The following is a 57671-nucleotide window of genomic DNA, read 5'->3' on the forward strand; positions in this document are numbered from 1 at the left end:
CGAATTCGAGATATGCAATTTCGGGGACTCGAAGCTGATCCCGTTAGGAGAGCTCCCTGAGAGGGTGAACGAGCTCGACACGGCGGATGAGATCGTTACGGTCTGCCATGTCGGGGGAAGGAGCCTCCAGGCGACGAGGCTTTTGAGAAACATGGGCTTCAAGAAGGTAAAGAACCTGAAAGGCGGCATAGATGCCTGGGCCGCGAAATACGACCCCGACATGCCGAGGTATTAGGCGTCTTATATGTAACTCAGGCAGTAAAGTTCCTGATCGCTCCTCTACTAATTTTCGTTATCAACCAGAGCCGCCTATCGTAAAACCATAGGCGGCTATCCGACCGGCCCGGGACCATCACGTTATCCCTGCAGCCCGATCTTTATTCTTTTATTCATTCCATATATTATGTCTGCCATGGACAGCGCCGAGAGTAGGGAGAAATACGCCCGCCCCGATTCTATTATTCGTACAGCCTTATTCTTCATTATCCTGGCTTGGATGACGCTCGGACCTGCTTACAGACAAGTTTTAGGCGGAAGCAGTCCGGTTTTCCGTCAATGGACCATGTTCAGAGAATACGGGACCGGCCTGCATAAGGGTGAGGGTCTCATTGATGCCGCATTTTACGTCGCTGCCGACGGGAAATTAGAGGAAATAAACCGCTTCGAAATCCTCGGCTACGATAAACCAAAACGCGCCCCCGATGAGGTTTTCAAAATCGTGGGAAAGCCCGGGATCGAACGCGTCTCGGCGAGATTATGCCGGCATCTGGGCGATAACGCCGATTTAAGAGTTAAAGCCAGGATGGCCACCAGCGACGGATGGATGACCCTCTATAACGCTGAAAAAAACCTCTGCGAGCTGAAACACGATGCCGCAGCTCAATAACGCCTGGAGAAGCTTTCTCGACTGGGGTTTACATACCGAAGCTTCGACCAGGTCTTCGGCGCTGATCAGAATTTTCCTTGCATTGTTAATATGGGCCCGATGGAGCGGCGCGATGACTTTTTTCTCGCTGGGAACCCCGGAAGGTCAGGCTTTATGCGTAAACTTCTACATAGCCACGACACTCATGCTCTTCGGAATATGGACGAGGTTAAGCACTCTCTGGACCGCCGCCGTAGTTCTGACCATGTATTACTATGCAGGGTGGGTGAGAGGCGTAGAGCCCTGGACCCACCACCACACTTATCTTCTCGCCTTCGCCACGTTCTTATGCGCGTTAACGCCCTGCGGCAGATCATATTCCGTCGACCGCTATCTGAGCGTACGAAAGGCAAAGAAAAACGGGAGCGCGCCGCCCAGAGAGTCGGGAAACCTGTGGGCGCTAAGATTAATATCTCTCCAGGTCGCATTGATCTATTTCTGGACGGCTTTTGATAAGACAAACTGGCAGTTTCTCAGCGGAGACCGCATTGAGTATATATTCATGTGGTTATACACAGGGTCGGACTACCCGGATCTCGCGGGATTTCACACATTAATGATAATAATCTCCTGGGCCACCGTTCTTCTCGAGTACGCGCTCATAGGACTGCTGTTCAAGAGAATAAGAAAGTGGCTTGTGTTGCCGGGCTTATTATTTCACGGACTGATATACATACTGCTTCCGGTCGGTACGTTCAGTCTGACCATGTGGGCGCTTTATTTGTCCTTTTTTGATCCAGACAAGGTTCATGTTGTAATCGACGAGCTGAGCGGAAGCAGGACCCCGGCGAGCTGAGCAGTAATATCGCGCTGGGACAAGACGGTATAACAGTACTGGAAAGAAGGGGTTGAAATATATCAATTGCGTACCGATAATTTCACAGACGTTAACCGGCAAGGGTATTCAAAAAGGTTCTGCATACATTACTATCGAGGGGTCAGACTTAAAAAAGCGGTCAGATGAGAAAAATCAAAGCAGGGCAAATCCTGTTGCTCGTTCTTTCAACAATACTTATATTGGTCATCGCCGAAATCGGTTTGCGCTTGATAGAGCGTCTGGGCTATTTCTCCTATACGTTCAAAATGCTCAACAGCGCGTATACGCCTTTCGACGTAAAGACCGGAGAGGGCCTCTACTATTCCCATCCCTATATCAGCTACGAGATGAAACCCGGGTACAGCATACCGGGAGAAGTAACGATAAATTCGCTCGGTTACAGGGGGGAGGAATTCGATGCCGTCAAGTCGCCGGGCGTTTACAGGATCGTCGCCCTCGGAGGCTCGACGACTTACGGAATAGGCCTCGCGGACGACGAGACTTATCCTTATTATCTTCAGAAAGAACTGAGGGAGCGCCTGGGCACCGATAAAATCGAGGTTATAAATGCCGGTCTTGTCAGCGCGACCACCGCAGAGAGCCTCTCGCGGTTTCTCCATAAGATACTCCCGCTCGACCCCGACATGGTGATCTTCTACGAAGGCTACAACGACCTTCCGCCGAGGATGTTCGACGGCTTCTCGGACGATTATTATCACTTCAGGAAAAACCCGCAGAATCACTTTTCATTGCTTTCAAATTCACTGCTGTACCGGCTTGCCGCATCGGGGTTCAGGGCGACACTGCATTACCCGAATACTACGCTCCTCTCGGAGATATGGAAATTCGAAAACCTGCCCGCGGAAGACGACAAAAAAATCGACAATTTCAACTCCACGTCGAGCGCCGTGTACGAAAGGAACCTGGATTACATCATCGCGCTCGCAAGAGCGAAGGATATCACAGTCGTATTATCGACGTTCGTATTCGACGAGGACGCTCCCAACTGGAACGACTACATGCCCGACGTGCTGTGGGGGAAGGGAATCGGGCAGAATAACGACGTGATAAAAAAGCTTGCCCGGAAATACGACCTGCCTCTTATCGACCTTTATTCGTACGGGCTCGGGAACAAGCATATATTCCTCGACTCCGTCCATCTGACGGCGGGAGGGAACGAAGAGATGGCGGCCGTGTTCGCCGAGACGATCGCTCCTGTCATAGAGAAAGAAACGGAGAATAATACTCTCAGGCGGTAATGATCCTCTCACACAGCCCGTAGGGGAGCGGAATGCAGCTCTTCCGGGCAGCTGCGATGACAAAAACAATAAAAGGGCATCATGTCACAAGGCCGGGTAGGTGAGAGTGTTTATTTATATCTGACCAGCTTGTAATTGTGACGGAGATTGTAATACGCCTCTTTGATAAAGCTCGAAAACGAATTGTCCCTCACGGTCTTGATATCCGGGAGAGTCCACAAGCTTCCGATGTAGTCATCGAACGATCGTGGCTCGATCTCGCCGATGCCCCCTGACGGGTAATGCGTAAACTCCCCGAAATAGATTCTCCCGGAAACATTGTACAAATCCACGCGCACGAAATCGAACGGCCTGCTGAGCTCTTCCGCGACGCGTACCATCTCCCCGAAGCCGGGCGGCTTCTGTATGCCGTCCTTCGGAGGACATCCCCTCTCCCCCGGCCAGTCAGACCAGGTGAAGCGCAAGGGGTTCCAGTCCATATCGAAATAGTTGTCCGAGTACTCCCCGTACCTGCCCTCTATCACTTCGACAATTTCGGCTTTGCCGTCAAAGCAGAGGAACTTGAAGTCAACCGGGGGCAATCCCTCTTCGCCGGAAAGAAACTCCTCGACCAGTATTACGGGTTTTATTCCCCTGTACGCCCATTCGTTGAGCTCGTTCCAGTGCCGGCGGCGTAAGAACTTGCTGCATTTCGCTATCTGATCCTCCCTCACGAGAGGAGCCTTGGTTACCAAATCGAAGCCGTTGTCCATTATTATTATGTCGCCCGACGAATGACTGGACTTTATGATGTAGCGGCCGGGAAGATCGTCAAAAGGTATTTGGCCGGGTTTATCGGTTACGAAATACAGCTTCTTTAAGAGATTTCCAAACCCGTTTTGCCTGAGGTAATCCATCACTCCGAATTTGTCCGCAGTCAATGTGAGGATCGGTCTGCGGTCATATTTCATCTTCCATCTCAGCTTCTCGGTAAATGTACGCGGATCCCGAGGCAGCTTTTGGTTATATAACGCCTGAACTATTTCCCGGCTGGTTTTCATATGCGGACGGCTCTCGAATGAATTTATCAGGCTCAATCGGAATTAACTAATGTTTTCTGACACTTCTGCAGATCTCTCCACATCCAGGATTATCCAGATATAATACACCCCTTCCGCTTCAGCCCATAATCGATTGCGACAGCGTTCGGCAGTACCACGCAACACCGCGGCATACCGGTTGCAGCAATAAATCATCCGCAATCTTTTGATTGGACGTATACTTTACCATGAAGGTTAATTATACCGCTGATGCCTCTCTGCCCGTCATACAGAGCATGTGGATAGGCAGCGAATTGTCGGTGATGGAGCGGCTCAGCATCGTATCTTTTCTAAGCAACGGCCACCCCTATCACCTTTATGCATACGACGAAGTCAAGAACCTGCCCGAAGGCGTCGTATTGAAGGACGCGAGCGGCATAATCTCCCCCGACAGGATATTCAAATATAAAGACCGCGATACATACGCCGGGTTCGCCAATATGTTCAGGTATAAATTGCTTCTCGAGAGGGGCAACTTCTGGGTCGATACGGATGTGGTTTGCCTGAGGCCGTTTGATTTCACCTCCGATTACGTATTCGCAAGGACAACGAGCCTGAAGCCGTCCGGGAGCCTGGATGAGACCTTCCGGGTGGAAAATTGTATCATCAAAGCCCCTCCCGGCTCGGAGATAATGGAATATTGTTACGAAGTAACCAGCAGGCGGAATCCGAACGAGCTGCAATTCGGAGAGACCGGGCCTTATTTCTTGAGACCGACGGTAATAAAGTTCAAACTGGAGGAGTACGTGGTCAGGGCGGAGACATTCTGCCCGATAGATTGGCCCGACTGGCAGAGATTACTTAGCAGGTCCCCGCTCGTTATCTGCGCGGAAATGGCGAAGATGTCGCTTTACCGCTCGAAAGGAGTGCACCTTTGGAACGAAATGTGGCGCCTGAACGGGGTTAAAAAAAATGCGCTTTTCCCGAAATACTGCATCTACGAGAGACTAAAAAGACGATATCTTGTCCCAATGCTCCCCAAGGCATATGAAATTACCCTTGACGAAAATTCCTTAAGGCCGGGGTAGGCTTGCGAGCCCTTCAGGCCTTCCCTCTGATCCATCAGATTACGGTAAAATAACGATCAGTTTTTATCAACCAAGATATTCTTCGATCGTAATTTTTGCATTACAGCGAAAAAAGCTGTTATTCCGTTAATATATAGTGTAATATCTATACATAGAGACGCAGCGATGCCTGCTGGTGGCCGATAATTTCTCATAATTATCAGGGGTTATGCAGAGTGCACCGCCCGAATGCAAGATGTAGTTGAGAATAAATCCAATAAATTGCCAGAGGGCAGTCTATTGGATTCAAGCAGAGGGTCGGGGCATGAAAGACGATATGTTCGGCTTCGCTCACTATGTAGCCGATATAGGGAGCTTTGTAAGGGAGCCGTTTTCCGAAATTGAGCCGGACCACAGCCACTGCGACGAATGGCCGACCGATAGGACCATTGAGCGGTGGGTAAACGAATCGTTCATTAAGAAGCACCGCGAGCTGGAATAGACTTATTTTGCGTCCTGTCACGCGAGCTATCCACTTCACACCGACCGACAAATTGTAAATAGGAGACACGAGTGTGTTATTACGACTCCTGAGACGCTGTCTTGTCAGAAGATTCTCCTCGACCTATTATGATATCGGACCTGCAGGCGCGGCAATATTTTTAGCCGGCATGGGAAGGAGCGGAACCACGTGGGTTATGGATGTCATGAATTACAGGAAGAGCTACCGAACGGTTTTCGAGCCCTTCATCGCATCCAAGGTATCAGAGGCTTTCTGCTTTAAAATCCACCATTATATCAGACCCGACACAGCGGATCCCGTATTGGAGAAACAAGCGAGGCTCATACTCTCGGGGAAAATTAAGAACCCCTGGGTTGACAGCGGTTATAATAGAAAAGTTCTTTACCGTAAACGAATTATTAAAGATATACGTTGCAATTTAATGCTGGGATGGCTGAAGAATCTCTTACCCGATATGCCCATAATATTGCTGGTCAGGCATCCGCTGGCGATAGCGCACTCATGGGAAAACCTGAAAATGCTCGACGAAGACCCCATGTCGAACGACAGAACGGACTTTGAACTCATCATTTCGCAGAAAGCGCTGCTCAATGATTTTCCGGTTGTAAGACAAGCGGCAAAAGAAATCGACAAATCCTCAATAATGGAAACTATCATTTTCATATGGTGCGTTTTGTATTACGTACCCTTCAACCAATTGAGACCCGGTGATGCATATATGATTACGTACGAGGAACTCATGATAAATCCGGAGCCGACATTCGAAGGTCTGTTCAATTATCTGGGCGATAAATTCAACTGGGATGATATCAAGCCATTGCTCGGCATATCATCCGTTACAAATTTTCTTAAACGAGATTTTCTGGAAAAAGATGACGTTCTCTTCGGCTGGAAATCGAGGTACGGCGGTGAAGAATTGAGACGCGCCGATTCGATACTCAGGCATTTCGGTCTCGAGAACGTGTACGACCCCGACGGTCTTCCGTCAAATCATATGCAGTCATTTTCGGACTCTTGAACAAACCCCGTTGAGCGCGATTGCAAAATACTTTAAAACTCCGCTTATGAATAAATTATATTTCCTGGAGTGAACCCTCGTTGCTTTCTATATAATTCTCACCCATGCCGGTTTATCTGCACCGCACATGGAGTTAACCGCAAATTATTCCTGTCTATCCATCTCGTTGATATATGGCCATAACGCTGTAAACTTCTTATATATATATGTCACTCCGGGTCTCTGGGTCTAAAGAAACATGGAAATGAACCGTCTCTGTCTATTCCCGCGCCCTGAAGACAGGGGTATAGGATGACAGTCAAATTGAACAATGACATCGAGATAAAAACGGGGTTTTTCGACGAAGAGAAAAAACTGCCGCTCGTGATCACCACAAAGCACCAGGGCTCACCGTTAAGAGATATATTCAAATCAATGGAGAATGAAATAGAAGCGAATTTACTAAAATACGGAGGAATTTTATTCAGGGGGTTCCGGGTCGACGGGACCGAGGATTTCGAAAATATTGTTAAGAACAGTTACGGCGACCCTATTGACTACAACGACAGAGCCACCCACAGAACTCAGGTCCAGGGAAAGGTATACACCGCCACAAATTATCCTCCCGAGCTTGAGATAGTTCTCCATAACGAGAGCTCATTCGCTGCGAAGTTCCCCATGAGGATTTTCTTCTACTGCATCGAGTCAGCGGAAAAAGGAGGGGAAACGCCCATAGCTGACGTCAGGAAGGTATACCGAGCTATCCCTCCATCCGTCAGAAAGCCCTTTGAGGAAAAAGGCGTTTTATACGCACGGAACCTGGCGGGCGGACCATTCGGCTTCACGTGGCAGGAAGTCTACCAAACACAGGATAAAACCGAGATGGAGAAATTCTGTAGGGAATCGGAGACAGAATATGAATGGATAGACGAAAATAAAGTCAGAACGAAACAGCTGAGGCCAGCAATCGCCAGGCACCCTGTAACGGGCGAGATGCTGTGGCTGAACCACGCTACCGTGCTCAACGTATTCGCCATCGAGCCCAAGCTGCAGCAGATGCTTCTGAAATTCTTCAAAGAGCGGGACCTGCCGAACAACACGTACTACGGCGACGGCACGAGCATCGGAAGAGAAGTTATCGACGAGCTTAGAAAAGCATACGACTCCGCCACGGTCGCTTTTAAATGGGAGCCGGGGGACGTGCTCATGCTCGACAACATGCTAGTCGCTCACGGGAGAAAGCCCTTTTCCGGCAAAAGAAAGATCGTAGTCGCGATGGCGAAACCGGTAAGATGGAAAGATCTCGATACGTCGGTCTGAGAACATTCACATGTCGGAACAATTGAGAAAAAAACTGATGGATTTTATCTATGTCAAAACCAGGAGCTCGGGGAAATCTCTTCCCGACGGCTTCGGCGACGACACACCGCTCATAACTTCGGGTCTTATAGAGTCTCTGCACTTGCTTGAGCTGGCGCTGCTTCTGGAAGAGGAAGCAGGCTCAACATTCGACCTGACCATCCTGGACTTCACGGTGGAATGGAACACGATAAACGATATGGTGAATTTCGTCGAAAGTTATAGATGATAAAACCGTTGTGAAACCCGCGACGATCCAAGCAAGTCCGAAAATGAACTTTGAAATATCAAGATACTCCTGTGACTCTGAAAACCATATAGACCAGATCGCCAGGCTCAAAACAATAAACTGGGGGCTTGATTTCGATGTCTTCAGGTCCTACGCCAAATGGAATTATCTTGACAGGCCACATTCGAAGCCGCCTCTAATATACTTCGTCCGACTCGGAGAAGAGACCGTAGCGATGAGAGGTGCTTATGAAACTACGTGGCAGGTAAACAACGCGTCACCCCGTTTTCATGCCTTTTGTTCGGCGGACCTGTTAATACTGCAGGAGTACAGGAATAAAGGATTATATAAAGAGTTCGCAAGCTACGTTATGGAAGATTTATGTAAAATGGGCGTTCGGTACTTTTTTAGTTTCACCGCAACCCCCTTAAATTCTATAATCTCTTTATCCATCGGCTGGAAGGCCATTGGAAAAATCAACGTTATGGAAAAGCAATTCCAGACAAATAGATCAAAAGCTATTTCGCTTGCTAAAAATTTGGCAGGCCCTCGAGCTATACAATTATTGAAAAAAGCCAGATTGAACTTAATTTTAAAGAGAAGACGTAAAGATGATCCGCAAAAAAACGATGTTATTGATAACCGCGCGAGGACGCAGCTCCCTTCCAGCATAACGTTGGAAAATAGGCCTAGACCGTTGGAAATGGCGCGTCTCGTGGACAGCACTCGTCCGAAGGATAAAATCACCCTGGTGAGGGACGAGTCATTCTTTGATTGGAGATATAACAACCCGCTTTCAAAATATCGCTTCCTGTACTGGTACGATGACGGCTTGAAAGGCTATCTGGTATTACAAAGCCATTTATACAGCCTAGAATCTCTTGGCACATATAATATATTTGAACTGGAAGCTATTAATTCCTCAGTAAAAATCGATCTGCTCAACGCAGTGATTTCAATAATAAACGAGGGGTCGATAACAGTTTGGACAAATATGCTGGACCAAGATAGTTATGAATTCTTAGTATCAAACGGATTTAAAGAAAAGAACTCGGCAAAAATCATAAATGAGACTACACGTACTATGTTGATCCGTCCCATAGGCAAACACGATGATAAAATCGAGTTTCAAGGCTTAAATCTTCTCGACGCGGATAATTGGGATTTCAAAATGATTCTTATGCATGACCACTGATCGACTATCTAATAAGATTCCCGAAGCAGAATGAAATACACAATATCAAAACACTCCGAAGACTTTGAAGAACAAATTGACCAAATCGCCAGACTTAAAACATTAAACTGGGGTCTTGATTTTGAGGTATTTAAATCCTATGTAAAATGGAATTACATTGAGAGACCTCATACTAAACCGCCATTAATATATTTCGCCCGTGCCGGAGATGAAACCGTGGCCATGGCAGGCTTATATGAAACCACATGGCAGCTAAAAAGCGCGGCGGCGAGCTTCAATGCGTTGTGTATTGCGGATCTGTTGATACGGCAGGAATACAGAGGTAAAGGAATATACAAACAGCTGACGAACTATTACAAGAACGATTTAGACAAAATGGGTGTTGAATATATATTCAGCTTCAATCCAACGCCGTTAACTACTGCGATTTCTTTATCTACGGGCTGGAAGAGCATCGCAGAAAACAACATTATGAAAAAGCAGTTCTTGAAACGAGGGTTCGATGCGATTGCATTCGCTAGAAAATTGGCGGGGCCTTACGCTGGAAAATTATTGAGAAGGACCGGAATCGGCACAATCTTAAGGAGGGGACAAAAAGACAATTCACAAAGGATGGATACGATTTATCACAGCGGAAGCACTCAACTGCCCGACCGTATATCATTGGACGACAAACCCAGGCCGGCCGAAATGGCCCTTCTCGTCGACAGCATTCTCCCGGATAATAAAATTACCCTCGTAAGAGATGAATCATACTTTCACTGGAGATACAATAATCCGCTTTCAAAATATCTATTTCTCTACTGTTACGATGAGAGCATGAAAGGCTATCTGGTATTGCAAAGTTTCATATACAGCCCTGAATCCATAGGGTCGCATAACATATTCGAACTGCAAGCAACCGATCCGTCGATAAAAATCGAGCTGCTAAATGCTCTGATATCGATCGTGAATTCAGGATCGATTTCGATTTGGGCTAGCATGCTGGATAAAGACATTTATGATTATCTTGCGTCGCAAGGGTTTAAAGAAAGCGACTATACTCAAACCGTTATGATCTGGGCGATCAACAAGCATATTCACAATATGGAGTTTCAGGGTTTAAATCTGGCGGACGAAAAAAACTGGGACCTTCAAATGATATATATGCATGACCACTAATCAGCCGAGGACAAGGCCCGACGATCTTATCATGTTTCTACATATCACGCATAGAAGGACATTTCACCTGCGAGAACAATTCTTATATGGAGATTCCGGAAGATAGTGCAAAAGCCTAATGCTGTAATAATCAAACTTGACTCTATTACAGGTTTGCAAACATCCAGAGTATTGGCCAAGTACGGAATAACCGTAATAGGCGTAGCGGACGATTCCAGGAATTATTGCTGCAGCACTAACTCATGCAAAGAAGTCCTGACTACCAATACGTCAAATGAAGAACTCATAGATACATTGATAAATTTAGGTAAAAGATTGGGCGACAAGTCCGTAATCTTTCCATGCAGTGACGATAGCGTTCTTGCCATATCCACTCATAGAGATGAACTTACGGATTGGTACGAATTCGTGATTCCGGAGCATGAGACCATCGATCTGCTCATAGACAAGGTCAAATTCTACAAATACCTGGAGCGCAACGGTTTTTCGATCCCTCCGACTTTTTACGTCACTGACAAATCAGAGCTCAAGGAAATTGCAAATCATGTAAAGTACCCATGTGTAGTAAAACCACCACGACCGGCGCAATCCTGGTTCAAATACTTTAAAGAGAAAGCATTAAAAATAAGGAGTCATCAAGAGCTTCTTGCCGTATCCGACAATTGCCTAAGGGCAACCGACACTTTCATTATCCAGGAATGGATCGACGGCAGAGATTCCAATATATACCAGTACTACTACTATTTTGATAAAAACTACGAGCCGATAATCAATTATACGTCACGCAAGCTGAGGCAATGGCACATCGAAACAGGCGAGGCATGCCTTGCGGAGGAATGTCTTATTGATCCGGTCCCGAGAAAATCAATAGATATATACAGCAGAATTCATTATAAAGGTATCACTTCGCTCGAAATCAAGATCGATGAAAATAACGGCGGGTATTTTATAATTGAGCCGGATGTCGGACGGCCCAACACGAGCATCGGCTTGGTAGAGGCCAGCGGGGTGCCGATCCTGTACGCGATGTACTGCGACGCTTTGGGCCTCCCTATGCCGACTTATTCGACAAACAAATCCGGCAGCATCAAATGGATTTCCCTGCAGAGGGATATTATGGCGGCAATTAAATATTACGCCAGGGGCGAGCTCACATTCAGGGATTGGCTGATGTCAATAAAAGGGGTGAAAACTTTTGCAGTCTTCTCAATACACGACCCATTGCCCTTTATAGTCGATTTCTGTGAGTTATTAAGAAAAATAATCGAATCTGCGGGACGCGGAATAACAGATTTTTTTAAAAGGTTGTAAAATTAAACTGTATTCGAGTCCCTGGATAGCATGATTTGACATGCAGTGTACTGATGAACCCCATACAACCAGCAGCTCTTCAATAAAATTATAAACCGCTTAAAGCACGTAATGAACTACGAGATTGTGAAATACAATCCAATTTACACTGACCAAGTCTGCGAGCTCGAAAAAGAGATCTGGACTCCCGACCCGGCTGTAAATAAATCTTACCTTCAATGGAAATACTTCGATAATCCGTACGCCGCTTCGCCGAAAATATATCTAGCCCTCCGAGAAGGAAAAGTAGTCGCCGTAAGGTGCATGTATGAAATGAAATGGCAATTAGGCAATAACGGAGACGGCTTTACGGCCCTTTGCGCGGGAGACGCGGTTATCCATCCCGATCACAGAAACAAAGCCGTTTACCCCGCGCTCACGAAGTTTCTCATGAACGATTTGCACGAGCTCGGCTATCGATATCTCTTCAGCTTCAGCGCGGGCCCCGCGACCCTGCTGTATTCCCTGGCTATCGGATGGAAAAGCATCGGCAGGATCAGGACAATGAGTAAAGAATCCGATCCGAGAACCGCGGTCAGAAAATTAATGAGCGATCACAAGATGAGCAGACTCATAAAAAACACTAAGGCCGCGGACTTTCTGAGAAGAGCGGTAAACAAATTCGGCCGCAGGAAAGCGCTCGATTATCGGAAGAAATTACCCGCGCATATAAGGGTGGAAGAGAATCCCATGCCCCGCGAAATGGCGGCCCTGGCGGGGAAGCTGGTTAAAGACAACAAATTAGTTCTGACAAGAGACGAAAAGTTCTACAAATGGAGATACGGCAACCCGCTTTCAAAATACGTTTTCCTTTATTGGTACGATAAGGAGATGAAAGGCTTTCTCGTAGCGCAGACCTCCAAATATAAAAACGATTATATGGAAAATTTCAATATCATTGAACTGGAAGGGGTAAGTTCCGCAATAAGGATGAACCTGCTGAAATCCGCGGTCTCGCTGCTGGATTCAAGGTCGATAACCATATGGTCAAATATGCTTGATGTGAATTGCCGAAAGTTTCTCTCGCTAAACGGGTTCATTGAATCCAAATCGACAAGCAGCGCCGCGGAGTATACGCCTACCGTTCTGGTAACGGTGACGAAGGGCCCCGCCAAGGTAATAGAATACCGGGGCACGAACCTGCTCGATATGAACAACTGGGATCTCAAAATGATGTACTCAGATGCCCTGTGAACCTCCGCCGCACTAATCCGTTAACGCTTCATTCAGCCACATAAATATCAAGCATTTCATCCCGAACGCCGACTCGGGAGCACCACATTCCTGTGAACCCGGGGGAATCGTTATTGAAGTATAATTAGGGGCAACGGCATATAGGCCATTTTGCGAACAAGGTGGCGAATAACAAAAAATTGATTTAGGATAAGAGCTGGCAAGCTAGCCAGGGAGGGTGGGATATGGAGTATCCAGGAGGTTCCAAGAAGGTCTCGACGAGGGCTACCGAATCGAAAAAAGACGGTATGGACGCCGCCCGGGAAAAACCCGTCACGTATGAAACAGATACTTCCGCCGGAGGGTGCGACAGGCGGGAATTCCTTAAGAATGTCGGCAGGATAACAGCCGCAGGAGTTGCAGTAGGCGGCATCGGATTAACGCCGCTCCTTCAGGGATGCAACGATTCAGCGGGGGGTCAGGATTTCGACTGTGAAATCGGCCCTCAAACGGGTCACGCGCGGGCCGATACCGCTTTTAAGGTCAGGATCGATGCTGCCGAGGCCGAGAGGAAAACACGCATTCCCGACCACCCCTGCAACGGGGATGAATCCATCTACCCGAACAAGATCGGAAATTTCACTAAGGGACTCCCGCACAACGAAATAGGCGAGGTGGATATCGATTCGTACGATGCCCTCATCGGCGCGATCGCAACGGGAAAATTCGAGGATTTCGAGCTGCTCTCGGCAAACGGACACCTCGGATGCCCTGACCCGTCACGCAGGCGCAGATTGGTTAACCCGCAGGCGGGATACGCGTTCGATCTCGAGGGAACGGATTCGCACCAACTCTCCATGCGCGCAGCACCGGCGTTCGACAGCGCCGAGGAGGCGGGAGAGATGGCCGAGCTCTACTGGATGGCGTTGCTGCGCGACGTAAATTTCCTCGATTACGGCAGCAATCCCATAGCCCAGGCTGCCGCCGACGACCTGTCGGGATTCTCCGACTTCCGCGGACCGAAGGAGAGCGGCATAGTCACGACAGGGACCCTCTTCCGGGATAAATTCCCGGGCTGCACCGTAGGCCCTTACATATCACAGCTCCTCCTCAAGGATTGCCCCTTCGGCGCCCAGTTCGTCGACCAGCGCATACAGACGACGACCGCGGTTGACTTCCTCACCGACTTCGAATCATGGCTCGACGTGCAGAACGGCTGCCAGCCGCTGTTGTCACAGGAACCGGGCGGCCTCGTATTCTGCAGGAACGGGCGCGACCTCTCGCAATACGTCCACATCGACGCGCTTTATCAAGCTTATTTCGTCGCGTGCCTGATCCTTCTCTCAAACGGAGTGCCGCTCAACATAGGCAACCCATACGGCCAAACACCTGAGCCGGGCTACGGGACGCCGTTGCCACCCGGCGTGAACGGAGCGCTCGCACAGGTCGGGTTCGGCACTTTCGGCGGCCCGCACATTCTCGCTTTATTGACGGAGGTGTCGACGCGCGCGCTTAAGGCCGTCTGGTACCAGAAGTGGCTCGTGCACAGGAGACTCAGGCCCGAGGAGTTCGGCGGGCGGGTAGAAGTAGTGCGTCTGGGGCAGGCCGACTATCCGATAAACGGGGAGCTTTTCGACTCATCGGTGCTAGGCGCAGTGTTTGACAGAACCGGCAATTACTTGCTGCCGGTCGCTTTCCCCGAAGGCTCCCCCATGCACACTTCTTACGGCTCGGGACATTCCACCGTGGCCGGCGCGTGCGTTACGATCCTTAAAGCGTGGTTCGACGAATCCGCCGTCGTTGAGAACCCTGTCGTCCCGAGCGCGGACGGGTTATCTCTCGTCCCGTACGAAGGGCCGCCGCTCACTGTCGGAGGAGAGCTCAACAAGCTCGCATCCAACGTCTCTCAGGGGCGGAACATCGCGGGGGTCCACTGGCGCACCGACGCAACGGAAGCGAATCTGTTGGGGGAAGCCGTCGCCATAAGCATACTGAGAGACCAGAGGGCGACATACAGCGAGCCCTTCGGCGGATTTACGTTTACGAAATTCGACGGGACTACGATTACGGTGTGAATTGGAGCCGTAAGCTGCCCGGCTGAGCGGGCGGGACACCTACTCCTGGAACTTCCACTTATCGGCCGCTACATTCCCTAAGGGGGTTCAACTCTACCCAATCAAAACCCCATATTACTGGATAAATTCAATTTATAGATTAATACATCGACGAATATCTAATACATGATCACACCGCCCACAACCCCAAAAAGCCCTCCAGAAGCACACTTTTTACCCTCAACCACGCAAGCCTTGAGCCCTCCTGATCCAGGACCATAATCTTTAATCGTGCAAGGCGGTTCTTCGCCGACGCACACAGTTTTGCATTCGACAGGGTATCCCGAACATGTCATACACTTTGCGGGCGCTCCGTGACCGTCACATCCGGTTCCTTCGCCTCCACTAGCCCCGAACATTCTTGCCATTTGTTGATCGGTATCAGGTGGCAGAGGAACAGGCCATACCCAATCTATCAAATATGAATCACCAACGTCACTCGCATCTCTTGAAAACCTTGTCGCATCTACAGCGCCCTTCATACACGCCAAAGCTGCGGTGTTTTTATCCTGGGACAAGTCAGATTTTCCAATCTCGAGTGACTTAAATGCCCATCCTCCTTTCGCATCATTTTCGAATCTATACTTCATTTCTATTGTTCCATGGCCCTGAACTCGATCCCAACAAGTTTTGAGCTTTGGTAATACCTCGCTAGAAAAATACTGATTGATTCTCTTTTGTGCTGCGATGGACTCCTGGAGATTGCCTCCTTCCAATTCCGGTGAAGGTTCTACTGCCGGTTTGTTGCATGAAAATGCTGCGGAAAGTATGAATAAAATGAATGCTACACCCACGCAAGACATTAATTTCCCTGCCAAGAAATTGAAAGTTTTATTATTAAGGAGTGACATGGACTTAACCTCCGTTTTGTTGGTTTATTATTTAGATCCGCCCTTCTTATTAAGTCTACTGCGACCTGATTAAAGGCTTTTCAAGGATACTATTTATGACTTCTGATTAATAAACCGGGCTAAAAATTACTGATTATATCTGATGGTATACCAAGTTTATTTTTATTTCAATAGATTACTGATATGCAATGTCCTTTCCTGCCAATAATGGAAAGGTTTAATGAAGCCAGATTAATCCCTCAACCTCTCCAGTCCGTATAACCTTACCCCTAGGATGGTATTTTGTTCTGTTACACTCAAAAGGGTTGTTGAGCCTCAATGGTCCCGTAATAAAGGAATGGGCAGGGAGGTAGGCAAACCCTCTCCCGAGCGCGGACGGGTTATCACTCGTCCCGTACGAAGGGCCGCCACTCACGGTAGGGGGAGAGCTCAACAAGCTCGCATCCAACGTCTCACAGGGCCGTAACATAGCTGGAGTCCACTGGCGCACCGACGCAACGGAAGCGAATCTGTTGGGGGAAGCGGTCGCCATAAGCATCCTTAGAGACCAGAGGGCGACATACAACGAGCCCTTCGGCGGATTTACGTTTACGAAATTCGACGGGACTACGATAACTGTGTGAATTGGAGCCGTAAGCTGCCCGGCTGAGCGGGCGGGACACCTACTCCTGGAACTTCCACTTATCGGTCGCCACCTTCCACTGCCCGTCCTCAACCACCATTTCAACAGTTCCCGTCCCCTGCGATCCGTCAACGCTGCCCTTGACGCTCAGCTCGGCCGATGTATCGGAGATATTGGTCGTGACGATTTCGATTTCCCTCGGATGCATGGACTGGGCAAGATCAACGACCATGTCCGCGGTCTCGTCGTCGAGCTGATCGGCGTTCTCTTTTAATATCAGTTTCTTTACCGCGGGTATATCTCCCGACATAAGCGCCTTGTAATAATCCGAATAAGCCGCCGCTGCTGGCGAGCCGTCCGCTTTTATAGTTACCTCGACCGGGGTTTTCTGTTCGGGCACCCCTAACGCCGATTTAAACTTAACGTCGAAGGAGAACGTATAATCCGAAAACGTGTTCTGTCCGGGAGTCGACAGACGACCTTCGATCACCTTGCTGTCGAGCTTGTCGACTTTAAGAACCGCATCACCCAGAGTGCCAAGCTGCCCTCCCCAGGATTGGTCGTAGATGGCGTTAAGTCCCGAAACCTGCCCCTTCGTCTCCTTCGATATCGTAACAATTATTCCGTGGACCTTCCCGTCCATGGCTAGTTGATTCAGCCCGAAAGGAACGTCATCCTTCGCAAGGGCAGTGTCCGTAAGCACAAGTATTATGTCCTCGGCACTTTCATCTGCATAAGAGTATTTCATCTGATAGGTCTTACCGTTAGCGGTCATCGTTCCTGCGGCTGTGCCTTGCGCCTCATCACCCGCGTAAGCAGGAGTCTCAACCCCTGAAAACAAAAAGGACGATAAAAATATAGAGATTATGAAAGCTCCTGATAGCAGATTCATTTCTCTCTTCATGGCTCGAACGGTCCTCCTGGCATTAAATCTGCCTAATATAATCACCATTCGTTATCGAAGTCAATATTCTTTCCTCAGAATGCCTGTCTTTCGGCGGATTCACGTTTACGAAATTCGACGGGTCAACTGTAACGGTTTGAATTAGTGCTGCGACCTGCTTCTTGGTCGCGCGGCCTATAAACAAAAAAGGGAGCCTAAGCTCCCTTTTTGTACGTATTTTCAATTCACAATGAAACTTACGCCGTTACTTTTCTTCTTCTGAGAGCGGCGAACAATCCGAAGATACCGAGTATCCCGGCCATGGCTATGAGCCCCCACTCAGATAGTGTAGGTATAGGACGTGAAATGGAATCAGAACCGCCGGTGCACTGATTGAATGCTCTGTTAACCACTTCGTACCATGCCAGTATTTGATCCGGCGTGTTCGGTGCGCCTTCCAGGCAGCAATAGTCCCAGCCTATAGCGTTTACAATACCTTCGCCGAATCCGGCAGTAAACAAAGCCACGCCCGTAGGTCCGCTATAAATCACAGTACCAGGAGTGTTGCTGTAGGCGGATGTCAAGTCAGCCGCAACCAGGTTTGACGGACCGCCTTCGAAAAGAGTGCCCACTGCACCCGACTGAATAGCGAACGTATCTACCACATCTTGAACGTCCGTAACACTCACACCATAGCCGAATGAATTATTGAGAAATTCATCCTCGCCCTGGGCGTGACTGCCTGTGACTATAACGCATCCTCCGCCGCTGACGTACTGATTGAATAATGCGTAAGACTCAGGTGACAAGGATTGAATACTCTCCGATACCACAATCGCATCGAATGAGCCGAAATCCCCATTGAATACATTTTCGACGTTGCCATCCGTAAGGGTAAGGGAGGTTATTTCATTCTTACCCCTCGCTGCAAGGTACTGGAGTGTGCTGGGAAACGTGCCGAATTCAAAATTCGGAGTACCCCAGAAATCGACATCATGGCTCGTCCCGAATTTTATGAAATCAAGGGCATAGGACGAGCTTGATATGCTCAATAAAAGAAAAAACAGATAGACAGCCGGATTTAATCTTTTCATGTCCATCCTCCTCAAAGAATTATTCTAATCTGTCGAAATTAATATACTTTGTCTAATTCCGAACAGGAGACAAAGTGATCCCTTACTTCAACTTTAGAAAGGAACGTCTCAATCCCTGTTTAGTACGTGAACAGGCTGCTCTATGCGTTTAAAAATCTTGCCGATATTATAACCGGAATCCGGGGACAGGGTGCTCGCGAGCAAGACACCGTTCGCCCAGTAGAAACCCGTCTCTCCGGCCGGCAGCAGATCATATACGAAACTGCCGCGGTACCGGACATGCTCTATCGATACGATCGTCGAGCCGTCCAACATATCGCCCGGACATAAATCCGCAATTCTGCCGTATTCCGCAGTCGGATGAGTTGCTGATACTATAAGCTCCCTGCCGTCACTTAAAACCAGGCGGCGGAGATCATAACCTTCCGCTCCCGATAATTTCATTACAAGCTCGACGGGCTCTATCACCTTGTTACCGGCCATATCCAAAGTAAATACGACCATTCCCGTTCTCAATTCGGACACGGGTATATTGCCTTCGGGGGCGGAGATCAATGTATCGTATGTGAGGCAATTTGAAGGAAGATTACTCTGGGCATTGGCCGTAGTAAGGTTCAGTTTTTGGTTAAGCATCATGACAGATAAAACAGTCGGTATGATAAACGCGCCCTTTGTAACCTTCTCCAGGAACTCTCGTCTATCCGGGTTAACGTTGTCCAAAAAATTCTTTTCACTCATGGAACTATCCTCCGCGGCATGTGAATTTAAGGAATATCTGTTTCTCATTATATCACGCCCGTTTTCTCCCGCAAAGAGCTGATTCCGGCTGCCAGCTTGCCTCAAGACACAAGGCTTGAGAAAGCTGTGCCAATGTCCTTTACGGGATTACCGCGATAAGCAAGGACTCGAGCATCCCGTAAATTTCTGGGCAGGGAGGGAGTCGAACCCTCACGAGCGTGAGCCCAACGACTTTTGAGGCCGTCGCGTCTGCCGGTTCCGCCACCTGCCCTGTTGAACAGGAACATTATTATTCTCTGCATTGTATAAAGAATCAATAGTATTTCCGGAATTTGACCGCTCGTATATCGAAATCCGTTTATCAGATTAACGATCCGCCCTCTCTCAATGCAGTTGACATCAGATGCTCTTCATGTAACATAACGTTTTCATTTGATAATATCTTGCTTTTGAATAAGCGGAGGAGAATTTCACAATGATAGTAGTAATGAAAAGCGGCGCTTCAAAGGAGCAGATTCAGAAAGCGATATCCACGCTCGACGAGCTCGGATATAAAGCGCACCTGATCGAAGGGGTTTTAAGGACCGTCATAGGAGCGGTCGGGGACGAGAGAGGCAAGCCGCAGGACGTAGAAGCACTGAGCGTTCTCGAAGGGGTCGAGAAAGTCGTCCCGATACTCCAGCCCTACAAGCTCGCGAGCCGCGATTTCAAGCCGGAAGATACGCATTTCAAAATAGGGAACGTGCTGGTCGGGAGCAACAACATTCCCGTGATCGCCGGACCGTGCTCCGTTGAGAGCGAAGAGCAGATAATGGAAATAGCGAAGGCGGTAAAAGCGTCGGGCGCGAGCATGCTGAGGGGAGGCGCGTACAAGCCGAGGACCTCGCCTTATACCTTTCAGGGGATGGGCGTAGAGGGACTGAAGCTCCTGGCGAAAGCGAGGAAGCTCACAGGACTCCCTATCGTAACCGAGATCCTCGACCCGCACGACCTGGACGCTGTCGTCGAATACGCGGACGTCCTGCAGATAGGCGCGAGAAACTCCCAGAACTACGCGCTCCTGAAACAGGTGGGGAAATCGAAAAAGCCTGTGCTCCTGAAGAGGGGCATGGCGACTACTATCATGGAATTCCTGATGTGCGCTGAATATATCCTCTCGGAAGGCAACGAAAACGTCATCCTGTGCGAGAGGGGTATCAGGACGTTCGAGACGGCGACCAGAAACACCTTCGACCTCAACGCGATACCTGTGCTCAAGGAAAAGACTCACCTCCCGATATTCGCTGACCCCAGCCACGGCACGGGTTACTGGCAGTACGTCACGCCGATGGCGCTCGCGGCCATCGCTGCCGGGGCGGACGGGCTGATCATAGAGGTCCATAACAATCCTGAGGTCGCTATCAGTGACGGGGGCCAGTCGCTCAAGCCCGCGAAGTTCGCTGCATTAATGGAAAAGGCGGCGCCCGTCGCCCGCGCTGTGGGAAGGGAGATATAGCTCAGGTTTGTAGGTTTTAGGTTTTTATAAGAACCCTCTTGCCTTCCACCCTTATTTTATCTTCGGCTACGAGTCTTATCGCTTCGGGATAGAGCTTGTGCTCTTCCCCGTGCAATCGTTCGAGAAGGCTCTCCTCCGTATCGTCATCGAGCACAGGCACGACCGATTGCAGTATTATGGGGCCCGTATCCACGCCCTCGTCAACGAAATGAACCGTGACCCCAGTGTATTTCACGCCCGCCTCGAGCGCCTGCCTCGCGGCGTTGATACCCGGAAAGGAGGGGAGAAGTGCAGGATGTATGTTGACGATCCGGTTCTTATACGCCTTCACGAACAGAGGTGAGAGTATCCTCATGAACCCGGCGAGGGCTATCAGGTCAGCCCCGTAGGGCTCGATGACATTCAGAACTTGAGCGTCGTATTCTTCCCGGCTGCCGTATCTCTTATTATCGAGCACCTCGCATGGTATCCCGTGTTTTCGCGCACGCTCGATGGCATATGCATCGGGATTGTTGCTGAAAACGAGGGCGATATCCAGTGACGGGATACTGGCGTCGATAATCGCCTGGAGGTTCGTGCCCGTTCCCGATACGAATACCGCGAGTCTTGTCTTTTTCAAGTGCGATTGCCCCTTTAGACGCAAATACCGAAACGAGGAAAATAGTACACAAAGGGCCGTCAAAAACAATTAACTATAAACGGAGAAACTACATGGAGTTGATTTTACAGGCGGGCCGGAACCGAAATGGCAAAAAAAAAGAACCAAGGCAGCTTCCTACTTTCCCACCCCCGTACAGGAGCAGTATCATCGGCCTCGAAGAGCTTAACTTCCGGGTTCGGAATGGGACCGGGTGTGACCTCTTCAGAATTACCACCTAGATTCTGCATTATAAATTACACAAGATTCTGGGCGTGTCAAGGGGGGCGGGTTGAATACGGACAGTAAAAATGATTAAATTCTCCTTGATGGACGAATTAATAAAAGGGTTTACGGATTCGCTCAACAGGAGGGAGACCACGAAGGAGACCTACAGGAAAGCCCTCCGGGAGTATTCGAAATGGCTGGGCGGCACCTCGCCCGCGGTGCTGACCCCTGAGGACATACAGCGCTATAAAGATTACATTCTGTCGAAGGAGCTGTCGTCCACGTCCATGTCGGCGTACCTGACCGCCGTAAGAAGGTTCTACGATTACATGGTCGCGACCGGGAGAGTAAAGGAAAACCCGGCCAGGAAGGTCAGGGGCGCCCCCCGCCCGCGAAGACACCTGACGGACCCGATCTCGCGGCGGGACGTCGCCAGGCTCGTTAGCGCGGTCGATACGTCGACGCCCCTCGGGCTGAGAGACGAGGCGATACTCAGTCTAATGGTAAGAGCCGGGCTGAGCGAGATAGAGATCGTGAGGCTTAACCTCGGGGACTTGAAATCGAAAGCGGGCAGCAAGGTGATTTACGTCCAGGGGAAAAGCAAGGACAGAAAGGACGAGTACGTGACGCTCACGCCCGCACTCGAAGAAACGCTCATGAGGTATATCGACGAACGAGGGGAATCGGCTCCCGACGAGCCGCTGTTCTGGGGTGTGGGCAACAGGGCGGTGAGGGAGAGGATCTCGACGCGCGGTCTCCGGGCTCGGATAGACCACTATTTCGAAAGCGCGGGGATCAAAAAAAAGGGTATAAAGCCCGCTAGCCTGAGACACACGGCCGCAATGCTCGCCATAGAAGAAGGCGCCACGGTCTCCGAGATACAGCGCATGCTGAGGCTCAAGACTACGGAATCGGCGCTTCAATATTTCGAGGAAGCGAAAGAGTTGATGAGGAAGTTATAGAAAGTAATGATGCCGGCGTTCTTGCTGAGTGAAGAAAACCCTCTCCGGTTACGCCTTCTCCAGATAGCTCTTTATCGGATAGACCCGCCCCGCCCTTTTCAGCTTCTTTATCGCCTTTACCTCGATCTGCCTTATCCTCTCGCGGGTTACCTTGAATTCGTGCCCTACTTCTTCGAGCGTATGCTCCTTCTCGTCGTCTATCCCGAACCTGAGCCGCACGATGCTTTCTTCTCTCGTATTCAGCACGGACGAGAGCGCGTTGTTTATTATCTCCTTGAGCTCGCTCATCTCGAGCACCTTGACGGGCGAGGTGGTATTCGAGTCCTCTATGAGGTCGACGAGCTTGCTGTCCTCCTCATCGCCGATCGGTGTTTCGAGGGAGATCGGGTCCTTCGAGATCTTGAGAACACGGGCGACCTTGTCCGACTGCATACCGACCTTGTCGGCTATCTCTTCGGGCAGCGGCTCGCGCCCGAGCTCCTGGACGAGAAGCCTCGAGGTCCTGACGATCCTGTTAATGGTCTCGGTCATATGCACGGGTATCCTGATGATCCTCGACTGGTCGGCAAGTGCTCTCGTTATCGCCTGTCTTATCCACCAGGTCGCATAGGTTGAAAATTTATAACCCCTGTTGTATTCGAATTTCTCGACCGCCCTCATAAGCCCCATATTGCCTTCCTGAATGAGGTCGAGGAACGGGAGACCCCGGTTTATATACCGCCTGGCGATGCTGACCACGAGGCGGAGATTGGACTCAATGAGCTTCCTCCTCGCCCTGTGAGTCATCTGCTCGCCGAATTCTATCCTGCTGAGCGATTTCTTGAGCAGGCCGGCATCGGTATCCGGATCGGCGAAAAGCTCTTCCGTGCTCCCTTTCTGGGCTTTCCTGGAATTAGGCTGAGGGGATTTTTTCCTGCTCTTGAGGGATTCGAGCTCGCGCCTCTTTTTTTCGAGCCTCTCGATATGGTCCCTAGCGACGGAGAGCATCCTGTCCATCTGGGCGCCATTCAGATTGATATCTTCGAGGTAGACGAGCATCCTGCCGTTGTTCTTTTTTATTTTCTCGAGGAGGATTTTCTTTTTCCTGAGCGAGGCCGAGCCGAGCTCCTTCTTCGCCTGACCGTTGTCTTCGTACAATTTATTTAAGGCGATTAATGAATTCCTTATTCCGAGCTGGACTTCCTCCTCCGCGGAATTGTCGGCATCGTCGAGCGCGTTCGTGATGTCCCTTACGTTCAGGCTCCCTTTCTGGATCTCGTCGCCGAGCCTTATTATCTCCCTCAGCATGAGGGAAGACCCGAGAATCGCTTTGGCGACGATCCTCTTTCCTGTCTCGATCTCCTTCGCTATTCTTATTTCCTGCTCCCTCGTAAGCAGCGAATGGTCCGCTATTTCGTGGAGATAGAACCTGATAAGGTCGTATTCGTTGGCGTTCTCCCTGGCGTCATTCAGATTGAAACCGTATTTTACCGTGCTTTCCTGGACCTCCTCTTCTGCGAACTCGGCGTCGTCCGGCTCTTCGGCGAAAACGCCTTCATCGTCAAGCTTGTCGTCTTCAAGCGATTCGACAATTGGACCGGAGACCCCTTCGTCATCAACTATTTTCATATGAAAACCGTCTTTTTTCTTGTTTCGCATGGGGTTTTCCTCTTCCGGTTATTTTTGTTTCATTAAATCCGTGTATTCAGTCAATAGCCGCTTTTCAAGCTCTGCATCCTTATTCTTCACGGCATCGCTTATGCCGAGTCTGAGCGATTTTAATCTTTCATCGAGCTTGACGAGTTTTAATTTTCTGATACAGCTCGTTATCATCTTACCGGCGGTATCCCTGTCGGAAACACCTGAAGAAGACATCAGGGCCTCGGAAATCAACCCCTGCGCAGCGTTGCCCTGGAACGAAAGGAGAAGCGTGGACACGTCGTAAACTCCGTTGTTAATAATTTCCTCTAAAATGGACCTCACATCCTGATTGGTAACAAACGCGGCCCAGTCCTCTTCCGCGATAACCCCGGATAGCTCCGGGAACGTGATGAGGATATTGAGGAGCAGCTTTTCATGGTTGTTATGCTGCCTAACGGCTCTCACGCCGCCCGTCTTCCCCTGCCCCTTTCCAAGCCTGACCAGCGACAATACCTCGTTTTCCCTGAGCCCGAGCTTTTCGGCTGTCTTTCTTATATAACTGCTTCTGAGTATCGGGTCATTAACTTTTACAAGCACATCCGATATTTCTTTCACGCCGCTGTTTAAGGTTATCTCCCCTTTCCTGTATTCACCCACGGTATTTTCAATATAAAAATCGAGTAAGGTCGGCGATTCGTCTATCAGCTTGTTAAACTCATTCTTACCCTTGCGCGCGAGGAAAGAATCGGGATCGTCGCCCTCCGGAAGAATGACCACGCTCGGGAGAAGTCCTTCCTCGAGGAATATGTCGAGCGACCTGACCGCAGCTTTGATGCCTGACTCGTCTCCGTCAAAAACTACCACTATCCTGTCGGTGTAGCGCCTGAGCATAACCACGTGGTCCCTCGTGAGTGAGGTCCCCAGCGTAGCGACCGCATTTTTAATACCGGCCGAGAATAGAGAGAGGAAGTCCGTATACCCCTCGACGATGATCGCCCTTTTATTTTTTCTTATGTGGTCTTTCGACCTGTCGAGGCCGTAGAAGTTTTTTCTCTTATGATAGATATCGGATTCCGGGGAATTGATATATTTAGGCTCGTCGCTTTCCACTATCCTCCTTCCTCCGAACCCGATTACCTTGCCCTCTACGTTGCAGATCGGGAAAATAATCCTGTTCCGGAACCTGTCGTAATAACCGTCGCCGCCCTGCTTCTTGACGATGAGCCCCGCCTTTTCGGCAAGGGGGAGGGGTATCTTATGCTTCTTCAAAAATTTCACGAGCGCATCCCAGCCGTCAGGCGCATAGCCGAGCCTGAATTCCTCGACGACATGAGACGGTATGTTTCTTTTTTCGAGATATTCTCTCGCAGCGCCGCCCTTCCGGCTTTCCAAGAGAGCCCGATGATAAAAGCCAGCGACCGCGGAGTTGATTTTTAAGAGAGTGCCCGTCCGGGAGGCGCCTTTAACGGGAGGAGCGCTTTTTTCGATTGCGATATTCGCGCGCTTGGCGAGGTCTGAAACCGCCTCTGGAAACGTGAGGCCGTTATACCTCATGTAAAACCCTAATATGTCGCCGCCGGCGCCGCAGCTGAAACAATGGAACAGGCCTTTTTCCTCGTCAACGTGCATCGACGGATTGTGATCGTCGTGAAAGGGACAAAGCGCCACGTAACCCTTCCCGGTTTTTCTAATAGATGTGTAACCTTCAATGAGGTTAATAATACTCAACCTCCTCTTTATTTCTTTAACGAGGAAATCATTGTTAAAATTTACCATCTATCAGTAATTCAAATTTTAAAGTGAAACTCGGATTCTCAAAAGAAAGGGCTCCGACCCTGGAACCACGGAATATAGAATACAAAGTAGTGTCCCCCCTACCGGTATCAATATACGATATGTATTTCTATAAAGAGCTAGTTCTTTCTAGAACGTTTTATTACGCGCTTTTTAGCGGCGAACAGTTTTTTCTTTTTCCTCTCGCTCGGCTTTTCGTAATATTCCCGCCTCCTTACTTCGGACAGTACACCGCCCTTCTCGACCTGTTTTTTGAACCTTTTAAGCGCGCTGTCGATGCTTTCGTTATTTCCGACCACAATTCCCGGCATAAAAACTCCTCCCGAATATAAGTGCTCTAAATAGAGAAAACTAAAGGATTCGCAATAGATTGTCAAGTACACGCGGCACTTACGGTCCGCAGCCTCATTTTTTCTCCTCCCTGCCTTCGAATACGCCTACTCTTCGCAGATTTTCCTTTATCCTCTTCTCCTCTTCCGCCGGGTCCGGGCGTTCGCGGTCGCTCTCGTCCTCCTGACGATGCTCCTCGAACCTCCTTACCCATGAATCACGCTTTTTCCGCACATCATCTATGAGTCCCATAAGACACTGCCTCCTTGGAAAACAATAACGTAGAATGAATACTATCTTTCACTTATCTCGCTTCCCCGCGTCAAGACGCTCGAAACCGGTACTATATCCACCCGGCCGCCGATCTCGGGGAGCGTCTCCGTGAGGGCCTGAACGGTGCTCGGATACGGATGGCATATGCCCACGGCGTAGCCGTTTTTCCCGGCGATCACGACGAGCTTTTCTATTTGAGATTTCACATATGCGGGGTCTTTCGACGAATTATCTAAAAATACATCCCTTTTCCCCGTTTTCACACCCATGTCCAAGGCCGTTTTATATCCGACGCTCCCGGCCGAGGTCAGACTGTCTATAAAAAAGAGACCCCTCCTCTTTATCTCCTCGAGGACTACTTCCACGAGCTCCTGGTTTTCCATGAACTTGGAGCCCATGTGGTTGTTGACGCCTTTGATGTCGGGGACGGATGATATGTTCTTGTTGAGCTTGGCGAGCACGGCCTCCTTGGGCAGGCCCACGAGGAGGGCGTCCTCGCCTGCGTCGGACCCCATATACCCGGACGACTCCATTGGCTCCATCGGGAGGTGGAGCATGACGTCCCACCCTTTACGGCCTGCCGCCTCGGCCGCATATTCGGAATAAGGGAGGTTTGGAAGAATGGCGAGCGTGACGGGGGCCGGAAGCCGGACGAGCTTATCGACGGGCTCCTTGCTCATCCCGATGTCGTCCACTATTATTGCGACCCTGGGCTTGAATGCGTCCGATTCCGTGCCCGCGCTTTTACCGGCGGGCTCGGCCGGCTTCCCCGGCTCCCGGGCGCGTTCGATTTCCTTGCCCTCGCGCTCTTTACCGGTTCCCTCTTCCTTCTCTTTTACCACCTTTGCAGGGGGCGCCTTTTGTGAGGGCGGCTCGAATTTTATGACATGGGTTTTGAAGCCGCTCATCCTCAATTCCGCTGTGAGCGCGCCGTCCGGGCCTTTGAACGCGAACTCGTATGATTTCCCGGCCGGAAAGGATTTCTTGAATACGCTCTTTATCTCTTTGCCGTCGATTCCCTCAGGCGTGCTGACTGTTATGAGACTCGACTCCCACTTTACGCCGCCCTCGGAAGTTCTTAAAGTCTTTTTCGACTTTACGTCCTTGGCGGATATGCCGAGGTCGAAGAATGCGCCCGCGATGATGCGGTCGGCCTCCTTCACGAGCCCGCTCATTTCCGCAGCAGTTACCGCGCCGGGCCTTTCTTCGGCAGGTATGTTCTTTTTTAGCTGATAGAGACCGTAGAGGCCGAGAGCGAGTACAGCAAAGAACGCGAGCGAGTAGGCGAAAGCCCTGACCGCATTTCTGTTCCTTTTACCGCTTTTTCTCTGTGGCCTTCTCGATTTGCTGTTCCGCGTAGATTTCGGCAAAAGAAGGGCGCTCCCTAGCCCTTGGGAATTGTCTTATCTGCTTCGGAGGAGTTTAGCAAGTTGATCGCGCTTTCGAGCTGTTTGTCCTGATCCTTCGTATTCTCGATCTTGATATCCGGGGTTACGCCCACTTCGTTGATGGACCTCCCGCTCGGAGCATAGAACTTGGCTGTCGTGAGCTTGAGACCCGATCCGTCCTCGAGTTTTATTATGGTTTGAACCGACCCTTTCCCGAAGGTCTTCGTCCCCAGTATGACCGCGCGCTTGCTGTCCTGAAGCGCTTCCGCAACGACTTCAGACGCGCTCGCGCTCCCGTCGTTTACCATCACCACGACAGGGAACGTCTGGAAGCTCCCGTTCCTGGTCGCGTAGTATTCCCTCGTTTGGTCAGGCGTCCTCCCCCTTACGCTCACGATTAGGCCGCTGTCTATAAACTCGTCCACGATATCAATGGCCTCGGTCAGGAGCCCGCCCGGGTTGTTCCTGAGATCGAGGATCAAGCCGCTCAGCTCTTTTCCGTTCTGTGACTCGAGCGCTGAAATCGCATCCCTCATTTCCTGTGAGGAGCGGTCCTGAAACTGGGTGAGCTTTATGTATCCTATGCCGTTTTCAAGGAGCTGGGCTTTCACGCTCTTTACGACGATCTTGTCCCTTATGAGCGTTATGACCCTAGGCTCCGCTTCGCCAGCCCGCCTGATAGTAATCTTCACAGGCGTCCCGCTCGGGCCCCTCAAAAGCCTGACCGCCTCCTGCACGACCATGCCCTGGGTGGATTTGCCCTCGATCCCTATGATCTGGTCCCTGGGTTTTATGCCCGCTTTTTCGGCGGGACTTCCCTCTATGGGCGTGATAACGGTAAGCACTCCGTTCTCCTCGGAGACCTCCATCCCGACCCCGCCGAATTCCCCGGATGTGCCTATCTCGAGCTCCCTGTACCGCTCGGGGCTCAGGTATGTCGAATAAGGGTCGAGCGTCTTCAGCATGCCTTCGATCGCGCCGTTGGTGAGCTTTTCGGGATCGACCTCTTCCACGTAGTTCCTTTCGACGAGATCGAGAACGCGCGTGAAGTTGGAGAGCCCTTCGTATGTCGAGTCATCCGCTATTGCCGGAACGTAATTGAGCAGCGTCAGAGCCAATATGACCGCCAGGGTGTAAATTCTTCTCATTTCCACGATAGCATTACCTCTTCAATAGAGATTAACCAAACATGCTTTAATCGGCAACCCGGATCCGAGCGGCGACAGCGCACGCAGAGCCTTAAACTCCTGAACGGTAGCGCCGGTATTGGGGCGGACATAAAAAACTTCACGCCGTTTTTATTCGTGAGCCGGAGAATATGAAATCGAATCCGTCACGAGCCTGATTCCGCGTCCTGCCGTGCCTCCGTACGGTCCCGGAGTCAAGGGTCTTTCCGCCAAATCCGGTATCTCCCGAATAATCGGTTATTCTATCGTGCCGTCTTTAAAGGATATTTAGACGATAAAGCCGGATCAGACCCCTGCCGTCAGCGCCTTTTTCCCTTTTTCCGTCATTCAATAGGCGGTCACCGGCACGTGCGCGATGAAACCGGCGACCGCGCGCGATTTGAAGAGTCCCTTAGCTTGATATAAATTAATCGGGGAGAAGAGTTATGTTTGAAATGGTCGTTACCGTCCTCAGCAGGTTCGTACAGAGCTACACTTCGGTCGTGCTCCAGCTTTCGAAGGATTGGTTCATCCTTTTCAAAATACTGTTCATACCGGTCTCATTCTATATATACTGCCTGACATTCCTCGTGATAGTCACGGTGCTGCTCATTGTCGTCATTATCGCATTCCCGCTGTCCTTTTTCTCGAAACTGATGTTCAAACAATAAGTCCCGGCTGTTTGTCAACCAGGGCGGGGTCGATACCGGCTTTGTTAACGAAGATGAGGTGATATACTTTAAGGGTTTATGAAGGGGAAACTGGAATCACTCATAGACAGGGAAAATCTCCCTTCTCACATTGCGATAATAATGGACGGGAACGGGAGATGGGCGAGCAACAAGAACCTCGACAGGATCAGCGGACACAGGGAGGGAATGAAATCCGTCCGCGCGGTAGTCAAGGCGGCAAACGATCTCGGCATCGGCTATATCACGCTATACGCATTCTCCGCGCAGAACTGGAAGAGGCCCAAGAGCGAGGTCGACGCCCTCATGGAGCTCCTTAAACACTATCTCCTCAAGGAGCGCGGCAAATTGATCGAGAACGGCGTCAGGCTGAACGCTATTGGGAGGCTGGAGGATCTCCCGAAAGCGGTATCCGAAGTGCTGCGTGATACCATTGAAATGACGAAACACGGCCGCGAAATGACCCTCACGCTCGCCCTCAGCTACGGGGGGCGGGAAGAGATCGTGGACGCGGTCAGAAAAATCCTCACAGACGGCGGGACGTCCCCCGAGTCCATAGACCAGTCCGCATTATCCCGATTCCTTTACACGGGCGACATGCCGGACCCCGACCTCCTGATACGCACGAGCGGCGAGATGAGGCTCTCCAATTTCATGCTCTGGCAGATCGCGTACGCGGAGATCTACGTTACCAGGACGCTCTGGCCCAACTTCAGGAGGAGGCATCTAGTAAAGGCCATCCTCAATTACCAGAGCCGTGAGCGGAGGTTCGGACTCACCGGGGAACAGGTGAAGAAAAGGGAAGCGATTTGAAGAATATCTCCATACTCGGATCCACGGGTTCCATAGGGAAGCAGACCCTCGAAGTAATATCCCGGTATCCAGAAAGATTCAGGGTCGTGGGACTTTCAGCGGGGGAGAACATTGAGCTCCTCCTGGAGCAGATACGGGCGTTCAGGCCCGAAGCCGTGTCGGTGAAGGACGTAGAGCTGGCTGAGACGCTCCGCACACGGATCGGGGATCACACGGTCGAAGTCCTGTGCGGCACCGAAGGGGCGAGCGGGATCGCGGCTCACGATTCGAACGACATGGTCGTATCTGCCATCGTGGGGGCTTCGGGACTCGTACCAACGCTCTCGGCTATAAAAGCCGGAAAAGACGTGGCGCTCGCGAACAAGGAATCGCTCGTCGTCGCCGGCGAGATACTCACGGGCGAAGCGGAAAGGAAAGGCGTCAGGATAATACCGGTCGACAGCGAGCACAGCGCGATATTCCAGGCGCTCGAGACGTGCGGCAAGGAATACGCGAGGAGACTCATAATAACAGCTTCAGGGGGGCCTTTCCTGAATACGCCCGCGGATGAGCTCAGCGGCGTCACGGTCGAGGTCGCACTCAACCATCCGACATGGAAGATGGGAGACAAGATTACGATCGATTCGGCAACGCTGATGAACAAAGGTTTCGAGGTGATCGAGGCCAAGTGGCTGTTCGGATTCGATCCGGAGCGCATAGCAGTATGGATACACCCGCAGAGCATCATACACTCTATGGTAGAATATATAGACGGGTCGCTGATATCGCAGATGAGCATGCCTGACATGAGGATTCCGATAGCATACGCGCTGTCCTATCCCGAGAGGATGTTCATGAACGGGCACAGGGTAGTGCCCGAAAACTTCCGGGAGCTCACGTTCAGGGGAGTGGATAACGAGAAATTCCCTTCGATATCACTCGCGTTCAGCGCTCTCAGGGAGGGGGGAACGATGCCCTCAGTGATGAACGGGGCGAACGAGGTGGCAGTAAGAGCGTTCCTCAAGGGGGAGATAGGTTTCACGGACATAGTAAGCACCGTCGAAAAGGTGATGAGCGTCCACCAGTCGAGACCCGCGCAGTACCTCGAATCAGTGCTCGAAAGCGACGCATGGGCCAGAGACAAAGCCCTCACATTGATCAGAAACCAGGAGAATTAGAATATGACCGCAATTATCGCTTTTATTTTCGTCATAGGGATATTGGTATTCATTCACGAGCTGGGACATTTCCTGCTGGCCAAGTGGAGCGGGGTGAGGGTGGAAAAGTTCTCGCTCGGCTTCGGGAAAAAGATATTCGGGTTCAGGAGGGGAGAGACGGAATATTTGATATGCGCGCTCCCGCTGGGCGGATACGTGAAGATGTACGGCGAGGGGACAGAGGGGAATTTCATCGTGGACAAGGTCGACCCGGGCTCGGACGCGGAAAGATACGGCTTCAGGCCCGGCGACAGGATCGTGAGCATAGACGGCATCGAGCTCACGACTTTTCCAAGGTGGAAGCAGCTCGAGAGCGCTCTCTCGAAGGAACCCGAAAAGGACTACCTCTTCGTCGTGGAAAGGGACGATAAGAAGATCGAAATTACATCAAAGGCTCGCGGCCTAGAAGGGGCGGACACTTACTCCGAAAAGGAGTACCCGAGGGGGTTTTCGAACCAGCCGCTCATCAACAGGCTCCTGATAGTGGTGGCGGGCCCTTTCATGAACTTCCTCCTGCCTTTCATATTCCTCCCGATAGTGTTCATGATAGGGATCACGGTGCCGGCGTATCTCGAGCAGGCTCCCGTCATAGGCTATATAAAACCCGGCTCCCCGGCCGCTGAAGCCGGTTTCAGGAAAGGCGACAGGATAGTTGAAATAGAGGGGAAAAAGGTATCCGACTGGAAGGACGTCAACATCGAGCTCCAGACGAACCCCGACGCGCTCCTGAATATAGAAGTGGAGAGGGATGGAGCGACGGAAGTGATTCCCGTAAAGGCGGCGGCGTCCCCGGAGGGTATAGTCGCGATAGGGTTCGGCGAGCCTATCAAAGCCAGGGTCGGGACCGTCATAGCCGGGACCCCCGCTGATAAATCCGACCTACAGAAAGGGGACGAGATACTTGCGATAGACGGGACGAAGGTAGCCGACTGGGACCAGATGGCTTCCATAGTAAAGGAAAATTCTGGGAAAGAGCTCACCCTCCTCATAAACAGGCAGGGCGCTGAGATAACCAAGAAAATTACTCCAGAAACCTCGGTCGAGACCGGGAAAGGCGCGATAGGCGTATCCCCTTATCAGGACGAGATCGTAAAAAAATACGGCTTCATCGATGCTATAGTCAACGGCGTGAAAGAAGCGGCCAACATGATAGTCGAGGTAGTGGTGCTCCTGTTCGGTTTCTTATACAAGCTCGTTACGGGCAAGATCGCGCTCGGCACTGCGGGAAAGAGCCTAGCCGGGCCGATACTCATAGCGAAGGTCTCGGGAGCGGCTGCCGAGAACGGAATAGCGCAGCTACTTCAGTTCACCTGCTTCATAAGCATCAACCTCGCGGTCATAAACCTCTTCCCGATACCGATGCTCGACGGGGGACACGTCCTTTACCTGGCGATAGAGAGCATCAAGAAAAAACCCCTCAGCCAGAGGACGCTCGAGATAAGCCAGCGAATCGGGCTCACTATACTCATATTCATTATGTTCCTCGCGATCTACAACGACCTCTCGAGAGTCAAGGGAGACATACTCAACTCGCTCGGCAGGGTCGTGAACGTCGTAAAATAACCCCGGCGCGGAATAAGGCATATAATTCCTTAAGCAGGGCATGCGGCCGCAATACTGATTCGCCCGTGCATGCTCCTTACTCAAATGAGCCTCCTCAAACTCGGCAAGGACAACTGGGCAAGGACGAGACCCACGAAAGAAGGGCTTACGTTCATCGCGCTAAGCCTCTTCGTCGGCTTCGCGGCCATCAACACGGGGAACAACCTCCTCTACCTCACTTTCGGCATCATGATGAGCTTCGTCGCCGCCTCCGGCATCCTCTCGATGATCAACCTCTCGAGGATAGAGGTGAAGCTGAAGCCCCAGGGAGACGCGTTCGCGCTCACCCCGGCCGCGCTCAAATTCTCGCTCGTCAACACGAAATCCCTCATACCATCCTATTCGCTCAACATAGAAATAGACGATAAGAAAACATTCATCCCGTACCTGCCGCCGAAGGTCCAGTCGTCGGCGTCGCTCAGGCACGTATTCGCGGTGAGGGGATGGAACAAGGTTCCGGAAGCGAGGCTCTCGACGAGGTTCCCCTTCGGGTTTTTCAGGAAATGGATAAAGATAGACCTCGGGGACGATGAAATTCTTGTATACCCGAAAATAGACGCTGTAAACGCCGCGATCGACAGATTCGATAAGAGGCCGGGGGAGGCGGAATCGGAAAAGCCGGGGTTCGGATACGACCTGAGGTCGATCAAGGAATTCAGGCACGGCGACAACCCGAGGCTCATACACTGGAAAACCACAGCCAAGACGGGGAGGCTCATGGTCAGGGAAATGGATGACGAGGAGTCGAGAGGGGCCGTGATAGAATTCCGCCCCGAAGGGGACAAAACGAGGCTCGAGCACCAGATAAGCCGTCTGGCGTCGCTCCTCGTGGCGTTGCTGAAAGAGGGGTTCGAGGTCGAGTTCATAGCGCCCGACAGGACTTTTTCGAGCTCCGTGACCGGCGGATCGCCGAGGCCGGTGCTGAGGTACCTGGCATTGTTCGGAAGCGAGGAGAAGCTCCGCGCCTAGGGGGGATAAAGACATTATTGTTTCCGTCATTTCCTACACCGATCGGGAACTTCATCTTTCGTTCTTCCTACAACCGTTCGTGCTGAGCGTGTCGAAGCACGCATTATTTGTCCTGTCATTGTAAGTCCTTCCCGGCCACGGCACGGCCTATGCCGTGATGAGTCGCCGAGATGAGCGACGACGCTCAAGATAAACTCCGCGCGGCAATCTCAAGCAACAAGCGAGATCGCCACGTCGCTTCCGGCTTCGCCGAAGACTACGCCGGACAAGCCGCTCCTCACGATGACAGAAAAGTTGGTATCATTGCTGTAGATGTCCAGTAATTCGTGGACAAAAGTTGTCCCATCAGAATACATAAGAAAGTTATTTATTTCTCTTCTTTTCCTTTCCTGAAATGATCCTGAAACGAGTTCAGGACATGGTTCAGGACAAGGATGAAAAGAAGCACACACGTAGTGTGTCTTACGATTGTTATGTGGCTGCAGGCGCAAATCTAACAATCGTAAAATTGAGCGGAAGCGGTGGTTAAGATCATTTGCCTGCGGGTGCTCACGCGCACAGAATCCTGGCTAAAATATCTTATTACGGCTAAAATCTATCAATTCCACCCCAGACCTACGGGAGTTAAACCCGTTCAACCCTTCGACAGGCTCAGGGCGAACGGGTATGGTTGAGCAGAGTCGGTGAGTAGGACCGTATGCCCGCGGGTGCTCACCCGCCGCCGGATTCCGTGAATGTCGGGAAATACAAACACCCCTTCATTACATGTTATCCAGTAAAATTACAGCCACGAACTATTTAACATCTACAATTACGAGGGAACGTTTTTTGTGACTGCGGCAATCTCATGAATAAAGCGAGAAGCGGGAACAATCCCGAACCTAGTGCGTCCGACCTTTTTTCACCGCGGCAACATATAGCGCACGGGGGTGAAAAAAGACATTCCGTCTATTTTCAGGTATAAAATCGTATGCCGCCCGACTCAGACAAAGACCTCGTACTGGAAGTTAACGAGAGATTCTACAGGGCCCTGGGCTCAAGGGACCTCTCTCTCATGGACACGGTATTCGTCCACGACGAAAGGGCCGGGTGCACGCACCCCGGATGGGTGATGCTCAGGGGGTGGGAAGCCATTAGGCAGAGCTGGGAGAACGTCTTCGATCCGGAAGACACGCTCGACATAAAGCTCCACAACGTCACGGTCGACGTAAATGGGGACGCCGCGTGCGTCACGTGCGTACAGGAGCTAACGTATATAAACAGGACCCCCGTTATGATGAACGTCTCCGTATCGACGAACCTGTTCGAGAGGACGGAATCAGGCTGGCTCATGGTGATCCACCACGCCTCGCCCATACCCTTCGTCGCGGAAGAAAAGGAAAGAGGAAAAAACAACAACTTGCAGTAAAGCCGCTGCCGACTGCCGTATTGAGCCTTTCTAATCCCCGTTGTGGTTAAAGTGGAGACCGCATTCCTTGTCGGAATCGTTCTCCCACCACCAGCGCCCCGCCCTCTCGTCCTCGCCGGGCTTGACCGCGCGCGTACACGGGGCACAGCCGATGCTTGGGTAGCCCATGTCGTGGAGCTTGTTGTAGGGAACCTTCCGCTCCTTTATATAATCCCACACCATCTTGCTCGTCCAGTCGACGAGCGGGTTTATCTTCAATATGCCGCCGTTCGCTTCATCGATCTCGAACTTCCGGGCCTCGGCCCTGGTCTCGAGCTGGTCGCGCCTTATGGACGTGATCCAGCCGTCCATGTTCACGAGGTAGCGTCTGAGAGGCCTCACTTTCCTTATGTCGCAGCAGAGTATCCTGTTCTCTTTCCCCTTGTAAAATAAATTCACTCCCCGCTCGAGCACCATCTCCTCGACTTCAGTTTTATCGGGGAAAACGACCTCTATCCTGGCTCCGTACCTTTTTCTTACCTCGTCCATGATGTCGTAGGTCTCCTGATTGAGCCTGCCCGTGTCGAGCGTGAATATCCTGGCTCCGCTGTCGATAGCCATGAGCATGTCTATGAGCACCATGCCCTGCGCCTGGAAGCTCGACGCGAGCGCGACCCTCGGATGCAGATTATCGTAAGCCCACCTGAGTACCTCGTCAGCGCCGCCGCGCTCGAACCTGAGGTTCAGCTCTCTGACCTCGTCCGGAGCGAATATCCGCTTCCCGGTCTCAGGGCCGGGTGTTTTTTTACTTATGGATCCCGATAAACTGATTTTTTATCACCTCTCCGCCTTATAATGTCCTTCATCTTATTATATACCCTAATGACCGAAATTCCTGCTTATCATAGCCGCGACATCGTAGCTGAAATACAGGGAAGACAGGAAATACCCCATAGCCACGGCCACGAAGGGTATGACGAACCAGAAGAACGCTATCCTGACCACATGGCGGTTCTGTGCCGTAACGGAAAATCCCTGCTGTGCGAGAGAGAACCCTATTATTCCGGACGTTACGATCTCCGCGAGCGATACGGGGACGCCGAAGAGCGAGGCCACCAGGATGATTGCCGCCCCCGTAAACTCGACCGAGACCGCCCTCAATATGCAGATCTCTGTGATTTCCTTGCCGACGCTGTCGAGGACCCTGCCGCCGAAAAGTATGGCCCCCACGCCCATCGCGGCTCCGGCCATTACCGCCCCGGCGCTTGCGTTCACGAGCCCCAGGCCCACGAGCGGCCCGACGGAATTTGCAGAATTGTTCGCTCCGGCGGAAAAGGCGACGAACACGCCCGACATGGTTATCAGGATTGAAAGTATTTTATTTATGCTCCCCTCCGAGTACCTGTCCGTCAGGAACTGCAGCGTTCTCAAATACAGGTGCTTGGCGATGAGGTAATTCACCGTGAGCGCCACGAGAGGCGTTATAACCCACCAGATGACGATCTCGAAAAATTTCTCGCCGTTCAGCGATTTCGAGTAGAGGCCGACCCCCACTATCGCGCAGACTAGAGCGTGAGTGGTGGCCACCGGAACGCGGGATATGTTCGCCCATGATATAAAAATAATCGCGATGAGGAAGATGATTATCACGAGTCCGATGTGGGTTGAGAAAATCGTCCCGGGGACAAGGCCGTTCCCGAGTGTTTTAACTACGGGCGTGCCGGCGAGTAGCGCCCCCAGCACGGCAAATATTGCAATCATTACGGTCGCTTCCCTTTTCGTTCTCACGCCGGCGCCGTAAGCCGTAGCCATGGAAGCCGCCGAATTGTTCGCACCGATGTTAAGGGCCAGGAATGCGGATAGAACGATAGCTATAGGAAGGACTAAATCCAAAGGGTAGTCTCCGTATGAATTTGAGGCATATGGTTTTGATTATAAAGTATCGTAAATCGATGCAAATTAAGTGCCATGATAAAAAATCGTGTAGTTAAGGGCTATATGCGTGATCCGCCTGTCCTCACCTTGATTAACGGGTAATCACTCCGTATATTTTTGTTACAGCTACGAGGGAGATATTATATCCATGACAGGCAAAGTTTCAATTTTAACCGGGGACGAGGGCCTGGTAAAAGAAATAGAAGATATCCTGGGAAAGGGCTCCGTCGAGGTCTTTTCCCGCGCCGAGGACATAAAAGACGCGGACGTGGTTCTTCTGGATGCGGATACGTCCGGCATCAATAATCTGGCCAGGTTAAAGGATAAACATTTCGTAATAGTCATTACAGCCGAAAAGGGTACCAGGTACCTGATCGAATCGATGACGTTCGGCGCGTTCGACTGCGTATTCAGGCCTCTCAAGAACTCAGCCCTGTCTGCATCGCTCGAAAGGGCATTAGGCATAAGAGAAGAGATCAACGGCCACCTGGTCGAGTTCCACGGGAACCCGCAGGGCTCAAGCGTAACGTGCGCGATCGTGGGGGACTCGCCCATGCTCCAGGAGGTGTGCAAGCTCATAGGACAGGTCGGGAGAGTGGACGTCCCGGTGCTCATAACCGGAGAGAGCGGGACGGGGAAGGAGCTGGTCGCGGAGTCCATATGGAAGGTGAGCACGAGGTGGGAAAAACCATTCGTCGTGCTTAATTGCGCCGCCATCCCCGAAACCCTTCTGGAGGCGGAGCTCTTCGGTTACGAGAAAGGAGCTTTTACGGGGGCTTCGGCATCGCGTACAGGTAAATTCGAAGAGGCCGACGGCGGGATTATATTCCTCGACGAGATCGGCGACATGCCGTTTTCACTCCAGGCGAAGGTGCTGAGGGTGCTCCAGAGCGGCACCTTCCACAGGCTCGGCTCCAATAAGGAGATATCGGTTGACGTCAGGATCATTACGGCTACGAATAAAGACCTCGAAAAGGTGGTGAGGGAAGGGAAGTTCAGGGAGGACCTCTATTTCCGCATAAACGTCGTGAGGATACACCTGCCCGCGCTCAAGGAGCGGAAAGAGGACATACCCCTCCTTTCCGAGTGCTTTACGAGGAGACACAGCACGCAGATAGGAAAGGAGATAAAAGGGGCGACGAGAAAGTTTCAGGCGGTCCTCATGGAATACGACTGGCCGGGCAACGTGAGGGAGCTTGAAAACGCGATCAGAAAGGCAATAGCGTTCACGAAAACGTCCTATCTCACTTCCTACGACCTCGACCTCCGGAGCAAACACAAGACGGTGAAACAGGCCGGCAATTTATCGTTCAAGGACGCTCTCAGGAGCTCCGTCAAAACCCTGCTCGGCTCGGATAGCGAGGAGAACATATACGATAAGGTCGTCAGGGAAGCGGAGATGGTCCTGCTAGTGGAAGCACTTGACGCGAGCGGGTGGAACCGTTCCAAAGCGGCAAGGAGACTCGGCATAAACAGGCTCACGCTCAGGCGGAAGCTGGAAGAATACAAGATCGGGGATGATTCGGGACACGTTGAAACGGACTGACCGGGCCCGCCCGGATTCAGAGTATCTCGGAAATTTTAAAAATAGAGTAGAAATCGATCCCCATTTCCCTGAACTTTTCCGCGGCTCCCTCTTCCCGGTCTACTATAACGAGTATTTTCCTCGCGAGAGCGCCCGTGCTCCGGACGGCGTCCACCGCGGTGATCACTGACCCGCCCGATGTGACGACGTCCTCGACAATTGCGGCATTATCGCCTGACCTCAGATTACCCTCCACGAGCTTCCCTGTGCCGTGCTCCTTCTCCTTCTTCCGGACGAGGAAGCCTCTGAGAGGATAATTCCCCCTGTAGCTCGCACCGAGAAGGGCGCCCACGATCGGGTCGGCCCCCATAGTCGGCCCGCCGACGGCCCCGATGAGGGGGTCGTGTTTTATTTCTTCGAGAAAAATGTCCGCGACGAGGGAGACTCCTTCCGGGTGAAGCGTCGTAATCCTTGCGTCTATGTAGTAATCGCTTTCTTTTCCGGACGCGAGCATGAACTTCCCTCTCAGGATCGAGTTCTCGAGGAGTATCCGCTTTAATATGTCTATTTTTTCAGACGCCAACACTGCCACCGTGCATGAATCAAACCTGTGATGCGCACCGCTGTCAATTTGCGGGAATTCTTTGACCCGCTAAGCCAGAATGAAAGAGGTGCCCGCCTAATCCTTTAGAGACCTCACCTTCCAGATATCCTCTGCGTATTCCGATATGGTGCGGTCGCTCGAGAACTTCCCTATGCGGGCGACATTCAGTATCGCCTTCTTCGCCCAATCCCCGCTGCTTTTGAATTCCTCCCCCACCCTCCGCTGCGTCTCGGAATAGGACTCGAAATCCGCAATGTGGAAATACACGTCGCCGTTCACGAGCAGGGATTCGTAAATCCATTTGAAGATCCCGTGCTCTTCCGTGCAGAATATATCGGACTCGAATGAGTCCAGCACCCTTTTCAGGTAAGGGCTCCTCTCGTAGATCTCCCTCGGATGATAACTGTGCGACTTTTTCATCTCCGCTATCTCGTTGGCCTTCAGTCCGAATATGAATATATTCTCCGCACCCACTTCCTGCCTTATCTCTATATTCGCCCCGTCCATTGTGCCGATTGTGAGCGCGCCGTTAAGGGCGAGCTTCATGTTGCCGGTGCCGGAGGCTTCCTTCCCGGCCGTAGATATCTGCTCGCTAAGGTCGGCGGCCGGAATTATCCTTTCTGCAAGGGTCACCTTATAGTCGGGGATGAACACCACCTTTAACTGGTCGTTCACCCTCGGGTCCGAGTTCACGACGCCGGCCACGTTGTTTATGAGCTTGATTATCTGCTTCGCCGCCCAGTATCCGGGAGCCGCCTTGCCGGCAAAGATATACGTCCTGGGCACGTTGAGCTGTGCGCCGTCTTCGACCACCCTGAAATACTGATGGATAATATGCATGATGTTGAGGAGCTGCCGCTTGTACTCGTGTATGCGCTTTATCTGCACGTCGTACAGGCTCTCGGGGTTCACGGCTACCCGCGTGATCCTGTGTATAAGCTTTGCGAGATTTTCCTTGTTGTCTTTCTTGATGCGTAAAAAGTCCCTCTGGAAATTCGCGTCCTCGGAATAGGCTTCCAGGGATCTCAGCTTGTAGAGGTCCGTTATCCAGCCGTCGCCGACCGTCCTGTTGATGAGCCTCGCGAGACCGGGGTTGCAATTGAGGAGCCACCTCCTCTGAGTGATGCCGTTTGTCTTGTTATTGAACTTTTCGGGAGCGAGCTCATAAAAGTCAGGGACGAGTGAGGTCTTTATAAGCTCCGAGTGGAGCTCCGCGACGCCGTTTACGGAGTGGCTGCCCACGATGGAAAGAAGGGCCATGCGCACCCTCTTGCCGTTCCCTTCCTCGATGAGAGACATCCTGCTGAGCCGGGCGGGGTCTTCGGGCCATCTCGACTTGATCTTTTTGAGCAGTCTGTCGTTGATATCGTAGATTATCTCCAGGTGGCGGGGGATGACGCGCTCGAAGAGCGATATCGGCCACTTCTCGAGCGCCTCGGGCAGAAGAGTATGGTTCGTGTACCCGAACGCGGCTTCCGTTATCGACCATGCCCTGTCCCACGGCACGTCGTTTTCGTCGATGAGTATTCTCATAAGCTCGGTAATCGCCAGAGCCGGGTGAGTATCGTTCAGCTGTATGGCCACCTTCGAGGAGAAATTGCCGAACCCGTCGTGTCTCTTGAGAAACCGTCTCACTATATCGCGTACCGCGCATGAGACGAGGAAATATTCCTGAATTACCCTGAGCTCCTTCCCCTGCTCGACTGTGTCGGAGGGATAGAGGACCTTCGATATGGTCTCGGACGCCATTTTCAGCTCGACAGCTTTCATGTAGTCGCCGCTGTTGAAGATCTTCATGTCGAACTCGGTCGACGACCTGGCCGAATACAGCCTAAGATAATTGACGGTCCTGCTCCCGTAGCCGACTATGGGCATATCGTAGGGGACCCCGTAAAGGAATTTCCAATCCTTCCAGGTCGATCTGAAGTTCCCGTTGACGTCCTTTTCAATCTTGACCTGGCCGTATATGGGCACTACGCATAAATCGTCGGGCCTCTCGACGAGCCACGGCGACTCCCCGCCGAGCCAGTGGTCGGGGTGCTCCACCTGGTAGCCGTTAATTATGTCCTGCTTAAAGATTCCGTAATCATAATTGATTCCGTATCCGAACCCGGGGATACCGAGCGTAGCGAGCGAATCCAGGAAACAGGCGGCCAGCCTCCCGAGGCCCCCGTTCCCGAGGGCCGGGTCGGACTCCGTTTCCGCGATCTCGCAAAGCTCGACGCCTAAGCTCTTAAGCGCGTCCCTGCAAAGGTCGAATATCCCGAGGTTTATGAGGTTGTTCGTGAGGGACCTGCCTATCAGATACTCGAGGGAAAGGCAGTAAACCCGCTTCGGGTCGGTCCTGTCGTATAATTCCTGAGTCTCGAACATCCCGTCCATTATCAATTCCCTGACGGCAAGGGATATCGCGTGGAAGAGGTCGTTATTCGACGCCTCCGCCAGCTTCTTCCCTATCGAGTATTTCAGGTGATATAGTATCCTGCCCCTGAGGAAGCTGGAGTCATAAGACATTTTTAACGCTGAATCAAAGTCGACCATCTGTCATATCCGTATATAAATATTTTTGAGTCAATATATAGCAGCCGGGGATATACTTACATGCCTGACCCCAGCATGAGGTAATTATACGTTTATCAGAGAATAAAGTTATAATCGCTTGTCATCCTCACCCCCTAACAGTGTATAATAAAAATCCGAAATACCAACAAACCTGAGCGCTTGACGCCAAATGGATCAAACAGAGATACATAAAAACACCCCGGGATATATAACGGATTACGACGTTTACCTGTTCAAGCAGGGCGCTCATACGAAGATGTACGAGAAACTGGGCTCTCATGTTACGGCGAAGGACGGGGCGCGCGGCGTGCATTTTGCAGTTTGGGCGCCTAACGCCGAGAGCGTCTCGGTAATCGGGGACTTCAACGGTTGGAACAAGGGCTCCCACAGGATGTCGCCCAGGTGGGACGAATCGGGCATATGGGAAACTTTTATTCCCGGCCTCGGGAAAGGAGAGGTCTATAAATATTACATTACGTCAAAATTCAATAACTACAGAGTGGAAAAGGCCGACCCCTACGCAAGGCGCGCCGAAACGCCGCCCAGGACCGCTTCGGTCGTATGGGAGCCGGATTATGAATGGAGCGACCGGGAATGGCTCGATAAAAGATACGAATATAACTCGCTCGATGCGCCCATTTCCATCTACGAGGTGCACATAGGCTCGTGGAGAAGGGTTCCCGAAGAGGGGAACAGGTCTCTCACGTACAGGGAAATGGCCCCCCTGCTCGCAGAATACGCGAAGTCGGCAGGGTTCACGCACGTTGAGTTCCTGCCGGTCATGGAGCACCCGTTTTACGGCTCATGGGGGTATCAGGTAACGGCGTATTTCGCGCCCACCGGCAGATACGGCACTCCCGAGGATTTCATGTATCTCGTCGACGTGCTCCATCAAAACGACATAGGCGTCATTCTCGACTGGGTGCCCTCCCATTTCCCGGGCGACGAGCACGGGCTCGTCTACTTCGACGGCACCTACCTTTACGAGCACGCGGACCCGAGAAAAGGGTTCCATCCGGACTGGGGCTCTTATATCTTCAACTACAGCAGGAACGAGGTAAGGACGTTTCTCAAAAGCAGCGCCATGTACTGGTTCGATCGATACCACATAGACGGCGTCAGGGCGGACGCCGTTGCGTCAATGCTCTACCTCGACTACAGCCGAAAACCGGGCGAGTGGTTGCCGAATGAGTACGGCGGCAACGAAAATCTACAAGCGATCAGCTTCATCAAAGAGTTAAACGAGTCGATCTATGCCCATCACCCGGACGTGCAGACGATCGCAGAGGAATCGACCGCATGGCCAATGGTCTCGCGTCCCACATACGTTGGGGGCCTCGGATTCGGGATGAAATGGAACATGGGGTGGATGAACGATACGCTCGATTATTTCTCGAGAGACCCCGTTCACAGGAAGTACCACCATAACGACCTCACGTTCAGCATAATGTATACGTTCACCGAGAATTTCGTGCTCCCGTTCTCTCACGACGAGGTGGTTCACCAGAAAGGATCTCTCCTCGGCAGGATGCCCGGCGACCTGTGGCAGAAATTCGCCAACATGAGGGCGCTGCTCGGATACATGTTCGGGCACCCGGGGAAAAAGCTTCTGTTCATGGGCGGGGAGATAGGTCAATGGGACGAATGGAGCCACGAGCGCAGCCTGGACTGGCACCTGCTGCAATTTCCCCTGCACAGCGGCCTCAGGCGTTGGGTCCAGGACCTGAACAGTTTCTATAGAGACGAGCCCGCAATGCACGAGATCGATTTCTCATACGAGGGATTCGACTGGGCCGACTTCAAGGACTACGAGCAGAGCGTGATAAGTTTTCTCAGAAAGAGCCGGGGAGAAAGGGAGATAGTGCTCGCCGTCTGCAACTTCACCCCCGTCCCCAGAAAACGCTACAGGATAAGAGTGCCCAGGGCCGGACTCTGGAGCGAGCGCTTGAACAGCGATTCGCATTTCTACGGGGGGAGCGGTATCGGCAACTACGGCGGTGTCCATACGTCGCCTGACGGCTACAGCTCATATATCGAGATAGACATTCCGCCGCTCGCCGTATTATTCTTCAAGTACGAGGGATGACATTATATAATTTCCATGATTTTTTCTCCGGGACGACTTTACATATAACCTTGTTTGAGCGTAGTTACGATGAAGACCGGAAGATCGACGGACATACGTACAGGAAAGCCTGAACCCCTCGGAGCCTCGTGGGACGGTTCCGGTGTGAACTTCGCAATATTCTCGGAGCATGCCGAAGGCATCGAATTGTGCCTGTTCACAAGAGGCATCCCCGACGCAGAAACAGCGAGGATACAGCTCACATCAAAGACGGGAAACGTATGGCACGCTTACCTGCCAGGGTTGAAGCCCGGCCAGCTTTATGGGTACAGGGCCCGCGGTCAATACAGCCCCGCTCAGGGATTAAGGTTCAATCCGAGCAAACTGCTCATCGACCCCTACGCAAAGGCGGTCTCGGGCGGAATAAATTTGAGCGATATTCACTTCGACTACGGTAATACGGCCAAGAGCGGCGAGACCGCGCCAGACCCCAAGGACAGCGGTGCATATATGCCGAAATCCGTTGTCATCGACGGGGCGTTTGACTGGGGGAAAGATTCCCCGCCCAATATACCCTGGGGCAGGACGATAATATACGAGCTCCACGTAAGGGGTCTTACCGCACTTCATCCGCGAGTCCCGGAAGAGCTTAGAGGGACATACACGGGCTTAACAGCTCCGCCCGTGCTAGACCATCTGCGCTACCTAGGCGTTACGACACTTGAGTTCCTGCCCGTTCACCAGAGCGTATCCGAAAAGAGGCTCCTCGAAAACGGCCTCGGCAATTACTGGGGTTATAACTCGATTTGTTATTTCGCGCCGGATATAAGGTTTTCGAGCGCGGCCTCACCTGGCGGACAGGTGACCGAGTTCAAGAGCATGGTCAGGACGCTCCACAGGGAAGGCTTCGAAATAATACTCGACGTCGTATATAACCATACGGCCGAAGGCGGCGCGGCGGGCCCCACGCTTTCACTGAGGGGGATCGACAATGCCGCCTATTACCGCCTCGACCGGAAGAACAAGGGGCATTACGTAAACTATACGGGATGCGGTAATACGGTGAATTCCGCAAAGCCGGCCGTATGGAAATTGATTATCGACAGCCTGAGATACTGGGTCACGGAGATGCACGTCGACGGATTCAGGTTCGACCTCGCGACCGCGCTCTTTCGGGAGGACCCTGAATACAGCAGAACGAACGCTTTATTCGGCATCATAAACCGGGATCCCGTCCTGTCGAAGGTCAAGCTCATTGCCGAGCCCTGGGACCTCGGTCCCGGCGGATATCAGGCCGGGCATTTCCCCGACCCGTGGTCCGAGTGGAACGACAGGTACAGGAACACCGTCAGGCGGTTCTGGAGAGGGGACCTCGGACAGCTGGGCGACCTCGCGTACCGTATAAGCGGGTCGAGCGATATATACGGATCGAGAATGAAGGGGCCCTACACGGGCGTAAACTACGTCACATCCCACGACGGCTTTACGCTCAACGACCTCGTCACCTATGAGAAGAAACATAACGAGGCTAACCTAGAAAACAACATGGACGGCACCGACTCCAACTACAGCTACAACTTCGGCGTGGAAGGGCCGTCCGACGACCCGGCAATCAGAAAACTGAGGGAGCGGCAGAAAAGGAACCTGATCGCAACACTCCTTTTATCACAGGGCGTCCCTATGCTCACCGCCGGGGACGAAATCGGGAGGACCCAGCAGGGAAACAACAACGCCTACTGCCAGGACAACGAAATATCCTGGTTGGACTGGAAGCCCGACGACTCCAAAAAGGAGCTCCTCGAATTTACACGGTTCATGATCGGCTTTCGGAAGAAGCACCCGATACTTAATCAGGGGAAATTCTTTCACGGTAAAATTGTCAGGGACAACGGATTCAAAGACCTGATATGGTTCCGGAAGGACGGGAACGAAATGACGAACGGAGACTGGCAGAACGGCAGACTCCTGTCGCTGGGCTTGATTAAATCGGGCGACAACCTCAAAAACATCAGGAGGCGGGTAAAGCCCGGATACGATAATACGCTTATGCTGCTGTTTAACGCCGACCCCGGGGAGACGGAGTTCATCATACCGTCGTACGGAATCGCAGAGAAATGGCAGATCGTCATCGACACCTCATCGGGAGTGGGATCGAAAGGACCTCGGAGGGTGCTTTCCGGGAATAAGCATATAATGCCCGGAAGGTCCCTCACCGTCCTGAAACCGATCTACACAAAAAAAATCGCCCGGGACCTCCCCGCGATCAAGCACTCTGAGAAATGAACAAGAGAGCGAGCGGCATTCTACTCCATATCACATCGCTTCCCTCGCGGTTCGGGATCGGGGACATGGGTCCGGAATCCCGCAGGTTCGCGGATTTTCTTCGCGAATCGGGGCAATCGTACTGGCAGGTGCTTCCGCTCAACCCGACCGACGGGACTTTCGGTCATTCCCCTTACAGCGGCCCCTCGTCCTACGCCGGAAACCCCCTCTTGATAAGTCCGGATTTGATGAAGGAGGCCGGATATCTGTCTGCAAACGATGTGAACATGAAAACCCTTCCCGATCCCGGGAAGGTCGATTTCGGGCTCGTTTCGGAATACAAGACCGGCCTCTTCGACCGTGCATTCAGAAATGCCGCTTCATCGCTTCCCGGCGACGGCGGATTTGCGGAGTTCACTAGAGCGAACGAACACTGGCTCGACGACTACGCGCTCTACGCTTCTGTCAAAAAAAATTTGAATTCCGGCACGTGGAGGGACTTCCCGGCTGATTTGAGAGACAGGGATAAAAAATCACTCGGGGCCTGGAGAGAGAAGGCCGAGAGGGAGATCCTCTACCACAAGTTCCTGCAGTACGTCTTCTTCGGCCAGTGGAGCTCGTTAAAGAAATACGCAAACGGTAAGGGTATCGATATAATAGGCGACATCCCCTATTACATAAACTACGACAGCTCCGAGGTTTGGAGCAATCCCGAATTCTTTAAGCTGGACGAAGACAAGAACCCCGAGTACGTATCAGGCGTCCCGCCCGATTATTTCAGCAAGACAGGACAGCTCTGGGGAAATCCGGTTTACGACTGGGAGGCTCTAAAAAAGAACGGGTTCGAATGGTGGATAAAACGCATAGGACATAACTTGAAGTTGTTCGATTCCCTGAGGCTCGACCATTTCAGGGGATTCGTCTCCTACTGGGAAGTGAAGTCCGGGGAAAAGACCGCGCTCAACGGGAGATGGGTGGGCCTCGACGCCGCGAGCTTTTTCGACACTCTGTTTTCCCGCTTCGACAAATCGAGGTTCATAGCCGAGGACCTCGGTTATATCACCCCGGACGTAAAGAAAATCATAAAAAAATACCGCCTCCCCGGAATGAAGATACTGCTCTTCGCATTCGGGGACGATTTCCCTTACGGAGACTACCTGCCTAATAATTTCAGCAACAAAAATTACGTCGTATACACGGGCACACACGACAACAATACAGTCATGGGATGGTGGAAGAAGGACGCGGGCAGCGCCGAGAAAGAAAGGTTTTTCAAGTATATAGGCGGTGAGATCGAAGCAGCGCAAATAAATTGGAAGTTCATAGAGTTAGCGATGTCGTCGATAGCCGACACCGCAATAATCCCTATGCAGGACGCACTCGGCCTAGGCGCCGGCGCGAAAATGAACAGGCCATCCACAAGATCCGGGAACTGGAGATGGAGGCTTGACCCCGGCTACTATAAAGACGCACTGGTGAAGAAGCTGAAAGGGATTACCGAAGCCAATGACAGGGGGCAACTTTCCTGTTAGTTTTATCCGTCTAAATACAATCTTAAAATTTATATTTATACTTATCTGAACCGCTCTACGGTCGGAAGTATCACGAAGAGGAAAGACGATTGATAAAGGTTCTATTCATAGCCTCAGAGATGGAGCCCCTGGCTAAGACAGGCGGGCTTGCGGACGTCATAGGCGTGCTTCCCAAAAAATTGAACGATATCGGGTGCGATATCAGGGTAATCATCCCTTACTACAGGGAAGTCAAGAAGAATCTCAGGCAGCTCAAGCTCAAGGTAAAGAACCTGTCCAGGGAAGTGCTGGTCAGCATCGACTGGCTCGCATACAAGGGGACTGTCAAAGAGACGACAGTAGACGGGGTGACGGTATATCTCCTCTGCAATGACGAGCTTTACGACCGCGACTACCTCTACACGACACCTAACGGCGATTACCAGGATAACGACCTCCGGTTTGGGTTCTTTTCTCTGGGTGCCCTCGAGATAGCGAAGGCACTCAACTTCAAACCGGACATCATACACTGCAACGACTGGCAGTCGGCCTTGGCCCCGATAGCGCTCAAGTGGAAGAAGCATTACAATAACGACCCGTTTTTCCGTAATTCGAAAATAGTTTTCACTATACACAATATCGCCTACCAGGGCATTTACGGCAAAGACATCCTCGACAAATTCGGGCTCAGCCAGTCTCTGTTCAATACCGAGCATCTTGAATTCTACGGGAGGGTGAACCTCTTGAAAGGAGGGATCATCTCTTCCGACCTGGTCACCACGGTGAGCCCGACTTACGCGAAGGAGATAAGGACGAGGGAATACGGTTACGGTCTCGACGGGGTGCTGCGCGTGATCTCGAACGAAGGAAAGCTGGCCGGCATACTGAACGGCATCGACTATGACGATTGGGACCCCGAAACGGACAAGGCCCTCTTCTATCATTACAGCAGCGGAGATATCGAAGGGAAGTTCCGCAACAAGTCAAGGCTCAAGAGCGTGCTCGGATTCGAGGCGAACGGGCACAAGCCTCTTGTCGGAGTGATCTCGCGGCTCGCGCTTCAGAAGGGTGTCGACCTCGTGGTAAGGTCGCTCAACAGCATACTCGACCTCGACGTCGACCTCGTCATTCTCGGGAAAGGCGACAAGAGGTACGAGAAACTGCTCCATGACGTTTCCGCCGACTACAGGGGGAATTTCAAGGCGATTATAGGTTACGACGAGTCGAAGGCCAGGCGCATATACGCCGGCTGCGATATGTTCCTGATGCCGTCGAGATTCGAGCCCTGCGGGCTCGGCCAGCTGATATCGCTCAGGTACGGGACCATCCCTATAGTAAGGGGCACGGGCGGGCTCCTCGATACGATTACCGATTACACGGCGAACAAAGAGTCGGGAAACGGCTTTATTTTCCAGCGCTTCAACGAGCATGACATGGTGGATTCGATAGAAAGGGCGTTGCGCGTCTATAGAAACCGTGAAGAATGGATAAACCTGATAAAAACCGGAATGACGATGGACTTTTCGTGGAACAGATCGAGCAAGGTTTATCTCAGGCATTACAAAGCGCTTCTCGGGAGAGCTTGACCGTTGTAATCCGACAGGGAAATAATCCGCTCGGCTCGATTCCCCCCACGTTCTATATATAAATACACAATGAGAGAGCATACTTATGCCGGTTCATTTTTCACCGCGCGGAAATTCGATGATATATTTATCCTTTTCGATAAAACGTAAGGGATAATTAAGCATGCGAAAATATGAATCGGCTTTGAGGCAGAACGTCCTCTGGTGGGTTGACGAAATAAAATCCGTGGACATTCTCGTCGGAATACCGTGCTATAACTGCGAGGACTCGATCGGATTCGTAGTCGAACAGGTAGCCAAGGGTTTGTCCCAATACTTTCCTGAGTATAAAGCGGCAATCTTCATAAGCGACGGGGGCTCTCTCGACGACACGAGGGAGAACGCCTATCAGGCCAAGATCCCGGAGAATATACACAGAAGGGTCACGATATACAGAGGTTTTCCGGGGAAGGGTACTTCGTTCAGAGCCGTATTCGAGCTCGCGATCATGCTCAAGGTAAAAGCGATTGCAGTATTCGACGCGGACCTGAGGAGCATTACCCCTGAGTGGGTTAAATTCATAGTCGAGCCCATTCTCGACGGCTCGGCCGGGTTTGTCGCCCCTTATTACAGAAGACACAAATTCGACGGTACAATCACGAACCAGATCGTATACCCCTTGACCCGGGCGCTCTACGGGATCGACGTCAGGCAGCCGATAGGCGGGGATTTCGGCTTTTGTCCCGAGCTCGCCGCTTTTTACGTCAAGCAGGACGTATGGGACACGGACGTGGCGCGGTTCGGTATAGACATCTGGATGACGACATGCGCCGTGAACGAAGGACATAAGATCGTTCAAACCTACCTGGGCACCAAGATACACGGCGCGAAGGACCCGGCGTCCGATCTCGGGCCCATGTTCAGGCAGGTAGTCAGCACCGTCTTTTACCTGATGAGCAAATACGAGCACAACTGGCACAGGGAGAACCCTTTCCGGGCAATCCAGATCAACCACAAGATCGAGGAAGAGCCGAAACTGGAGGCCATATCGGTCAGCATGAACGACCTCCGCGAAGAGTTCGTCGAGGGGTTCAAGCACTTCCGCCCGATGTACATTGAGATCTTGAACGACGATAACCTCGAAAGACTGGACGATATATACAACAACTGGAATTCCAACAAGGATGCCGAGTTCGATGCCGTGCTCTGGAGCAAGATACTTTACGATTTCGCCTATATCTACCAGCAGTGGCAGCGTAACAAGAGGAGGCTCGTCGATATAATTACGCCGCTTTACTTCGGAAGAGTGAAGAGCTACTGCCAGCAGGTCATGAGCCTGACGAGCGATGAAGCGGAGCAGGTCGTTCAGGACCAGGCGAGGATCTTCGAGGAAAATAAATCCTACCTGCTCAAGAGGTTCGAGATCTGGGAAGACTGATTTCTCCATTCCCGGCTGACCCGGCACTCAAGCGGGCTCCTTCCGTTCATAACGCATATTTCAACTGAGGAGCAGTCAGGCAATCGGTATAATTACTACGATGCCTGCCCCGTACGTCTGATACACATACTTGTGTTTAGAACGGGCATCCGTGGAGGCCGTGCTTTGATTTCAACGATATCTCAAAAATACTGCATGCTGCATATATCGAGGGCGGATATACATGGCCTCTGACGTCAGGCGCACGATAGGACTCCTGGGGGCCGTGGGAATAGGCGTCGGCGCGATCATCGGGGGCGGCATTCTTGCCCTTGCCGGTGTCGCGTTCGCCGTTACGGGCCCTAGCGCCATACTGGCATTCGCGCTCAACGGAGTGATCGCGATCATCACTGCCTTAAGCTTCGCCGAGCTGTCGGCCGCCTTTCCCGAGTCGGGCGGGACCTACGTCTTCTCGAAAAAAGTCTTATCGATCAGGGCCGCATTCGCTGTTGGATGGGTCGTGTGGTTCGCGTCCATAGTAGCCGCCGTACTCTACGCCGTTGGAGCCGGGTATTTCATAGGGATCCTGATCGACAGGCTCTTATCGGCGATTCCCGGGTCCCCTGACGGATGGATAAGCGCCAACAGAACCGCCGGGGGGATCGCGTTAATCGCCATAGTCTATTACACGCTAGGCCTGATACATAACAAGGGCGGCGGGAGCGTCCTGGCGAATATCGGGAAAATCGCCGCCTTCTCGGTACTCATCATTGCAGGGTTTGCGGCGCTGCCCGGGGAAACGTCCGCCGATATAAGGCGGGATTTCACTCCATTCCTGGCATTCGGCACTCTCGGATTGATACAGGCGATGGGCTATACATTCATAGCACTCCAGGGGTTTGACCTCATTGCGGCCGTCGCGGGCGAGATCAAGAATCCCGGAAGGACTATTCCCAGGGCGATGATGATCTCGCTCGTCATCGCTCTCGCCATTTACATCCCCTTAATCTTCGTAATCGCCGTCTCCGGGACCAAACCTGGAGAATCGATTACGGCGCTCAGCAAGGCGAACCCGGAATCGATCATAGCGCTGGCCGCCGAAACATACCTGGGGAAGGCCGGTTACTGGATCGTCATAGCGGCTGCCGTTCTATCGATGCTCTCCGCGCTATACGCGAATATACTGGCTGCATCGAGGGTGGCCCAGAGCATGGCCCGCGACCGTACACTGCCGAGGAAGCTGGGGACTGTCGATGAAAGACGCGGGACCCCGGTTAACGCTATCGCGGCGACGGCCTTGATTATAGCGGCAACCGTATTTATAGTGCCGGATGTAGGCTCCGCCGGAGCCGCGGCGAGTCTGATTTTCCTCTTGACTTTCGCCCTCGCCCAATGGATTGCTGTAGTTGCACGCAGGAGGAGGAGCCCGGTCGAAGGGTCGTTTCTTACACCATTCTATCCCTATCTCCCCGTCTTCGGCATAACCGCCTGCCTCGGTCTCGCCGTGTTCCAGGGTATTACGGTTCCCGTTGCCGGGGTGATCGCGGTTATATGGCTCGGAATCGGAGGGTGTCTCTACGTCATACTTTTCGGGCGCAGCGCAAGAATTTTCGACGCTTCGTCCGAGGGCTTCGACCCCGAGCTCGTCAGGCTGAGAGGCAGAAGCCCGCTCGTGCTCGTCCCTATTGCTAACCCGGCTAACGCGGCCCCGATGATAAGGGTCGCGGGCGCGCTCGCTCCCCCTGAAACGGGGAGGGTTCTACTCCTGTCCGTGGTGCTTTCCGGAAGCGGTGAAAACACAGAGAGGGAGGAGGATCTGATCGCGAACTCGCAGAAAGTTCTTCGGGAAGCGATCTCGGCCTCACTCGAGATCGGGCTTTCACCGGAAGCCCTGATCACCATCGCCGAGAGGCCATGGCCCGAGATAATACGGGTGTCCGAGACGCACGGATGCGAAAGCCTGCTTCTAGGCTTGACACAATTCACCGACAGCGAAACGGAGAAGAACCTCGAAGCGCTCCTCAACAGCGTCGACAGCGACGTCGTGATTCTCCGCGCTCCCGGCGACTGGCAGATGATGGACGTAAAGCAAATCCTCGTACCTGTCGGAGGGAGGGGCAGCCATGGGGAGCTCCTCGCAAGGATACTGGGCAGCATTTGCCGCTCCGGCAATCCCGAGATCACCTTCCTCAGGGTCTTACCGGAAGACACGGACTGGAGAACATACGACAGGGCGAGAAGGGAGCTTTTCCTTTACGCGGCCGACCAGGCCGTGAAGGGGGAGATAAAAATACAGGTGGATAGATCGGACGATATAGCCGCCCGAATTATTGAGCGCGTGACCGGAAGCGACCTCGCGATACTCGGTATACGGAGGCTCGGCAGACGGCAGAAATTTCTCGGGGAGCTGACACTGAGGATCGCTCGAGAGACCGACCGACCGCTCCTGATGATAAGCAAGGGGAGCTAGGGGCGTCGGGACTGACCGGCTGACGCCATGCGAAAATACAAGGGGCTCACTCGATCGATTTAATATGCTGAAAACATTGAGAAATCGGCCCGTTTTCTATTGAGCTTGGAGAGACCGTACGGTCGGGATCGTAAAACTTAATAATTTAAGCTCTTTTCAGCTGCACCCCCCCTAGCAAAAGTGCACGAAAACCGGCTGGAATGTTGGGTTCCGGGCGCATTGTGTAAACGCACACAGCAGGGATGTGTAAATTTACACAATTGTGCAAAAATCCACCTCTTGTATTAACATAAGCCCCTGAATATACTTACTATTGGTACCACCTTCAATTGGCATAAGACTTGCAATAGATTATTAGCACATGCAAATAAAAGTACAGAAATTCGATGTTGCTTCATTTAAATTGGAGGCTTCAGCGGTTAAGAAGCACTGGTTATCATCCCTTCCATGATAAACAGTTTAAAATCTGACGGTGTTGCTGCATTAAGTTAATTTCCGCTTTTAATCTAAAAACAGGCAAATTGATCGAGATTTAACGGGCAATGTGATGGGAAAATCATACGCATATAAAAATAATTTACGGGTTCTGAAAGGAGGATCACACTCAGATGTTTAATTTTGGTGAGTTAATTACAGCGGGCTATATATACGCGGCCGTGAGCTTCGCTCTTTCGGTTTTGCTTATAACCGTTAAAAACCTTATAGGCAAGGACAAACACTACTACAGCGTTCTCGAGTACGTGAACGTCAATATAGTAGCCGCGTTGATTATATGGGTACTGGGGTATTCCGTGCCGGACATTCTTCTACTCTCGGCGTTGAGCGTTACGACAATGCTTGTAGCCCACAGGGTGCTTAAAAACTTCACTATAGCGGGACGGCTCTTACTTGTAACTTACGCCCTCTTTTCACTCTTCGGAATGATCTGGGGATTCTGGTTCATTACATCGGTCGACGTAAGCACGGTCACGCGGGTGCTGATGTTCATCGGGTACCCGATCCTGTTCATGACCCTCTTCGGGGGGATAATCACGGCCTTCGAGCAGTGGGAAGTGCTCGGAAAGGTAAAATGGGAGAGACCCAACGCCCCCCTTCCCTCAGGTATGCTGAAACGTTTTCCGAAAGTGTGCCTCCAGGTGCCGGCCTATTCCGAGCCGCCGGACATCGTTATCGCAACTCTCGACAGCATAGCAAAGCTTAATTATCCGAACTTCGAGGTAATGGTCATAGACAATAACACCAAGGATCCTAACCTCTGGAAGCCTGTCGAGGCGCACTGCGCCAGGCTTGGGGAGAAGTTCAGGTTCTTCCACGTGGATCCTATTAAAGGCGCAAAAGCAGGCGCGCTTAACTTTGCTCTAAGGCACACGCATTCGGACGTGGAGATCATAGGCGTCGTCGACAGCGACTACCAGGTCGAGCCCGATTTCCTCGACCGTCTCGTCGGATATTTCGAAAACCCCGATATCGGCTTCGTCCAGACCCCACACGATTACAGGGAGTGGGGACAGAGCCTCTACCAGAGGATGTGCTACTGGGAATACAAATATTTCTTCGAGACGATCATGCCGAGTCTCAACGAGCGGGACGCGACCCTCACCGTGGGCACGATGTGTCTCATCAGGAAAAAAGCGCTCGAAGACGCAGGCGGCTGGGCGGAATGGTGCCAGACGGAAGATTCCGAGCTGTCCATACGTATCCATGCGGCGGGCTACTCCTCGGTTTATACGAACGAAACGTTCGGACGCGGACTCATACCCGAAACATTCCTCGGCTACAAAAAGCAGCGTTTCAGATGGACATTCGGGCCTGTCCAGGAATTGAAGCGGCATTTCAGGCTCTATCTTCCGAAGTTCATGTCCAAACCCTCGGCCATGACCACGCTCCAGAAAGTCCATCATCTGAACCACGGGTTCGGATACCTGAACTTGGGCGTAGGCTCCCTGTTCATTCCGTTCGGGCTCGCGGCGATGGTATCTATGGTGCTGCACCGTGAAGTTATAAAAGTGCCCGAGGCCATGTGGATCACATCACTTATCGTACTGGTATGCGGGTTCACGCTAAGATGGCTGACGTACCACGTATACCTAAAGTGCCCGCTCAAGGACACGATAGGCGCGTTCATCGCGAACAGCGCACTGACACATACTTACATAGTGGCGAGCATATCGTGCATGTTCAAAAACGAGATAGCCTGGCAGAGGACGAACAAATTCAAAGAGCTTCCTCTGGGACTGGGCGCCCTGAGCTCGGTGCAGGCGGAAACTATTATCGGAATCCTGATCCTCGCCCTGGGCGGAGTTTCATTCTTCTTGATCCCCAGCATGGGACTGCACTTCGTACTCGGCTCATTGATGATGCTCAAAGGGCTCGAGTATCTTGCCGCGCCGGCTTTGGCGCTCCTCGCGGAGCACGAGCTGCAGAAATCCAGGGAATCGGAGCGTTTCGTTACGAAGCCCGTCCCTAGCAGCAGCGCGAACCAGTATCAGCCGATAAAGAGAAACATAACGAAATAAGTCTGACTTTACCGGTCGGAACCGGACATTATGATCAAGAAATAGAGAAAGGGGGACCAGCAAGTCCCCCTTTTTGTTTCCGACTTCCTCTCAAGCCGCGGCACATATAGACATCCCGTCCGGAATGAATCGGTCCCGGCCGGGAATTCTTGCAACCCCTCCGCGTTTCCCTTATCATCTCATTAACGGACCGGAACATTAGCAAACGATGGCCAAGGGTATTGCATTCAGCAATGAAGAGATCGCGGATGCTCTCGAGCACATATCGTCCCTGCTCGAGGTACAGGGGGCAGGCACATACAGGGTCAGGGCGTATATGAACGCCGCGCGCACTCTCAGGGAATGCGGAGAGCCCGTCTCAAAAATACTCGAAAAGGAAGGCGCGAAGGGGCTAGAATCCCTTCCCGGCGTCGGGAAGAGCATCGCCGCAGTCATATCGGAGCTCCTTTCCACGGGGCGGATCGGCTTACTCGAAAGGCTCGAAGGCCAGGCCTCCCCGGAAGAGCTTTTCGAGACGGTGCCCGGTATAGGTGAGAAGACAGCACATCAGATACATGAGACGCTCGGGATAGAGACGCTCGAGGAGCTTGAGATAGCCGCCCACAACGGGAGCCTCTATAAGGTCCCCGGCCTCGGCAGGAGAAAGGTAGAGGGGATAAGGGACGCCCTCGCCGGCATACTTTCCCGCTCCTCGAGACGGCGTGCGCGGAGGCTCCGATGGCTCGAGCACGAGATGAGGGAGCTTGAGACAGAAAAACCCGGAGTAAATCTCGTCCTCGAAGCGGATAGGGAGTACAGGGAAAAGGCGGCCCTCGGGGAGCTCAAGAAGATTGCGCCCAAGCGCTTCAACCCAACAGGCGAAAAATGGCTTCCCATATATCATAAGGAGAAGGACGGCTGGTCGTTCACGGTTCTGTACTCGAACTCGCCCCTCGCGCACAAGCTGGGCAGGATGATGGACTGGGTCATAGTCTATTACGAGAAAGACGGGGAGGAAGACCAGTGCACGGTCGTCACCGAATGGCAGGGAAGACTCTCGGGCAGGAGGGTAATACGCGGCCGGGAAAAGGAATGCATGGATTATTACAGCAGCCGCGGAAGGGAAGTAGTCTATTCCAAAAACTGATGTCGAAATGAGACTGAAGTCAATCCCGCATGTATTGTGAATACGTCACAGGCCCCGGTTCACGAGGAATATCGCCGTCTGCGCGAACATGTTCGGAAAGAGCTTCACGCTCTCGCTCTCGCTGATGTACATGCTCCTCTCGATCCTGACGTTCTTCAGGCGGCAGTAGTCGATAAAATCGGAAATGC

At 51.9% G+C, this 57671-nt stretch carries 48 protein-coding genes, 1 tRNA gene, 1 rRNA gene and 1 pseudogene (2 of these 51 only partly in view); 32 read left to right on the top strand and 19 right to left on the bottom strand.

The annotated features are described in order from the left end of the window. The 4 genes from moeB to AB1598_07665 all read left to right on the top strand — a co-directional run. Positions 1-235 carry the final stretch of a molybdopterin-synthase adenylyltransferase MoeB gene (gene moeB, locus AB1598_07650; GenBank protein ID MEW6144874.1) on the top strand. 917 nt of this gene lie to the left of the window's left edge, so only the last 235 of its 1152 coding nucleotides appear in the window; its start codon lies beyond the left edge, outside the window; the stop codon is at positions 233-235. 177 nt (positions 236-412) lie between these two features. After that, complete coding sequence (locus AB1598_07655; protein MEW6144875.1) at positions 413-886, top strand: hypothetical protein; 474 nt, start codon at positions 413-415, stop codon at positions 884-886. A gap of 112 nt (positions 887-998) precedes the next feature. Continuing rightward, positions 999-1721 (top strand): HTTM domain-containing protein, encoded by a 723-nt coding sequence (locus tag AB1598_07660; protein MEW6144876.1) that lies wholly within the window; start codon positions 999-1001, stop codon positions 1719-1721. Between the two features lie 164 nt (positions 1722-1885). Next, positions 1886-3001, top strand: a complete 1116-nt coding sequence (locus AB1598_07665; GenBank protein MEW6144877.1) for an SGNH/GDSL hydrolase family protein — start codon at positions 1886-1888, stop codon at positions 2999-3001. Between the two features lie 110 nt (positions 3002-3111). Here AB1598_07665 and AB1598_07670 read toward each other — a convergent pair whose 3' ends face one another. After that, a complete protein-coding gene (locus AB1598_07670) occupies positions 3112-4041 on the bottom strand; it encodes an ATP-grasp fold amidoligase family protein (GenBank protein ID MEW6144878.1) in 930 nt (309 codons plus the stop codon). Between the two features lie 227 nt (positions 4042-4268). Here AB1598_07670 and AB1598_07675 point away from each other — a divergent pair, with 227 nt between their 5' ends. From AB1598_07675 to AB1598_07720, 10 genes are all read left to right on the top strand, one after another. Then, positions 4269-5108 carry a hypothetical protein gene (locus AB1598_07675; GenBank protein MEW6144879.1) on the top strand — a complete coding sequence of 280 codons (840 nt, stop codon included), beginning with the start codon at positions 4269-4271 and terminating at the stop codon, positions 5106-5108. A gap of 304 nt (positions 5109-5412) precedes the next feature. After that, on the top strand, positions 5413-5589 hold the full coding sequence (locus AB1598_07680; protein ID MEW6144880.1) for a hypothetical protein: 177 nt from the start codon (positions 5413-5415) through the stop codon (positions 5587-5589). Between the two features lie 73 nt (positions 5590-5662). Continuing rightward, positions 5663-6628: a sulfotransferase gene (locus AB1598_07685; protein MEW6144881.1), complete on the top strand. Its 966-nt coding sequence runs from the start codon at positions 5663-5665 to the stop codon at positions 6626-6628. A gap of 291 nt (positions 6629-6919) precedes the next feature. Continuing rightward, positions 6920-7927, top strand: a complete 1008-nt coding sequence (locus AB1598_07690) for a TauD/TfdA family dioxygenase (protein MEW6144882.1) — start codon at positions 6920-6922, stop codon at positions 7925-7927. 10 nt (positions 7928-7937) lie between these two features. Continuing rightward, positions 7938-8195, top strand: a complete 258-nt coding sequence (locus AB1598_07695; protein MEW6144883.1) for a hypothetical protein — start codon at positions 7938-7940, stop codon at positions 8193-8195. A gap of 43 nt (positions 8196-8238) precedes the next feature. Further along, positions 8239-9390, top strand: a complete 1152-nt coding sequence (locus AB1598_07700) for a hypothetical protein (GenBank protein MEW6144884.1) — start codon at positions 8239-8241, stop codon at positions 9388-9390. Positions 9391-9420: 30 nt separating this feature from the next. Continuing rightward, on the top strand, positions 9421-10551 hold the full coding sequence (locus AB1598_07705; protein ID MEW6144885.1) for a GNAT family N-acetyltransferase: 1131 nt from the start codon (positions 9421-9423) through the stop codon (positions 10549-10551). Between the two features lie 171 nt (positions 10552-10722). Then, positions 10723-11862, top strand: coding sequence for a carboxylate--amine ligase (locus AB1598_07710; GenBank protein MEW6144886.1), 1140 nt, complete (start codon positions 10723-10725; stop codon positions 11860-11862). Positions 11863-11973: 111 nt separating this feature from the next. Beyond that, positions 11974-13095 carry a GNAT family N-acetyltransferase gene (locus AB1598_07715; GenBank protein ID MEW6144887.1) on the top strand — a complete coding sequence of 374 codons (1122 nt, stop codon included), beginning with the start codon at positions 11974-11976 and terminating at the stop codon, positions 13093-13095. A gap of 224 nt (positions 13096-13319) precedes the next feature. Beyond that, complete coding sequence (locus AB1598_07720) at positions 13320-15149, top strand: vanadium-dependent haloperoxidase (GenBank protein MEW6144888.1); 1830 nt, start codon at positions 13320-13322, stop codon at positions 15147-15149. A gap of 158 nt (positions 15150-15307) precedes the next feature. Here AB1598_07720 and AB1598_07725 read toward each other — a convergent pair whose 3' ends face one another. Beyond that, complete coding sequence (locus tag AB1598_07725; GenBank protein MEW6144889.1) at positions 15308-16039, bottom strand: hypothetical protein; 732 nt, start codon at positions 16037-16039, stop codon at positions 15308-15310. Between the two features lie 368 nt (positions 16040-16407). On the opposite strand from AB1598_07725, the pseudogene AB1598_07730 reads away from it, so the two are divergent. Further along, positions 16408-16662: pseudogene (locus tag AB1598_07730) on the top strand (phosphoesterase). A gap of 39 nt (positions 16663-16701) precedes the next feature. Here AB1598_07730 and AB1598_07735 read toward each other — a convergent pair. From AB1598_07735 to AB1598_07750, 4 genes are all read right to left on the bottom strand, one after another. After that, positions 16702-17565 carry a hypothetical protein gene (locus AB1598_07735; protein ID MEW6144890.1) on the bottom strand — a complete coding sequence of 288 codons (864 nt, stop codon included), beginning with the start codon at positions 17563-17565 and terminating at the stop codon, positions 16702-16704. A 236-nt stretch (positions 17566-17801) separates the two neighbouring features. Beyond that, positions 17802-18638: an IPTL-CTERM sorting domain-containing protein gene (locus AB1598_07740; protein ID MEW6144891.1), complete on the bottom strand. Its 837-nt coding sequence runs from the start codon at positions 18636-18638 to the stop codon at positions 17802-17804. 108 nt (positions 18639-18746) lie between these two features. Then, complete coding sequence (locus AB1598_07745; protein MEW6144892.1) at positions 18747-19376, bottom strand: Hint domain-containing protein; 630 nt, start codon at positions 19374-19376, stop codon at positions 18747-18749. A gap of 187 nt (positions 19377-19563) precedes the next feature. Then, positions 19564-19647 (bottom strand) — tRNA-Leu (locus tag AB1598_07750). Between the two features lie 204 nt (positions 19648-19851). On the opposite strand from AB1598_07750, the gene aroF reads away from it, so the two are divergent. Next, the gene (gene aroF, locus AB1598_07755) at positions 19852-20871 is read left to right on the top strand and encodes a 3-deoxy-7-phosphoheptulonate synthase (protein ID MEW6144893.1); all 1020 of its coding nucleotides are present in this window, start codon (positions 19852-19854) and stop codon (positions 20869-20871) included. Between the two features lie 16 nt (positions 20872-20887). Here the strand turns inward: aroF and purN are convergent, their stop codons facing one another. Together purN and rrf are read right to left on the bottom strand one after the other, a co-directional pair. Further along, the gene (purN, locus tag AB1598_07760; protein MEW6144894.1) at positions 20888-21490 is read right to left on the bottom strand and encodes a phosphoribosylglycinamide formyltransferase; all 603 of its coding nucleotides are present in this window, start codon (positions 21488-21490) and stop codon (positions 20888-20890) included. Positions 21491-21633: 143 nt separating this feature from the next. Continuing rightward, a 5S ribosomal RNA gene (gene rrf, locus AB1598_07765) occupies positions 21634-21750 on the bottom strand. Positions 21751-21819: 69 nt separating this feature from the next. On the opposite strand from rrf, the gene AB1598_07770 reads away from it, so the two are divergent. Beyond that, positions 21820-22698: a tyrosine-type recombinase/integrase gene (locus AB1598_07770; protein MEW6144895.1), complete on the top strand. Its 879-nt coding sequence runs from the start codon at positions 21820-21822 to the stop codon at positions 22696-22698. Between the two features lie 48 nt (positions 22699-22746). On the opposite strand, the gene rpoD is transcribed toward AB1598_07770, so the two are convergent. From rpoD to AB1598_07800, 6 genes are all read right to left on the bottom strand, one after another. Then, positions 22747-24306, bottom strand: a complete 1560-nt coding sequence (gene rpoD / locus AB1598_07775) for an RNA polymerase sigma factor RpoD (protein MEW6144896.1) — start codon at positions 24304-24306, stop codon at positions 22747-22749. 48 nt (positions 24307-24354) lie between these two features. Continuing rightward, positions 24355-26094, bottom strand: coding sequence for a DNA primase (dnaG, locus tag AB1598_07780; GenBank protein MEW6144897.1), 1740 nt, complete (start codon positions 26092-26094; stop codon positions 24355-24357). 137 nt (positions 26095-26231) lie between these two features. Next, positions 26232-26423 carry a 30S ribosomal protein S21 gene (gene rpsU, locus AB1598_07785; protein ID MEW6144898.1) on the bottom strand — a complete coding sequence of 64 codons (192 nt, stop codon included), beginning with the start codon at positions 26421-26423 and terminating at the stop codon, positions 26232-26234. Positions 26424-26517: 94 nt separating this feature from the next. Further along, entirely contained in the window at positions 26518-26694 is a 177-nt protein-coding gene (locus AB1598_07790; protein MEW6144899.1) for a hypothetical protein, read from the bottom strand. A 41-nt stretch (positions 26695-26735) separates the two neighbouring features. After that, the gene (locus AB1598_07795) at positions 26736-28085 is read right to left on the bottom strand and encodes a divergent polysaccharide deacetylase family protein (GenBank protein MEW6144900.1); all 1350 of its coding nucleotides are present in this window, start codon (positions 28083-28085) and stop codon (positions 26736-26738) included. A 14-nt stretch (positions 28086-28099) separates the two neighbouring features. Further along, complete coding sequence (locus AB1598_07800; GenBank protein ID MEW6144901.1) at positions 28100-29251, bottom strand: S41 family peptidase; 1152 nt, start codon at positions 29249-29251, stop codon at positions 28100-28102. A gap of 464 nt (positions 29252-29715) precedes the next feature. Between AB1598_07800 and AB1598_07805 the strand changes: the two genes are divergently transcribed. From AB1598_07805 to AB1598_07830, 6 genes are all read left to right on the top strand, one after another. Then, positions 29716-29940, top strand: a complete 225-nt coding sequence (locus AB1598_07805; protein ID MEW6144902.1) for a hypothetical protein — start codon at positions 29716-29718, stop codon at positions 29938-29940. A gap of 78 nt (positions 29941-30018) precedes the next feature. Further along, on the top strand, positions 30019-30771 hold the full coding sequence (locus tag AB1598_07810; GenBank protein MEW6144903.1) for an isoprenyl transferase: 753 nt from the start codon (positions 30019-30021) through the stop codon (positions 30769-30771). After that, complete coding sequence (locus tag AB1598_07815; protein MEW6144904.1) at positions 30768-31928, top strand: 1-deoxy-D-xylulose-5-phosphate reductoisomerase; 1161 nt, start codon at positions 30768-30770, stop codon at positions 31926-31928. The genes AB1598_07810 and AB1598_07815 overlap by 4 nt, the downstream gene beginning before the upstream one ends. Positions 31929-31931: 3 nt before the next feature. Next, positions 31932-33530: an RIP metalloprotease RseP gene (rseP, locus tag AB1598_07820; GenBank protein MEW6144905.1), complete on the top strand. Its 1599-nt coding sequence runs from the start codon at positions 31932-31934 to the stop codon at positions 33528-33530. Positions 33531-33614: 84 nt separating this feature from the next. Continuing rightward, positions 33615-34538 carry a DUF58 domain-containing protein gene (locus tag AB1598_07825; GenBank protein ID MEW6144906.1) on the top strand — a complete coding sequence of 308 codons (924 nt, stop codon included), beginning with the start codon at positions 33615-33617 and terminating at the stop codon, positions 34536-34538. Between the two features lie 970 nt (positions 34539-35508). Next, a complete protein-coding gene (locus AB1598_07830) occupies positions 35509-35946 on the top strand; it encodes a nuclear transport factor 2 family protein (protein ID MEW6144907.1) in 438 nt (145 codons plus the stop codon). A 30-nt stretch (positions 35947-35976) separates the two neighbouring features. Here AB1598_07830 and AB1598_07835 read toward each other — a convergent pair whose 3' ends face one another. After that, positions 35977-36756 (bottom strand): phosphoadenylyl-sulfate reductase, encoded by a 780-nt coding sequence (locus AB1598_07835; protein MEW6144908.1) that lies wholly within the window; start codon positions 36754-36756, stop codon positions 35977-35979. Between the two features lie 48 nt (positions 36757-36804). Then, positions 36805-37818, bottom strand: coding sequence for an inorganic phosphate transporter (locus tag AB1598_07840; protein ID MEW6144909.1), 1014 nt, complete (start codon positions 37816-37818; stop codon positions 36805-36807). Positions 37819-38008: 190 nt separating this feature from the next. On the opposite strand from AB1598_07840, the gene AB1598_07845 reads away from it, so the two are divergent. After that, positions 38009-39406, top strand: coding sequence for a sigma-54 dependent transcriptional regulator (locus AB1598_07845; protein ID MEW6144910.1), 1398 nt, complete (start codon positions 38009-38011; stop codon positions 39404-39406). 16 nt (positions 39407-39422) lie between these two features. Here the strand turns inward: AB1598_07845 and pyrE are convergent, their stop codons facing one another. Beyond that, complete coding sequence (gene pyrE / locus AB1598_07850; GenBank protein MEW6144911.1) at positions 39423-39968, bottom strand: orotate phosphoribosyltransferase; 546 nt, start codon at positions 39966-39968, stop codon at positions 39423-39425. 96 nt (positions 39969-40064) lie between these two features. Next, positions 40065-42530, bottom strand: a complete 2466-nt coding sequence (locus AB1598_07855; protein MEW6144912.1) for a glycogen/starch/alpha-glucan phosphorylase — start codon at positions 42528-42530, stop codon at positions 40065-40067. A gap of 190 nt (positions 42531-42720) precedes the next feature. Between AB1598_07855 and glgB the strand changes: the two genes are divergently transcribed. From glgB to AB1598_07895, 8 genes are all read left to right on the top strand, one after another. Beyond that, positions 42721-44637, top strand: a complete 1917-nt coding sequence (gene glgB, locus AB1598_07860) for a 1,4-alpha-glucan branching protein GlgB (GenBank protein MEW6144913.1) — start codon at positions 42721-42723, stop codon at positions 44635-44637. A gap of 69 nt (positions 44638-44706) precedes the next feature. Further along, positions 44707-46899, top strand: coding sequence for a glycogen debranching protein GlgX (glgX, locus tag AB1598_07865; protein ID MEW6144914.1), 2193 nt, complete (start codon positions 44707-44709; stop codon positions 46897-46899). Next, the gene (gene malQ, locus AB1598_07870; protein MEW6144915.1) at positions 46896-48410 is read left to right on the top strand and encodes a 4-alpha-glucanotransferase; all 1515 of its coding nucleotides are present in this window, start codon (positions 46896-46898) and stop codon (positions 48408-48410) included. Before glgX ends, malQ begins: the two co-directional genes overlap by 4 nt. Before the next feature lie 89 nt (positions 48411-48499). Next, entirely contained in the window at positions 48500-49975 is a 1476-nt protein-coding gene (glgA, locus tag AB1598_07875; GenBank protein ID MEW6144916.1) for a glycogen synthase GlgA, read from the top strand. A 163-nt stretch (positions 49976-50138) separates the two neighbouring features. Continuing rightward, positions 50139-51392, top strand: coding sequence for a glycosyltransferase (locus AB1598_07880; GenBank protein MEW6144917.1), 1254 nt, complete (start codon positions 50139-50141; stop codon positions 51390-51392). Positions 51393-51615: 223 nt separating this feature from the next. Continuing rightward, the gene (locus AB1598_07885) at positions 51616-53841 is read left to right on the top strand and encodes an amino acid permease (GenBank protein ID MEW6144918.1); all 2226 of its coding nucleotides are present in this window, start codon (positions 51616-51618) and stop codon (positions 53839-53841) included. 608 nt (positions 53842-54449) lie between these two features. After that, on the top strand, positions 54450-56357 hold the full coding sequence (locus AB1598_07890; GenBank protein MEW6144919.1) for a glycosyltransferase: 1908 nt from the start codon (positions 54450-54452) through the stop codon (positions 56355-56357). A gap of 208 nt (positions 56358-56565) precedes the next feature. Further along, positions 56566-57483 carry a helix-hairpin-helix domain-containing protein gene (locus AB1598_07895; GenBank protein MEW6144920.1) on the top strand — a complete coding sequence of 306 codons (918 nt, stop codon included), beginning with the start codon at positions 56566-56568 and terminating at the stop codon, positions 57481-57483. Positions 57484-57528: 45 nt separating this feature from the next. On the opposite strand, the gene metW is transcribed toward AB1598_07895, so the two are convergent. Beyond that, positions 57529-57671: the end of a methionine biosynthesis protein MetW gene (metW, locus tag AB1598_07900; GenBank protein ID MEW6144921.1), read on the bottom strand. Its footprint extends 457 nt past the window's final position; the window shows 143 of its 600 coding nt (coding positions 458-600); its start codon lies off the right edge, out of view; the stop codon is at positions 57529-57531.

This window comes from Thermodesulfobacteriota bacterium (assembly GCA_040754335.1).
Lineage (GTDB): Bacteria > Desulfobacterota_D > UBA1144 > Nemesobacterales > UBA2774 > 2-12-FULL-53-21.

Excerpts from the sequence above, each read along its gene's own strand:
- AB1598_07655 (MEW6144875.1), top strand. The coding sequence starts at position 413 with ATGGACAGCGCCGAGAGTAGGGAGAAATACGCCCGCCCCGATTCTATT.
- AB1598_07660 (MEW6144876.1), top strand. The coding sequence starts at position 999 with ATGACTTTTTTCTCGCTGGGAACCCCGGAAGGTCAGGCTTTATGCGTA.
- AB1598_07665 (MEW6144877.1), top strand. The coding sequence starts at position 1,886 with ATGAGAAAAATCAAAGCAGGGCAAATCCTGTTGCTCGTTCTTTCAACA.
- AB1598_07670 (MEW6144878.1), bottom strand. The coding sequence starts at position 4,041 with ATGAAAACCAGCCGGGAAATAGTTCAGGCGTTATATAACCAAAAGCTG.
- AB1598_07675 (MEW6144879.1), top strand. The coding sequence starts at position 4,269 with ATGAAGGTTAATTATACCGCTGATGCCTCTCTGCCCGTCATACAGAGC.
- AB1598_07680 (MEW6144880.1), top strand. The coding sequence starts at position 5,413 with ATGAAAGACGATATGTTCGGCTTCGCTCACTATGTAGCCGATATAGGG.
- AB1598_07690 (MEW6144882.1), top strand. The coding sequence starts at position 6,920 with ATGACAGTCAAATTGAACAATGACATCGAGATAAAAACGGGGTTTTTC.
- AB1598_07695 (MEW6144883.1), top strand. The coding sequence starts at position 7,938 with ATGTCGGAACAATTGAGAAAAAAACTGATGGATTTTATCTATGTCAAA.
- AB1598_07700 (MEW6144884.1), top strand. The coding sequence starts at position 8,239 with ATGAACTTTGAAATATCAAGATACTCCTGTGACTCTGAAAACCATATA.
- AB1598_07705 (MEW6144885.1), top strand. The coding sequence starts at position 9,421 with ATGAAATACACAATATCAAAACACTCCGAAGACTTTGAAGAACAAATT.
- AB1598_07715 (MEW6144887.1), top strand. The coding sequence starts at position 11,974 with ATGAACTACGAGATTGTGAAATACAATCCAATTTACACTGACCAAGTC.
- AB1598_07720 (MEW6144888.1), top strand. The coding sequence starts at position 13,320 with ATGGAGTATCCAGGAGGTTCCAAGAAGGTCTCGACGAGGGCTACCGAA.
- AB1598_07725 (MEW6144889.1), bottom strand. The coding sequence starts at position 16,039 with ATGTCACTCCTTAATAATAAAACTTTCAATTTCTTGGCAGGGAAATTA.
- AB1598_07735 (MEW6144890.1), bottom strand. The coding sequence starts at position 17,565 with ATGAAGAGAGAAATGAATCTGCTATCAGGAGCTTTCATAATCTCTATA.
- AB1598_07740 (MEW6144891.1), bottom strand. The coding sequence starts at position 18,638 with ATGAAAAGATTAAATCCGGCTGTCTATCTGTTTTTTCTTTTATTGAGC.
- AB1598_07745 (MEW6144892.1), bottom strand. The coding sequence starts at position 19,376 with ATGAGTGAAAAGAATTTTTTGGACAACGTTAACCCGGATAGACGAGAG.
- aroF (MEW6144893.1), top strand. The coding sequence starts at position 19,852 with ATGATAGTAGTAATGAAAAGCGGCGCTTCAAAGGAGCAGATTCAGAAA.
- AB1598_07770 (MEW6144895.1), top strand. The coding sequence starts at position 21,820 with ATGATTAAATTCTCCTTGATGGACGAATTAATAAAAGGGTTTACGGAT.
- rpoD (MEW6144896.1), bottom strand. The coding sequence starts at position 24,306 with ATGAAAATAGTTGATGACGAAGGGGTCTCCGGTCCAATTGTCGAATCG.
- dnaG (MEW6144897.1), bottom strand. The coding sequence starts at position 26,094 with ATGGTAAATTTTAACAATGATTTCCTCGTTAAAGAAATAAAGAGGAGG.
- rpsU (MEW6144898.1), bottom strand. The coding sequence starts at position 26,423 with ATGCCGGGAATTGTGGTCGGAAATAACGAAAGCATCGACAGCGCGCTT.
- AB1598_07790 (MEW6144899.1), bottom strand. The coding sequence starts at position 26,694 with ATGGGACTCATAGATGATGTGCGGAAAAAGCGTGATTCATGGGTAAGG.
- AB1598_07800 (MEW6144901.1), bottom strand. The coding sequence starts at position 29,251 with ATGAGAAGAATTTACACCCTGGCGGTCATATTGGCTCTGACGCTGCTC.
- AB1598_07805 (MEW6144902.1), top strand. The coding sequence starts at position 29,716 with ATGTTTGAAATGGTCGTTACCGTCCTCAGCAGGTTCGTACAGAGCTAC.
- AB1598_07810 (MEW6144903.1), top strand. The coding sequence starts at position 30,019 with ATGAAGGGGAAACTGGAATCACTCATAGACAGGGAAAATCTCCCTTCT.
- rseP (MEW6144905.1), top strand. The coding sequence starts at position 31,932 with ATGACCGCAATTATCGCTTTTATTTTCGTCATAGGGATATTGGTATTC.
- AB1598_07825 (MEW6144906.1), top strand. The coding sequence starts at position 33,615 with ATGAGCCTCCTCAAACTCGGCAAGGACAACTGGGCAAGGACGAGACCC.
- AB1598_07830 (MEW6144907.1), top strand. The coding sequence starts at position 35,509 with ATGCCGCCCGACTCAGACAAAGACCTCGTACTGGAAGTTAACGAGAGA.
- AB1598_07845 (MEW6144910.1), top strand. The coding sequence starts at position 38,009 with ATGACAGGCAAAGTTTCAATTTTAACCGGGGACGAGGGCCTGGTAAAA.
- AB1598_07855 (MEW6144912.1), bottom strand. The coding sequence starts at position 42,530 with ATGGTCGACTTTGATTCAGCGTTAAAAATGTCTTATGACTCCAGCTTC.
- glgB (MEW6144913.1), top strand. The coding sequence starts at position 42,721 with ATGGATCAAACAGAGATACATAAAAACACCCCGGGATATATAACGGAT.
- glgX (MEW6144914.1), top strand. The coding sequence starts at position 44,707 with ATGAAGACCGGAAGATCGACGGACATACGTACAGGAAAGCCTGAACCC.
- malQ (MEW6144915.1), top strand. The coding sequence starts at position 46,896 with ATGAACAAGAGAGCGAGCGGCATTCTACTCCATATCACATCGCTTCCC.
- AB1598_07880 (MEW6144917.1), top strand. The coding sequence starts at position 50,139 with ATGCGAAAATATGAATCGGCTTTGAGGCAGAACGTCCTCTGGTGGGTT.
- AB1598_07885 (MEW6144918.1), top strand. The coding sequence starts at position 51,616 with ATGGCCTCTGACGTCAGGCGCACGATAGGACTCCTGGGGGCCGTGGGA.
- AB1598_07890 (MEW6144919.1), top strand. The coding sequence starts at position 54,450 with ATGTTTAATTTTGGTGAGTTAATTACAGCGGGCTATATATACGCGGCC.
- AB1598_07895 (MEW6144920.1), top strand. The coding sequence starts at position 56,566 with ATGGCCAAGGGTATTGCATTCAGCAATGAAGAGATCGCGGATGCTCTC.